Annotated in this window: 53 protein-coding genes, 1 tRNA gene and 3 pseudogenes (1 of these 57 only partly in view); 30 read left to right on the forward strand and 27 right to left on the reverse strand. The window is 72.3% G+C overall.

The features are described from left to right. Positions 1 to 246: 246 nt before the first annotated feature. Together ACIA5F_RS09115 and ACIA5F_RS09120 are read right to left on the reverse strand one after the other, a co-directional pair. On the reverse strand, positions 247 to 1,470 hold the full coding sequence (locus ACIA5F_RS09115; protein ID WP_399350809.1) for a hypothetical protein: 1,224 nt from the start codon (positions 1,468 to 1,470) through the stop codon (positions 247 to 249). After that, positions 1,463 to 1,681, reverse strand: coding sequence for a hypothetical protein (locus ACIA5F_RS09120; RefSeq protein WP_399350811.1), 219 nt, complete (start codon positions 1,679 to 1,681; stop codon positions 1,463 to 1,465). The genes ACIA5F_RS09115 and ACIA5F_RS09120 overlap by 8 nt, the downstream gene beginning before the upstream one ends. Before the next feature lie 285 nt (positions 1,682 to 1,966). Between ACIA5F_RS09120 and ACIA5F_RS09125 the strand changes: the two genes are divergently transcribed. After that, a complete protein-coding gene (locus ACIA5F_RS09125; RefSeq protein WP_399350813.1) occupies positions 1,967 to 2,794 on the forward strand; it encodes a hypothetical protein in 828 nt (275 codons plus the stop codon). Positions 2,795 to 2,874: 80 nt separating this feature from the next. Here ACIA5F_RS09125 and ACIA5F_RS09130 read toward each other — a convergent pair whose 3' ends face one another. Further along, a complete protein-coding gene (locus tag ACIA5F_RS09130) occupies positions 2,875 to 3,501 on the reverse strand; it encodes a TetR/AcrR family transcriptional regulator (protein ID WP_399350814.1) in 627 nt (208 codons plus the stop codon). Positions 3,502 to 3,622: 121 nt separating this feature from the next. On the opposite strand from ACIA5F_RS09130, the gene ACIA5F_RS09135 reads away from it, so the two are divergent. Next, entirely contained in the window at positions 3,623 to 4,474 is an 852-nt protein-coding gene (locus ACIA5F_RS09135; protein ID WP_399350816.1) for an SDR family NAD(P)-dependent oxidoreductase, read from the forward strand. Positions 4,475 to 4,554: 80 nt separating this feature from the next. On the opposite strand, the gene ACIA5F_RS09140 is transcribed toward ACIA5F_RS09135, so the two are convergent. The 3 genes from ACIA5F_RS09140 to ACIA5F_RS09150 form a co-directional block, all read right to left on the reverse strand. After that, entirely contained in the window at positions 4,555 to 4,866 is a 312-nt protein-coding gene (locus tag ACIA5F_RS09140) for a hypothetical protein (protein ID WP_399350818.1), read from the reverse strand. A gap of 397 nt (positions 4,867 to 5,263) precedes the next feature. Further along, the gene (locus ACIA5F_RS09145) at positions 5,264 to 5,815 is read right to left on the reverse strand and encodes a Clp protease N-terminal domain-containing protein (RefSeq protein ID WP_399350820.1); all 552 of its coding nucleotides are present in this window, start codon (positions 5,813 to 5,815) and stop codon (positions 5,264 to 5,266) included. 1 nt (position 5,816) lies between these two features. Next, the gene (locus ACIA5F_RS09150) at positions 5,817 to 6,065 is read right to left on the reverse strand and encodes a hypothetical protein (RefSeq protein WP_399350822.1); all 249 of its coding nucleotides are present in this window, start codon (positions 6,063 to 6,065) and stop codon (positions 5,817 to 5,819) included. A 288-nt stretch (positions 6,066 to 6,353) separates the two neighbouring features. On the opposite strand from ACIA5F_RS09150, the gene ACIA5F_RS09155 reads away from it, so the two are divergent. The 3 genes from ACIA5F_RS09155 to ACIA5F_RS09165 all read left to right on the forward strand — a co-directional run bounded on the left by ACIA5F_RS09155 (position 6,354) and on the right by ACIA5F_RS09165 (position 9,156). Beyond that, complete coding sequence (locus tag ACIA5F_RS09155; protein WP_399350824.1) at positions 6,354 to 7,085, forward strand: GntR family transcriptional regulator; 732 nt, start codon at positions 6,354 to 6,356, stop codon at positions 7,083 to 7,085. 80 nt (positions 7,086 to 7,165) lie between these two features. Then, positions 7,166 to 8,173, forward strand: a complete 1,008-nt coding sequence (locus ACIA5F_RS09160) for a 1-aminocyclopropane-1-carboxylate deaminase (protein ID WP_399350826.1) — start codon at positions 7,166 to 7,168, stop codon at positions 8,171 to 8,173. An 83-nt stretch (positions 8,174 to 8,256) separates the two neighbouring features. Next, the gene (locus ACIA5F_RS09165; RefSeq protein ID WP_399350828.1) at positions 8,257 to 9,156 is read left to right on the forward strand and encodes a GNAT family N-acetyltransferase; all 900 of its coding nucleotides are present in this window, start codon (positions 8,257 to 8,259) and stop codon (positions 9,154 to 9,156) included. Between the two features lie 80 nt (positions 9,157 to 9,236). On the opposite strand, the pseudogene ACIA5F_RS09170 reads toward ACIA5F_RS09165, so the two are convergent. Continuing rightward, positions 9,237 to 9,820, reverse strand: a pseudogene (locus tag ACIA5F_RS09170) (LysR substrate-binding domain-containing protein); the annotation flags it as partial. On the opposite strand from ACIA5F_RS09170, the pseudogene ACIA5F_RS09175 reads away from it, so the two are divergent. Continuing rightward, positions 9,730 to 10,341 (forward strand): annotated as a pseudogene (locus ACIA5F_RS09175) (SDR family NAD(P)-dependent oxidoreductase). The pseudogenes ACIA5F_RS09170 and ACIA5F_RS09175 sit on opposite strands and share 91 nt — an antisense overlap. Before the next feature lie 103 nt (positions 10,342 to 10,444). On the opposite strand, the gene ACIA5F_RS09180 reads toward ACIA5F_RS09175, so the two are convergent. Beyond that, entirely contained in the window at positions 10,445 to 11,095 is a 651-nt protein-coding gene (locus ACIA5F_RS09180) for a DUF5701 family protein (protein WP_399350830.1), read from the reverse strand. Between the two features lie 328 nt (positions 11,096 to 11,423). On the opposite strand from ACIA5F_RS09180, the gene ACIA5F_RS09185 reads away from it, so the two are divergent. Both ACIA5F_RS09185 and ACIA5F_RS09190 read left to right on the forward strand, forming a co-directional pair. Continuing rightward, positions 11,424 to 12,467 (forward strand): Gfo/Idh/MocA family oxidoreductase, encoded by a 1,044-nt coding sequence (locus ACIA5F_RS09185; protein WP_399350832.1) that lies wholly within the window; start codon positions 11,424 to 11,426, stop codon positions 12,465 to 12,467. Positions 12,468 to 12,721: 254 nt separating this feature from the next. Continuing rightward, positions 12,722 to 14,443: an FAD-dependent oxidoreductase gene (locus ACIA5F_RS09190; RefSeq protein WP_399350834.1), complete on the forward strand. Its 1,722-nt coding sequence runs from the start codon at positions 12,722 to 12,724 to the stop codon at positions 14,441 to 14,443. Positions 14,444 to 14,562: 119 nt separating this feature from the next. On the opposite strand, the gene ACIA5F_RS09195 is transcribed toward ACIA5F_RS09190, so the two are convergent. Continuing rightward, positions 14,563 to 15,627 carry a polyprenyl synthetase family protein gene (locus ACIA5F_RS09195; protein ID WP_399350836.1) on the reverse strand — a complete coding sequence of 355 codons (1,065 nt, stop codon included), beginning with the start codon at positions 15,625 to 15,627 and terminating at the stop codon, positions 14,563 to 14,565. Positions 15,628 to 15,984: 357 nt separating this feature from the next. Here ACIA5F_RS09195 and ACIA5F_RS09200 point away from each other — a divergent pair, with 357 nt between their 5' ends. The 6 genes from ACIA5F_RS09200 to ACIA5F_RS09225 all read left to right on the forward strand — a co-directional run bounded on the left by ACIA5F_RS09200 (position 15,985) and on the right by ACIA5F_RS09225 (position 21,743). After that, positions 15,985 to 16,146: a lasso RiPP family leader peptide-containing protein gene (locus tag ACIA5F_RS09200; RefSeq protein ID WP_399350838.1), complete on the forward strand. Its 162-nt coding sequence runs from the start codon at positions 15,985 to 15,987 to the stop codon at positions 16,144 to 16,146. 252 nt (positions 16,147 to 16,398) lie between these two features. Then, complete coding sequence (locus ACIA5F_RS09205; protein WP_399350840.1) at positions 16,399 to 18,306, forward strand: asparagine synthase-related protein; 1,908 nt, start codon at positions 16,399 to 16,401, stop codon at positions 18,304 to 18,306. A 1-nt stretch (position 18,307) separates the two neighbouring features. Then, positions 18,308 to 18,544, forward strand: coding sequence for a lasso peptide biosynthesis PqqD family chaperone (locus ACIA5F_RS09210; RefSeq protein WP_399350842.1), 237 nt, complete (start codon positions 18,308 to 18,310; stop codon positions 18,542 to 18,544). Further along, a complete protein-coding gene (locus tag ACIA5F_RS09215; protein ID WP_399350844.1) occupies positions 18,541 to 18,960 on the forward strand; it encodes a lasso peptide biosynthesis B2 protein in 420 nt (139 codons plus the stop codon). Before ACIA5F_RS09210 ends, ACIA5F_RS09215 begins: the two co-directional genes overlap by 4 nt. A 192-nt stretch (positions 18,961 to 19,152) precedes the next feature. Further along, positions 19,153 to 21,150 carry an ATP-binding cassette domain-containing protein gene (locus tag ACIA5F_RS09220; protein ID WP_399350846.1) on the forward strand — a complete coding sequence of 666 codons (1,998 nt, stop codon included), beginning with the start codon at positions 19,153 to 19,155 and terminating at the stop codon, positions 21,148 to 21,150. A 182-nt stretch (positions 21,151 to 21,332) separates the two neighbouring features. Beyond that, positions 21,333 to 21,743 carry a hypothetical protein gene (locus ACIA5F_RS09225; RefSeq protein ID WP_399350847.1) on the forward strand — a complete coding sequence of 137 codons (411 nt, stop codon included), beginning with the start codon at positions 21,333 to 21,335 and terminating at the stop codon, positions 21,741 to 21,743. A gap of 130 nt (positions 21,744 to 21,873) precedes the next feature. On the opposite strand, the gene ACIA5F_RS09230 is transcribed toward ACIA5F_RS09225, so the two are convergent. From ACIA5F_RS09230 to ACIA5F_RS09245, 4 genes are all read right to left on the reverse strand, one after another. Beyond that, positions 21,874 to 22,683 (reverse strand): S1 family peptidase, encoded by an 810-nt coding sequence (locus ACIA5F_RS09230; protein ID WP_399350849.1) that lies wholly within the window; start codon positions 22,681 to 22,683, stop codon positions 21,874 to 21,876. 157 nt (positions 22,684 to 22,840) lie between these two features. Then, a complete protein-coding gene (locus ACIA5F_RS09235) occupies positions 22,841 to 24,109 on the reverse strand; it encodes a DUF418 domain-containing protein (RefSeq protein WP_399350851.1) in 1,269 nt (422 codons plus the stop codon). A 339-nt stretch (positions 24,110 to 24,448) separates the two neighbouring features. Then, on the reverse strand, positions 24,449 to 24,703 hold the full coding sequence (locus tag ACIA5F_RS09240; RefSeq protein ID WP_399350853.1) for a hypothetical protein: 255 nt from the start codon (positions 24,701 to 24,703) through the stop codon (positions 24,449 to 24,451). Between the two features lie 237 nt (positions 24,704 to 24,940). After that, positions 24,941 to 26,347 (reverse strand): DUF2252 domain-containing protein, encoded by a 1,407-nt coding sequence (locus ACIA5F_RS09245; RefSeq protein WP_399350855.1) that lies wholly within the window; start codon positions 26,345 to 26,347, stop codon positions 24,941 to 24,943. A gap of 182 nt (positions 26,348 to 26,529) precedes the next feature. On the opposite strand from ACIA5F_RS09245, the gene ACIA5F_RS09250 reads away from it, so the two are divergent. Next, positions 26,530 to 26,826 carry a hypothetical protein gene (locus ACIA5F_RS09250; protein ID WP_399350857.1) on the forward strand — a complete coding sequence of 99 codons (297 nt, stop codon included), beginning with the start codon at positions 26,530 to 26,532 and terminating at the stop codon, positions 26,824 to 26,826. Positions 26,827 to 26,983: 157 nt separating this feature from the next. Further along, positions 26,984 to 28,390, forward strand: coding sequence for an erythromycin esterase family protein (locus ACIA5F_RS09255; protein WP_399350858.1), 1,407 nt, complete (start codon positions 26,984 to 26,986; stop codon positions 28,388 to 28,390). Positions 28,391 to 28,518: 128 nt separating this feature from the next. Here the strand turns inward: ACIA5F_RS09255 and ACIA5F_RS09260 are convergent, their stop codons facing one another. The 3 genes from ACIA5F_RS09260 to ACIA5F_RS09270 are packed head-to-tail and all read right to left on the reverse strand — an operon-like array spanning position 28,519 to position 32,232. Beyond that, the gene (locus ACIA5F_RS09260) at positions 28,519 to 29,571 is read right to left on the reverse strand and encodes an ABC transporter ATP-binding protein (protein WP_399350860.1); all 1,053 of its coding nucleotides are present in this window, start codon (positions 29,569 to 29,571) and stop codon (positions 28,519 to 28,521) included. Beyond that, positions 29,568 to 31,130, reverse strand: a complete 1,563-nt coding sequence (locus ACIA5F_RS09265; protein ID WP_399350862.1) for an ABC transporter permease — start codon at positions 31,128 to 31,130, stop codon at positions 29,568 to 29,570. The genes ACIA5F_RS09260 and ACIA5F_RS09265 overlap by 4 nt, the downstream gene beginning before the upstream one ends. A gap of 31 nt (positions 31,131 to 31,161) precedes the next feature. Next, a complete protein-coding gene (locus ACIA5F_RS09270) occupies positions 31,162 to 32,232 on the reverse strand; it encodes an iron ABC transporter substrate-binding protein (protein ID WP_399350864.1) in 1,071 nt (356 codons plus the stop codon). Between the two features lie 338 nt (positions 32,233 to 32,570). Between ACIA5F_RS09270 and ACIA5F_RS09275 the strand changes: the two genes are divergently transcribed. Together ACIA5F_RS09275 and ACIA5F_RS09280 are read left to right on the forward strand one after the other, a co-directional pair. Further along, complete coding sequence (locus ACIA5F_RS09275; RefSeq protein WP_399350866.1) at positions 32,571 to 33,137, forward strand: EF-hand domain-containing protein; 567 nt, start codon at positions 32,571 to 32,573, stop codon at positions 33,135 to 33,137. Between the two features lie 144 nt (positions 33,138 to 33,281). Continuing rightward, a tRNA-Met gene (locus ACIA5F_RS09280) sits at positions 33,282 to 33,355 on the forward strand. A 169-nt stretch (positions 33,356 to 33,524) separates the two neighbouring features. On the opposite strand, the gene ACIA5F_RS09285 is transcribed toward ACIA5F_RS09280, so the two are convergent. Continuing rightward, positions 33,525 to 34,457 carry a poly-gamma-glutamate hydrolase family protein gene (locus ACIA5F_RS09285; protein WP_399350868.1) on the reverse strand — a complete coding sequence of 311 codons (933 nt, stop codon included), beginning with the start codon at positions 34,455 to 34,457 and terminating at the stop codon, positions 33,525 to 33,527. A 16-nt stretch (positions 34,458 to 34,473) separates the two neighbouring features. Here ACIA5F_RS09285 and ACIA5F_RS09290 point away from each other — a divergent pair, with 16 nt between their 5' ends. Both ACIA5F_RS09290 and ACIA5F_RS09295 read left to right on the forward strand, forming a co-directional pair. After that, on the forward strand, positions 34,474 to 34,902 hold the full coding sequence (locus ACIA5F_RS09290; RefSeq protein WP_399350870.1) for a hypothetical protein: 429 nt from the start codon (positions 34,474 to 34,476) through the stop codon (positions 34,900 to 34,902). Positions 34,903 to 35,119: 217 nt separating this feature from the next. Further along, positions 35,120 to 35,665 (forward strand): annotated as a pseudogene (locus ACIA5F_RS09295) (sigma-70 family RNA polymerase sigma factor); the annotation flags it as partial. A 484-nt stretch (positions 35,666 to 36,149) separates the two neighbouring features. On the opposite strand, the gene ACIA5F_RS09300 reads toward ACIA5F_RS09295, so the two are convergent. Next, positions 36,150 to 36,752 carry a phosphatase PAP2 family protein gene (locus tag ACIA5F_RS09300; protein ID WP_399350872.1) on the reverse strand — a complete coding sequence of 201 codons (603 nt, stop codon included), beginning with the start codon at positions 36,750 to 36,752 and terminating at the stop codon, positions 36,150 to 36,152. Beyond that, the gene (locus ACIA5F_RS09305) at positions 36,749 to 38,095 is read right to left on the reverse strand and encodes a diacylglycerol/lipid kinase family protein (protein WP_399350874.1); all 1,347 of its coding nucleotides are present in this window, start codon (positions 38,093 to 38,095) and stop codon (positions 36,749 to 36,751) included. The genes ACIA5F_RS09300 and ACIA5F_RS09305 overlap by 4 nt, the downstream gene beginning before the upstream one ends. Before the next feature lie 463 nt (positions 38,096 to 38,558). On the opposite strand from ACIA5F_RS09305, the gene ACIA5F_RS09310 reads away from it, so the two are divergent. The 4 genes from ACIA5F_RS09310 to ACIA5F_RS09325 all read left to right on the forward strand — a co-directional run bounded on the left by ACIA5F_RS09310 (position 38,559) and on the right by ACIA5F_RS09325 (position 41,627). After that, positions 38,559 to 39,431, forward strand: a complete 873-nt coding sequence (locus ACIA5F_RS09310) for an oxaloacetate decarboxylase (RefSeq protein WP_399350876.1) — start codon at positions 38,559 to 38,561, stop codon at positions 39,429 to 39,431. Next, the gene (locus ACIA5F_RS09315; RefSeq protein ID WP_399350878.1) at positions 39,428 to 39,709 is read left to right on the forward strand and encodes a hypothetical protein; all 282 of its coding nucleotides are present in this window, start codon (positions 39,428 to 39,430) and stop codon (positions 39,707 to 39,709) included. Before ACIA5F_RS09310 ends, ACIA5F_RS09315 begins: the two co-directional genes overlap by 4 nt. A gap of 98 nt (positions 39,710 to 39,807) precedes the next feature. Continuing rightward, the gene (locus tag ACIA5F_RS09320; RefSeq protein WP_399350880.1) at positions 39,808 to 40,173 is read left to right on the forward strand and encodes an iron chaperone; all 366 of its coding nucleotides are present in this window, start codon (positions 39,808 to 39,810) and stop codon (positions 40,171 to 40,173) included. Between the two features lie 167 nt (positions 40,174 to 40,340). Then, complete coding sequence (locus ACIA5F_RS09325; protein ID WP_399350882.1) at positions 40,341 to 41,627, forward strand: cytochrome P450; 1,287 nt, start codon at positions 40,341 to 40,343, stop codon at positions 41,625 to 41,627. A gap of 52 nt (positions 41,628 to 41,679) precedes the next feature. Here the strand turns inward: ACIA5F_RS09325 and ACIA5F_RS09330 are convergent, their stop codons facing one another. The 3 genes from ACIA5F_RS09330 to ACIA5F_RS09340 all read right to left on the reverse strand — a co-directional run bounded on the left by ACIA5F_RS09330 (position 41,680) and on the right by ACIA5F_RS09340 (position 46,089). Further along, positions 41,680 to 43,605, reverse strand: coding sequence for a tRNA-dependent cyclodipeptide synthase (locus ACIA5F_RS09330; protein ID WP_399350884.1), 1,926 nt, complete (start codon positions 43,603 to 43,605; stop codon positions 41,680 to 41,682). Between the two features lie 630 nt (positions 43,606 to 44,235). Further along, on the reverse strand, positions 44,236 to 45,126 hold the full coding sequence (locus ACIA5F_RS09335; protein WP_399350886.1) for a hypothetical protein: 891 nt from the start codon (positions 45,124 to 45,126) through the stop codon (positions 44,236 to 44,238). Between the two features lie 72 nt (positions 45,127 to 45,198). After that, complete coding sequence (locus ACIA5F_RS09340; protein ID WP_399350888.1) at positions 45,199 to 46,089, reverse strand: hypothetical protein; 891 nt, start codon at positions 46,087 to 46,089, stop codon at positions 45,199 to 45,201. A gap of 1,744 nt (positions 46,090 to 47,833) precedes the next feature. Here ACIA5F_RS09340 and ACIA5F_RS09345 point away from each other — a divergent pair. Next, positions 47,834 to 48,115, forward strand: a complete 282-nt coding sequence (locus ACIA5F_RS09345) for a hypothetical protein (RefSeq protein ID WP_399350890.1) — start codon at positions 47,834 to 47,836, stop codon at positions 48,113 to 48,115. 172 nt (positions 48,116 to 48,287) lie between these two features. On the opposite strand, the gene ACIA5F_RS09350 is transcribed toward ACIA5F_RS09345, so the two are convergent. From ACIA5F_RS09350 to ACIA5F_RS09370, 5 genes are all read right to left on the reverse strand, one after another. Beyond that, a complete protein-coding gene (locus ACIA5F_RS09350; protein ID WP_399350892.1) occupies positions 48,288 to 48,488 on the reverse strand; it encodes a hypothetical protein in 201 nt (66 codons plus the stop codon). Between the two features lie 141 nt (positions 48,489 to 48,629). Further along, positions 48,630 to 49,031 carry a putative immunity protein gene (locus ACIA5F_RS09355; RefSeq protein WP_399350894.1) on the reverse strand — a complete coding sequence of 134 codons (402 nt, stop codon included), beginning with the start codon at positions 49,029 to 49,031 and terminating at the stop codon, positions 48,630 to 48,632. Between the two features lie 98 nt (positions 49,032 to 49,129). Beyond that, entirely contained in the window at positions 49,130 to 49,429 is a 300-nt protein-coding gene (locus tag ACIA5F_RS09360; RefSeq protein ID WP_399350896.1) for a hypothetical protein, read from the reverse strand. A gap of 640 nt (positions 49,430 to 50,069) precedes the next feature. Further along, the gene (locus ACIA5F_RS09365; protein ID WP_399350898.1) at positions 50,070 to 50,873 is read right to left on the reverse strand and encodes a DUF2785 domain-containing protein; all 804 of its coding nucleotides are present in this window, start codon (positions 50,871 to 50,873) and stop codon (positions 50,070 to 50,072) included. A 168-nt stretch (positions 50,874 to 51,041) separates the two neighbouring features. Then, positions 51,042 to 51,866: a lipase family protein gene (locus tag ACIA5F_RS09370; protein WP_399350900.1), complete on the reverse strand. Its 825-nt coding sequence runs from the start codon at positions 51,864 to 51,866 to the stop codon at positions 51,042 to 51,044. Positions 51,867 to 52,094: 228 nt separating this feature from the next. Here ACIA5F_RS09370 and ACIA5F_RS09375 point away from each other — a divergent pair, with 228 nt between their 5' ends. From ACIA5F_RS09375 to ACIA5F_RS09395, 5 genes are all read left to right on the forward strand, one after another. Then, complete coding sequence (locus ACIA5F_RS09375; protein WP_399350902.1) at positions 52,095 to 53,117, forward strand: hypothetical protein; 1,023 nt, start codon at positions 52,095 to 52,097, stop codon at positions 53,115 to 53,117. Positions 53,118 to 53,258: 141 nt separating this feature from the next. Continuing rightward, a complete protein-coding gene (locus tag ACIA5F_RS09380; RefSeq protein WP_399350904.1) occupies positions 53,259 to 53,402 on the forward strand; it encodes a hypothetical protein in 144 nt (47 codons plus the stop codon). 332 nt (positions 53,403 to 53,734) lie between these two features. Next, complete coding sequence (locus ACIA5F_RS09385; RefSeq protein ID WP_399350906.1) at positions 53,735 to 54,124, forward strand: VOC family protein; 390 nt, start codon at positions 53,735 to 53,737, stop codon at positions 54,122 to 54,124. Positions 54,125 to 54,176: 52 nt separating this feature from the next. Further along, complete coding sequence (locus tag ACIA5F_RS09390; protein ID WP_399350908.1) at positions 54,177 to 54,905, forward strand: hypothetical protein; 729 nt, start codon at positions 54,177 to 54,179, stop codon at positions 54,903 to 54,905. Between the two features lie 383 nt (positions 54,906 to 55,288). Beyond that, on the forward strand, positions 55,289 to 55,617 hold the beginning of the coding sequence (locus tag ACIA5F_RS09395; RefSeq protein ID WP_399350910.1) for an alkaline phosphatase PhoX. 829 nt of this gene lie beyond the right edge of the window; only the first 329 of its 1,158 coding nucleotides appear in the window; it begins with the start codon at positions 55,289 to 55,291; the stop codon falls past the right edge of the window.

Below are 55,617 nucleotides of genomic sequence, written 5' to 3' on the forward strand. Positions count from 1 at the left end.
CAGCAGGGCGTCCAGGTTGTTCGTCACACAACGATCTTGGACGCCCTGTCTGCGTTCCCAGACACACCGTCAGCATTCGGAATGACTCGTCTAGGGCAGCGCGCCGCACGTTCGGCAGACCGCAGACCGCAGACCGCAGACCGCAGACCGCAGACCGCAGACCGCAGACCCCTCGCCCACCGTCATCGGCAACCGGGGGAGAGGGGCTTGCGCCGCCAGGTCTGCGCGTGGCAACGACTTCGGGGCTCAGACGACCGACCTGATGGTCCTGTCCGCGTACCGCAGCGTCTCGTCGATGGCCTTGTCCATCTCGCGAAAAGCGTCGGGCTTTGCCGTGAGGAGAGCGCTGACGTTGATGCTGCTCACGGCGAGCAGGCACCCCGCCACGGTGAGGAACTCCTTGTACCGTTCCTGCCCCTCGTGCCCGAGCGATTCCCAGTCCCGGGGCTCCGGCGGCAGACTCACCCTCCACTTCTCAAGGGTGTGGGTGCCGTGGACCCGGACGTATTCCATGATGACCGTGGCGCGAAGCAGTACGTCGATCATCACGTCGAAGCCTTGCTGCGACTGGTCCAGAGCCGCCTGCGCAGCCTCGACCTCGGTCCGGAGACGCTCTTCCTCCTTCTTGTTCCGGCGCTGCCTCAAGACGTAGAAGCCTGCGGCAGCCAGGGCTGCCGCAGGGGCGGCGACCATGCCGGTGAGCAGGAGAGCTCCACCCGCCATGCCCGCACCGCCCGCGGCCAACGTGCCTCCTCCCAGGAGGGCCAGAGTCGCGTTGGTCGCGGCGACCCCGGACAGCGTCGAAATAGCTGTTCCGGTGGAGGCGGCCCCGAACAACGCGGCGGCCGTGAACGCACCGTAGGCCGCGGCGCCGCCGGCTGCTACCCCGGCCGCACCTCCGGCGGCGGCACCGCGGATCGCGTTGGCGATCCCGACGGACATGGCCTCGATACGTATTGCCGTAGGGATCTCGCCCGTGCTCTCGCTCTCCTCCTCACTCGGCCTCTCCGGCTCGGGCGCCCCGCTGACGCTCTCGGCCAGTTCCACGAACCGCATGAAGAATTCGTCGCGGGCGGCATCATGGGCATGGTTGAAGGCTTCCCCGAGTTCTTGGGTGATCTTCGACCGCTGGGCCACCTTCTCGTTGATCTCGGCGTGACGTCTTTTCGTCTCCGCGATCTGGTCGCGCAACTTCACCGGCCGCTGGCCCCGCTGACGGGCGAGAGACCTGGTCCGCTCCTCCGCCTCCTGCTTGAGCTGCTCGGGTGTCAGTCGGAGCGCGAGGGCGATGGCGGCCAGACGGTACTCCCCGGGGCTTACGAGCCCGCGCTCGATCCGGGAGATCGAGACCGCTCCGCCCTTCCCGTAATCGGCCTGCTCAGCCAGTTCTTCCTGAGTCCTGGAGGGTTTCTGGGCCTGGCGGTGCTCGCGGATCACGAGGCCCATCGCCTCTGCGCTGAAATCATTCATCGGTTCCGGTCCTCTTGGTCAGCGGGCTGTGGCGACGCCAGGAGGACTGGGCCTCACGTGCGAGCGCACCACCGGAGCGGAGAGCCTGGACGCTGTCTTCCGTGAACTGTTTGGCCGCCTTGACGACGGCCGGGTCACGACGGACCTCGTTGGCGGTCTGGATGTTCTGGGCGGCAGTGAGGGCCAGATGGGCGAGGTTGAGGCGAGACATGGCAGTGGACCTTTCGTCGCTGATGGTGCCTGCGCGTGTGCAACATAACGTCACTTAGTGCGCGGCGTCCGCACTATGGAGAAACCGACTGCAATGGCGACACGCTCGGCGTTCGGGGCCGCTTGAGCCGCAGGGGCCGGCGCAGCGCGTCGCAGGTTCTCTGTTGGTGCCGGTGGTGCCGGTGGTGCCGGTGGTGCCGGTGGGTGAGGGTCGGTGAGGGCGTTCGGGAGGTGGCGAGCCGGGATTCTGCCCGGCTGGCGGTCGGGGAGCTGTTACGTTCCGGGAATGCCGACATCTCGTCACCTCTGCCTGCTGACCGGCCTGCTGCCCGGACTGGCCGTGCATCTCCCGGAGACCGCCGCCGGGATGCGGACGGCCCGCGAACGGCTGGCCGCACGGGGCTGGGAGGTCACGTGGATCGTGGTGGTCGACGGACCGGGAAGCGTCGGCGTCCAGGAATGGCCGACGGGCACGATCGTGGAACACAGCCCGGTGCACGGCGGTATCGCCGCGGCCCGCAACCGTGCGCTCCACCGGGCGTTCGACCTCGCCCCGGACGGCTGGGTGTACCCCCTCGACGGGGACGACGTACTCGATGTCGACGGGCTGTCGGCCCTGCTCGCCGATCCGGCGCTGGAGGAGGCGGGCAACGGCTGGGTCTCCGCGAACCGGGCCTTCCTCGACGGAACCTCCTCACGGCATCATCGCGCCACACCGCGCCGCTGGGCCCGGCACGAGCTCGCCGGGGCGTGGTCGCTGCCGGTCTATCCGTTCATGCCGAACGCGGTGCTGGCCCGTACGGGGGTGGCCCTCGCGGCGGGCGGCTGGCCCGCGGTGATCGTCGCCGAGGACTTCGGATGGGCCCTGGCCCTGTCGGAGCAGTCCGCGGGGGCGTCGACGCCCCACGTCGTCACCCGCTACCGGGCATGGCCGGGCCAGACCACCGGGACCACCTGGTTCGACCGCGAGTTCCTCGCCGCGTACGCGCTGATCACGAGCATGGCCAACGCCAGGCGCGAGGCCCTGGGGCAGCCGACGGTCCGGTTCCCCGTCCCGCCGGACACCGGAGTGGCCGAGTCCACCGCGCACCGGACACGGCCCGTGTCTCCTTGACCGTGGTGGCGGTCGGCTGCTCGCTTCCGGGCGCCGACCGCCACCGGGGAGGCCGGCCGAAAGGGGGTAGGGGCCGGGGGTCACGCGACACGCGCCTGAGTGCGTGGGCTCAGGCCGTGCAGCGCGGTCTCGACGACGAGGTCGGCGTACTCCACGGTCAGCGGTTCCGTGCGTTGCAGCCAGCGGTTGAGCAGCGGGCCCCACAACATCTCGACGGCCAGGTCCAGATCGGTACCGGCGTCGAGCTGGCCGGCCTCCTGGGCCTTGCGCAGACGGTCGACCTTGAGTCTTCGCATAGGTTCACGCAGGCGCTCGGCATAGGTCGCGGCGAGTTCCGGGTCGTGGACGATCTCGGTGGTGAGGGCGCGCATCGGCTCGTCGTAGCGCGGGTCGTTGAGCTCGCCGACGGTGGCGCGCAGCACGCTCTTCAGGTCGGCTTCGAGGTCGCCGGTGTCGGGGAGCGCCGGGTACCCGCTCACCTGGTCCTCGCTGAGCATGAGGAACGCGTCGAAGAACACGGCCCCCTTCGACGGCCACCAGCGGTAGATCGTCTGCTTGCCGACGCCCGCCCGCGCGGCGATGGCCTCGATGCTCAGCTTGGCGAAGCCCACCTCGCCGACCAGGTCGAAGGCGGAGGTCAGGATCGCCTTGCGGGAGGCTTCGTTGCGACGGGTGCCGTCGGGGAGGCTCTTCGGGTGCTTGGTCATGACTCCAATCTAACAGTGAACGAGACGAGACGGTCCGTCTTGACAGAAATCCTCGCCGGGTGTGTAGTGGAGGTACGCAGCGAGACGCAACGTCTCGTCTTCTGTGGGGGGAGTACCGCACATGCGCACCTCAGGAAATACAGGCCGCGTCTGGTTCATCACCGGTGCCGGCCGGGGCCTCGGCCGTGCCTTCGCCCAGGCGGCGCTGGCCGCGGGCGACCGCGTCGCGGTCGCCGCGCGTACCACCGGGCCTCTGGAGGAACTGGCGGCAGCACACCCCGGGCGGGTGCTGCCCCTCGGGATGGACGTGACGGATCGGGAAGCGGTGTCCGCCGCCGTCGCCGAGGCGGTCGGCCACTTCGGACGGCTCGACATCGTCATCAACAACGCCGGGACACTGTCGATGGGCATGGTCGAGGAGTTCACCGAAGCCGAGGCCCGCGCTCATCTGGACGTCAACTTCTTCGGCGCGCTGTGGGCGAGCCAGGCGGTGATGCCCACCCTGCGAGAGCAGGGCTCCGGGCACATCGTGCAGATCTCCAGCATCGCCGCGCTGGGGGGCTTCCCGAGCACCGGGCTCTACAGCGCCGGCAAGTTCGCCCTGGAGGGCCTGAGCGAAGCGCTCGCCATGGAGGCGGCCCGCTTCGGGGTGAAGGTGAGCATCGTCCAGCCCGGCGGCTACTGGACCGACCTGTACACGGCGATGCACCGCACGACCCCGCTGGAGGCGTATGCCCCACTGCGCGCGGAGATGGAGGAACAGTTCGCCGAGAACTCGGTCGACAGCGATCCCGCACTTGCCGCACAGGCCTTGCTCGCACTCGTCGACAGCGACGAACCACCGCTGCGCCTGCTGCTGGGAAGCGTGGCCTACGACCTCGCCTTCGACATGACGCACAGACGCATGGACGCCTGGGCGGCATGGGAACAGGTCAGCCGCGCCGCCGAGCACGCGATACCCGCCCCGAGTTGACGGTGCGGGTGGGCGGGCGCGGGCCAGCGTCGGTGCCGGGGGCGGTGCCAGGAGCGGGGGACAAGCGTCGGGCGGTGGTTCTAGTTCACCGCGCGGAAGCTGCCTCCAGCCCAGTCGGTGCGCGTCTCCTCGGGTTCCAACGGGTCGAAGATCTTCGTCCGGCAGTTCGGATCGGGGAAGAGGAGGATGGGGCTTTCGGTGAAGTTCGAGATGGTCGTGCCCTTCCCGAGGCCCTGGTGGCAGTCGCTCGGCTTGGGGTCGTCGGTGACCTCCTCCTCGCCGCTCCGGGATCGCTGGACCACCTCGCCCGGCGCGGCGGACACGGTCGGCGCCGTTGCCAGCAGCAGGAGGGCGGCGGCCGGGGCTACCAGCGAGGCGGTGATTCGTCGCATGGGATGGCTCCATCACCTACAGGTCCGGGGCGGCGGTGACAGCCGCCGGGCCGGCGAGATCCGGCCCGCCGCCATCTCATCCCGAACCGCCCCGGGGAACCAGCCGGAGAACCACAAAGAGTGACAGCGGCTGCCGTTCGGCCCCTGCGGAAGGCGGAGTCTCCGGAGACCGAACACGTACGGGGCAGCCGAAGGGCCAAGCCGTTCGGGCCGAGGAGGGAGCGGAACATGCAGGGCAGCTCCGCTACCTCCCTTTCACGGCCTGCCGCTGAACAGGTGATTCTGTATCGGTCCAGTGGCCCTGTGCTTGCCTTCGTTCAGCCTCCCGGTCGCCCCGTACCCGTACCCGTACCCGTACCGGTGCCCGTCCCTGCGGCCGTGGTGTGGTGACCCGCCGCTACGCGTCGGTGATGCGCGCGAGGACGGCCGGTCGGACGGTGGGGAGGTCGACGTCCAGGGTGGTGAGTACATCCGTGGCGGTGACCTCGGCGTCGTCGGTGCCGATGGTCAGGAGCGCGAGCAGGATGTGGCCCGTCCCGAAGCGTTCCTGCCCGAGCGTGCGGGCTTCCCCGATCGTCTGTTCCAGGGCCTTCTTCGCGTGCGAGGTGTACGCCGGCTGAGGGAACCTGAATGCTCCCGGGCCGAAGTTGTCGTCGGCGCGGCGTTCGATCTCGGTGATGTCGATGCCGAGCGAGGAGAGCGCGTCACGCGTCGGCTGCCCGCCCGTCGCCGGGACGCCCGCCGCCTCCAGCAGACGTACGGTCACCTCGCGGGCGGGCCCGACCCCGACGCCCTGACCGGCCAGGACCACGCCCGCGTCACTGTCGGTCGTCGCGGCCAGCCCGAGCAACAAGTGCCCGGTGCCGATGAAGTCGTGGCCGAGCGAAAGAGCCTCGTCCTGAGCCGCGATGAGGGACTGCTTCGCACGATCGGTGAAGTACTCGAACACGTCAGTTCTCCTTGCCTGTGGCCTTGCGCCTGGTCCCGTGCTTCTCGTGCACCGACTGCCGGCTCACCTGTAGTGCCGTCGCGATGCGCTGCCAGGTCCAGCCCTGGTCCCGCGCGCTGTCGACGTGCAGGCGTTCCAGCTCCTCCAGCAGCCGGCGCAACGCGACGACCGCGCCGAGCCCGACAGCCGGATCTTTCCCGGTGACCTGGCCGACCAGATCGGCGGCCGGGGATTCCTCAGAAGCTCCCATGCGTGTCAGGTTACCCTGACGCGCATGGTGTCTGTCAAGGAACCCTGACATTGTTCGGGTGCGGCCTGTTCGCGGATGTGCGCACAGGAGGGTGGTGATGTGGCGAGGGAGGGTGTGAGTACGAGTGTGAGTATCAGAGGAGAGCGTCGCGCTCGGCAGGTCGAAGCGTTCCCGCCCGGTGAGGTTGAACTCCGGCGGGTGTCACGCGTCCGGACCGTGTCGGCTCGTTCGCCCTCATGTCGGGCTGATCTCTTGACAGTTGCCGGTCATCGGCATGCAATATATTGCATGCCAGTTCCACAGAGCCGGGGGCTCGTTTCCAGGTCGCTCCTTCGGGAGAACGCTTACCGGGCGATCCGGGACGCCATCGTCGACGGCACGCTCACTCCGGGGGAGCGGCTCAACGACGGTGATCTGGCCGAGTGGCTGGGGGTGAGCCGGACGCCGGTGCGGGAGGCGTTGGCGCGGCTGGAGCAGGCCGGTCTGGTGCAGACGAAACCCGGCCGCTACACCATGGTCAGCCCCCTGGACGTCCGTGCCGTCCGTGCCGCCCAGTCGGTGACGGCAGCCATGCACGAACTCGCCGTCCGGGAGGCGCTGCCCGACCTGTCCGCCGCCGAGCTCGGCGCCATGCGCGAGGCCAACGCACGCTTCGCCGATGCCCTGCGGCGCAACGACGTCGATGCGGCGATCGCCGCCGACGACGACTTCCACGGCGTCCCGGTCACCGCCTGCGCCAACCACGCCGTCCGCACGGTCCTTGAGCAGTTCACGCCGGTGCTGCGGCGTCTGGAACGCTCGCGCTTCTCCTCGCTGAGCGGCCGGGGTTCGGTCGTTCAGCACGACCGGATCATCGCGTTGTGCGAGGCCGGTGACGTCGAAGGAGCAGCGGCTGCCACCCGCGCCAACTGGCGGACGCTGGTACCCCTGCTCGACACCTCGCTCCCCGGTGACGCCAACGACAACAACGACAGTGACGACAACAACGACAGCGACGACCCCGGTGGTGTCAGCGGCTGACCGGAGCCGCGCACCGACCGATGTCCCGTACCGACGACCGAAGCCCCGCAGCGGGCGCACACACCCTCAAGGAGTCACAGATGTCCCTCGACGGCTTCGAGCGTTACCCCCTGCTGTTCGGGCCCAGCCCCGTCCACCCCCTGGAACGGCTCAGTGACCACCTCGGCGGGGCCCGGATCTGGGCCAAGCGGGAGGACTGCAACAGTGGGCTGGCCTTCGGCGGGAACAAGACCCGGAAGCTGGAGTACATCCTTCCCGACGCCCTCGCCCAGGGCGCGGACACCCTGGTCAGCATCGGCGGAATACAGTCCAACCACACCCGGCAGGTGGCCGCCGTCGCCGCCAGGGCCGGGCTGAAGGCCGTCCTGGTCCAGGAGAGCTGGGTGGACTGGCCCGACGCGGTCAACGACAAGGTCGGCAACATCCTGCTGTCCCGCGTCATGGGTGCGGACATCCGTCTGGTCCGGGCCGGATTCGGCATCGGGTTCAAGGAGAGCTGGGAGCAGGCGCTGGACGAGGTCCGCGCGGCCGGAGGCACCCCGTACGCGATCCCCGCCGGAGGCTCCGACCATCCGCTCGGCGGCCTCGGCTTCGCCGACTGGGCCTACGAGGTGGAGGAGCAGGAGCGTCGGCTGGGCGTCTTCTTCGACACGATCGTGGTCTGCAGCGTCACCGGCAGCACCCAGGCGGGCATGATCGCCGGTTTCGCCGGCCAGGACCGTCCCCGTCGTGTCCTGGGCATCGACGCCTCGGCCCAACTCGCCGCGACCCACGCCCAGGTGGAGAAGATCGCCCGCAGCACCGCAGAACTCATCGGTCTCGGCCGCGACCTGCGCGACGACGAGATCACCGTGCTGGAGGGCTGGGCCGGAGACCTCTACGGGATACCCGTCCAGTCCACCCTGGACGCGATCCGGCTCACCGGACGCCTCGAAGGCATGATCATCGACCCCGTCTACGAGGGGAAGTCCATGGCCGGACTCATCGACCTCGTACGCGGCGGAGAGATACCCCGGGAATCCAACGTCCTGTACGCCCACCTCGGCGGCCAGCCCGCCCTCAACGCGTACAGCGGCGTCTTCAACTGACCCGGATGACCGGATGACCGCATGACCCGGACATCGGTGAGTGCGAGTGCGAGGGCGAGGGCGGGTGTGAGGAGGTGTTGTCCGTGGAGGGTGTGACGCCGGGCCCGGTGGGCGGGCTGCGGGTTCGCGGGTACGGGGCCCGGGACAGGGACGCCGTGCTCGCCCTGATCGGCGCGGACCGGATCACGGGGCAGCCGCAGACGACGCGGGAGATGCTGGCGGAGGCCCTGGCCGGGCGGTCGCCGGTCGATTCCGGCTGGTGGGCCGAGCTGGAGGTCCCGGTCACCGATGTCGTCCACGACGACGCCGGGACGGTGCTGGGGGTGGTCTCCTACGCGGTGCGGCCCTCGGACGGAACCGGGTTCATCCTGTGGCTGCACGGCCGTGAAGTCCCTTACATCGTCGCCCTGTTGGTCGAGCGCGTGTTGGCCGTGCTGGGCGTGCGGCGGAGGGTGTCCGCCTTCGCGTTCGCCTCGGCGTTGTCGCTGGGTCTGGAGGGCCTGCCGGTCGGCCACCGGCCCGTGACACGTGCGGCCCTGGAGGCGGCGGGTTTCTCGGCCGACGACGGGTGGCGTTATCTCCACGCCCGGTTGCCGCTCGCCGGTCTGCCCCGTGCCACCCGGGTCGAGGTCGGCGACAGCGAGGAGCCGCCCGGCCGACGGCTGGCGGTCCACGGGGAAGGCGAGGGAGGCGGGGGAGGCGAGCCGGTCGCCGAGGCGACCGTCGGCTGCCCGGTGGACGGGATCGGCGTGCTGTGGTGGATCGGCGTCACACCGGCCGCCCGCCGCCGCGGCCTGGGTCTCGCCCTGCTCGGGTCCAGCCTGGAACTGCTGGGTGACCTGGGCGCGCGCGAGGTGATCCTCTTCGTCGACGACGTCCCGGCCGACGACCCGGAACGGAGCCGGTCGGCGGCCAACCGGATGTACGACCGCGCCGGCCTGGTGGAGATCGACCGCCTGTTCTCCTTCGAACGCCACCCCTGAAGCTGGATGCGTGGATGCGTGGATGCGTGGATGCGTGGATACGGCGTTGTGTCCGGGTGTCCGGGTGTCCGGGTGCGGCCTCAGTCGGCGGTGGGGTGCTCGGGCAGCCACTCGTGGGACGGGTCGTACTCCAGCCAGCGGTTGCGCCCGGCCTCGGCCGTGAAGCCGTCCACCAGCGCGGGCAGCAGGGGATGCGCGCCGTCGCCGCGCCACAGCAGGGACCAGGCGTAGAGCGGGGTGGGGTCCACCAGCGGGACGGACCGGATTGCCGGGGTCCGGGGAAGTGGCACGTCGGCGGGCATCAGCGAGAAGTGGCGCGGGTCCGTGGTCAGACCGGTGAGGAAGTGGTCCAGCCCCAGGTTGGTGCCCTCCGCACGGTCACCGATGCCGAACCGCTCGGCGAAGCACCGCAGGAAGTCGAGCCGGTCCAGTGCTCCGGGAGCCCACAGCACACCGTCACGCAACTGTCCCGGCCGCAGCACACGGGTTCGGCCGCCAGCGGATGATCCACGCCGAGGACGAGGTCCACCGGTTCCAGCCGTACCAGACGGTGTGTCAGCCCGGTGGGCAGCGGTGGATGGACCCGGCCGAAGGCGGCGTCGATGCCGCCCCGCGACAGCGCCGCCGCCACGGACGGCAGATCACGACCGTGCCCGAGCTCCAGAGGCGGCCCGTTTCGCGGACATCACCGAAGCGGACTTCGACCATGCCGTCGGCGTGAACCTCAAGGGCGTGTTCTTCACCGTCCAGAAGGCGTTGCCGCTGCTGGTGGAGGGGGCGTCGGTCGTCATCAACGCCTCCTGGACCCTGCACCGGGGCAGCGGGGTCCTCACCCTGCACTCGGCGACCAAGGCGGCTGCCCACAGCCTGGCCCACAACCTGGCCCACAGCCTGGCCCACAACCTGGCCCACAACCTGGCCCGCACCCTCGCTGCGGAGCCCGGGACGCGCGGCATCCGCGTCAACTCCGTCAGCCCGGGCTACATCGACACCCCGATGTAGCCCGCGTCGGCGCTGGGCGAGGCGCAGACGGAGGCCGTGACCGGCCAGGTGGTGGCCCGTCGGTTCGGCCGGCCGGAGGAGGTCGCCGCGGCGCTGGCGTTCCTCGCCTCCGCCGAGGCGTCCTACATCAACGGTCAGGACCTGGTCGTCGACGGCGGCCTGGTGGCCGCGATCCCCGGATGACGAAGCGGGTGAGGACGGCAGTGACGACAGCAGTGAGGACGGCGGGTCGCACCATGTGTCCCGTACCCGTCCGGCCCGTACCCGTCCGGCCCGTACGGAGCGCTCAGGCCCCGCTCCGGGTGCCCGCCGAGGCGAGACCCAGCCAGGTGTGCGGGTTTCCCTCCCAGCACCAGCCCAGTTTCGGGGCGCCCTTGCTGATCCACAGGGCCGGTATCCGGCGGTCCCCGATGCGGCTGCCGCCGAGCGAGAAGCACTTGTTCTTCGCCAGCGCCTGCGGGTACAGGGTGATGAAGGCGATGCCCTCCTCCATGGTGAGCGGTGTCCGGCCGCGCTCCTCGATCGCCGCGAGGGCGTCCAGGGGGACGACGTCGCAGAACTCCTCACCGCGGTCCACGTCGAAGGCGACGTACACCGCCCCCTCGGGGAGTTCCAGCTCCTTGAGGGAGACGAACCGTTCCAGCTCGCCCGGGGCGTAGAAGCGCTCGATGACTCCGGGCCGGTTCTTGCCGGCGAGCGCGGTCAGGACCACCGACTCCTCGATGGGGACGAGCGCCCGGGTGACCACCAGCAGGAACGGCACCCGGCCCTCGGACGGCGGTTCGAACCCGGTCGTCCGTGCGAGGACCTGCTCGCGCAGCGGGCCGACGAGGGCGCGGAACGCTTCCTCCGTCATCTTCGCGAGCGCCGGGTAACCGCTGTCGACGAGTGTCGCGACCTGCCGGTCGAACTCCGTGGCGGCGTCGAAGCCGGTCATGTGAAGCCTCCTGGGTGGGGATGGGGGTTACCGGTACCGGTACCGGTACCGGTACCGGTACCGGTACGGGTAGGGGCTGTGGGCGAGGGACGGGGCAGTCGGTCGTCAACCCGCCCGTCAGTCACCACAAACCATGGTGCGGTACCGGCCCTTCACCCATCACCGGGTCGTCCGTCGTGGCGGGCGCGGTGTGTTTGGCTGGATAACCCCCGTGGTGCCGGTGGCGTCGGAGAGGATGGCCCGCAGGACGCGTCGTCCGGTCGAGCAGTACGCACACGTCCAGCAGTACGCACACGTCGAGCAGTACACACGGAGTGAGGGGAAACCCATGTCCACCATCAACGAAAGTCCACGTATCGCCGTCTACGGGCTGGGGGCCATGGGGCTGGACATCATCAGGATTCTGCACGGCCGCCGCGCGAACATCGTCGCGGGAATCGTCCGGCCCGGCTCCGACAAGGACGGACGGATTCTGGGTGAGCTGGCCGGTGTCCCCGGACTCGCCTTCCCCGCCCGGGGCGACGCCGAACAGGCCCTGCGCGAGGCGGCTCCGGACATCGTGGTCGTCACCGTCAGCACCTACCTCGACGACACCCAGTACGAGATCTTCTCGACCGCGGTCAAGGCCGGGGCCAATGTCATCACGCTCGCCGAGGAGATGCTCTACCCCTTCGCGACGGACAGCCGGCTCGCCCGGGAACTGGACGCCCTGGCGAAGCGGCACGAGGTGACCGTGACGGGCACGGGACACCAGGACGCCTACTGGGTCAACCTCATCAGCGTGCTGGCGGGGTCGACCCACGACCTCGGGGGCGTGACCGGCCGGCTCTCCTGGAACGTCGACGACTTCGGGCGGGCCCTCGCGGAGCAGCAGCGGGTCAACGCGACCGTCGAGGAGTTCGCCCAGTGGCAGGCGGACGCCGAGCGCCTGCCGACCTTCACCTACTACTCCCTGTACGCGCTGGCGGCAGCCATCGGCCTGACCCCCCACGGCTCGCCGGAGTGCACGACCGAGCCGGTGATCGCCCAGCGGGACACCTACTCCAAGGCCCTCGGGTCGACGGTGGGGCAGGGCAGGCTGCTGGGTTACACCGACACCGACACCCTGCACACGAAGGAAGGCGTCACGTTGTCCGTCAGCTCGCAGGGAACGGTCTACGAGGAGGGCGAGACGGACTTCAACGAGTGGAACATGACGGACGGTTCAGGCAATCCGACGCTCCACCTGCGCAACAGTGACCTGAAGACCGCGCATACCACCTGCGCCACCCTGGTCAACAGGATTCCGGACGTCATCGCCGCGAGGCCGGGCATCGTCACTGTGGACGAGCTGCCGCAGTTGCGTTACCGGCCGGGTCTTCACGTGAGCTGAGCGGGTCTGCCCCCTGCCCCCTGCCCCCCCGCCCGCCGCGCCGACCGCGCCGACTCCGTCCCCTGCCCCCGCTGACCGCTTGCCCCTGCTGCTCCTGCCCCCGCTGCCACTCCTGCCCCCGGAACCCCGGAGGCCCCTGGGGTGTGTGTAGGGTCGTGGACCGTCCGGTGGGCAGGGGTGAGGCCGTTGCCGGTGGTGAGGCAGTTCCCGCCCACCCGCTCTGTTCACTTGGGGGGTTGGTGGTTCGACGTGTGGTGCGTGGCCGACGTGTGGCGGTGCTGGGCGGGGGTGTGTCCGGCCTGACGGCGGCGATGGAGCTGGCCGAGCGGGGTTTCGAGGTCACGGTGGTGGAGGCCGGTGCGCTGGGCGGGAAGGCGCGGAGCATGCCGGTGCCGGGTACGGGCCGGGACGGGCGGCGGGACCTGCCCGGCGAGCACGGGTTCCGTTTCTTCCCCGGGTTCTACCGGAACCTGCCGGTGACCATGAGCCGCATCCCCTTCCCCGGGAACCCGGACGGGGTGGGGGTGGCGGGGAACCTCGTGGAGACCAGCGAGGTCCTGCACGCCCGCGGCGACGGGCGCGACGGCCTGGTCCTGGACGTCTCGGGGGACGGACGGGAACCGGACCTGGAGGAGACGCTGCGCAGCCTGGGCGCGTTCCTCTCCCAGGCACGGGGCCTTTCGGCCGCGGAGAGCGAGTACTTCGCCAACCGGCTGCTCGTGTACGCCACCAGCGGTGACGAGCGGCGCGCCGGGCAGTGGGAACACACCTCGTGGTGGGAGTTCTCGGGCGCCCGCGGCGCCTCGGAGGAGTACTACCGGCTGTGCGTCATCGGCCCGAGCCGCAGCCTGGTCGCGGCGAAGGCCGAGGTGGCGAGCGCGGAGTCGATCGCCCGTACCCAGACGGAGTTCTGGTACGGGCTGCTGGGGCGCAAACGGTACGCGGCGGCCGACCGGGTGCTGAACGCCCCGACCAACGAGGCGTGGATCGACCCGTGGGTGCGTCACCTGAAGGGCCTGGGCGTACGGTTCGCACTCGGCCGGCGGGCCGTCAAGCTGGAGCTGACCCGGGGTGAGGTGAGCGCCGTGCTGCTCGGCCGGGCCGACGGGACGACCGACCGGTGGGAGGCCGACTGGTTCGTGTGCGCGGTCCCGGCGGAGCGGGCCGTGAAGCTGCTGGACGCCGAGGTCCTCGCGCGGGACCCCGCGCTGGGGGGCGCGGCCCGGCTGGAGACGGACTGGATGACCGGCCTCCAGTTCTACCTGCGCCACCGCACGCCGATCGCGCACGGGCACGTCATCTACCTCGACTCTCCGTGGGCCCTGACCTCCGTCAGCCAGGCGCAGTTCTGGGCCGGGGTGGACTTCGCCGCCACCTACGGAGACGGGGAGGTGCAGGACTGCCTGTCGGTGGACATCTCGGCCTGGGACGTACCCGGCCCGCTGTTCGGCAAGGCCGCGTGGGACTGCACCCGCAAGGAGGTGGCGGCAGAGGTGTGGCACCAGATGTGCCAGGCCCTGAACCGGGAAGGCGAAACGGTTCTCTCGGAGAAACTGCTGCACTCGTGGTTCCTCGACCCCGCCGTCACCGGCCTCGACGGACCGGGCCGGGCCCGCAACAGCGAACCCCTGCTGATCAGTACGGCGGGATCGGCCCAGCACCGCCCGCGGGCGGCGACGGCGCTGCCCAACCTGTTCCTGGCGGGCGACTGGGTCCACAGCGACCTGAACCTGGCCACGATGGAAGCGGCCGACCAGACGGGCAAGGCCGCGGCCAACGCGCTGCTGACGGCCGCGGCCGTACGGGACGCCGTCCCCTGCGAGATCCTCACGATGCAACACCCGCCGGAGCTGGCCGAGTTGCACCGGATCGATGCCCGGCTGTACGCCGCGGGCCTGCCCAACATGTTCGACCGGCCCGCGCCGTGGGCCACCGGGTCCGGTCAGCCGGCGGGGAACGCGTCCCCCGCCGGCTGACCGGACCCCGGACCCCGGACCCCGGACCCCGGACCCCGGACCCCGGACCCCGGACCCCGGGTCCGGGCGGTCCGCCAGGCATGCGGGCCCGACCGTGTTTCACGTGAAACACGGTCGGGCTACCGGGGGCGGGTGGCGAAGAAGTCACCCAGCGCGGCCAGGTCGTCGGCGCCGGCCACCACCCGCCCGTCCCCCGTGGCGCGCAGCCCGTCGAGGAACCGGTGCGCGTTCACGAGGTGCGCCTGCGACTCGGCCACCGTCCGCTCACGCCCGCCCAGCCGCTCGATCAGCTCCCTCAACTCCGCCAGTTCCGTCGGCCGTTCGACGCCGGACGGACCGTGACCAGGACCAGGGCCGCGAGTGGGAGCGGGAGTGGTGGCGTAGGCATCGGCCAGCCGGTGCGCGTCCGGTGTGCCCGCGGAGAGGGCCGCCACGACCGGGAAGGACTTCTTGCGCGCCGTCAGGTCGGACCCGCCCGGCTTGCCCGTCACGGACGGGTCCCCCCAGATCCCCAGGACGTCGTCCCGGAGCTGGAAGACCATGCCCAGGTCCTCGCCGAGCCGGGTGAACCCCGCCGTCAGCTCCGGACCCGCCCCGGCGAACACGGCGCCCAGGCGGCACGCACAGGCCATCAGCGAGGCGGTCTTCCCGGACAGCATCCACCGGCACTCCTCGACACCGACCTCGCGGCGCCGCTCGAAACCGAGGTCCAGCGCCTGCCCCTGCACCAACCGCACCACCGCCTCACCCAGCGCTGACGCGGCCACCCCGGCCGTCTCCGGCTCGGCCGGGGGATCGAAGAGGCGCGCCACGGCGAGCGGCAGCAGCGCGTCCGCCGCCTGCTCGGTGGCCTGCCGCCCGAACACCCGCCAGGCGGCGGGCCGCGCGCGCCGGACCGCGTCCCGGTCCATCGCGTCGTCGTACAGGAGCGAGAGGTTGTGCAGCAGTTCGACCGCGACGGCGCCGCGCAGCGCCGCCCCGGGCTCACCGCCCGCCGCCCGCGCGCACGTCAGGGTCAGGGCCGCGCGGACGGCCTTGCCCGCCGTGCCGCCCGGCCGCTCCCGGGCGTCCCACAGGCCGAGCTGATAGCCGACGATCCTGCGGTGCGCGGGTTCCATCCCCGCGATCCAGCGCGCCGCCTCGGCGTTCGTCGCGTCACCGGCCCGTTTCAGCAGCCCGGCCACACGCCCGGACGGCGCGATTCCCGCCCCGTTGCTCCCCACCCGGTCCAACTGCCCGCCCCCGCTTCCCGGGCCCGAGGGCCCGCGTCCTCCCCGTTAGCCCCGGGCGAGCCCAAGGTACCCGCTGCACGGCAAGGCCCGGCAGCCGTGACCGCCGTGGGGTCAACGGCCCCCGGGCCGCCGTACATCGTCCGGCCCCGCGCAGGCGATGAGCGGGAAAGGCAGGCCGGAAATACGCAGGGCGCAATACCTTTGAACCATCTTTTAGGACGGTTTGGACTACGCGTTGCCACCTGGTTGCTTTCCCGTATGGCTCAATAGCCGCTGTCAGGTAGAAATCGCACCCTGGACGATCCGGAGATGATCACGATGAGTGAACCGCGTGAGACGCTGGACTTCGAGCCCGACGACCTGTACGAGCCCCCGCTGCTGCTGGAGTCCGGTGACTTCGCCACCGCCACCCAGGGCTGGAGCGGACGTGACCGCGAGCTGTCCGGCAACTTCTGGAACCGCCCGTTCTAGGTCGTGAGGTGACGGTTCCGCCCGGCTGACCGCCCGGCCGACCACCTCCAAGGCGCCGGCCCGTGCCCCGTGGCACCGCCCCCGTGGCACCGCCTCGGGGCACGGACCGGTGGATGGACCGGTGGATGGACCGGAATCCGCACCACCGCGCGACGGGCGGCCCCGCCACCTCGCGCACCACGCCGTCGGCACACCGCCGCCGACGGCCGCCGGACGAGCGGGCGCCGGTGCCCGCCCGAGGGGAGACGGCTCTTGCGCGACACACCGACACCGTGGTTCGTGGTCCTCCCGGACCGCGCCCTGCCCCCCGTCCTCCTGGCCCGGCTACGGCGGCACGCCTGCCGGGTGGTGGACCACCCGTCCGGGCTGCCGTGGCTGCTGGGCTGCTGGCCCGAGGAGGAACTGGTCCACGCCCGCGCGGGCCGCACCGCGCTGGCCGTCGCCGGGACCACCTCGCTCACCCCGACCGAGCTGACCGTCCGGCTGAAAGGCGTACGGACCGCCGCCGACGCGGGCTCCGTACTGCGGGACGCCCCCGGCAGCTTCCACGTGATCGCGTCGGCCGACGGCGACGGCTGGGTACGGGGAACCGCCTCCGGGGCCCGGCGCGTCTTCTGGACCACCGTCGAGGGGCTGTCGACGGGCGTGACGCTCGCCGCCGACCGCGCCCGAACCCTGGCCTGGCTCACCGGGGCCGAGGTCGACACCGCACAGCTCGCCGCCCGCCTGGCCGTCCCCTACCTGCCGCACCCGCTGGCCGGGGCCGCCATGTGGCGCGGGGTGCACGCCCTCGCACCCGGCCACGCGCTCCACCTGGAACCCGACGGCAGCCGCACGACCGCGTGGTGGCGGCCACCACCCGCCGAACTGACCGTTCCCCAGGGAGCGGCGGCGCTGCGGGACGCGCTGCGCGACGCCGTGGCGGTGCGGGTCCGGCCCGGCCAGGTGCTCGGCGCGGACCTGTCCGGCGGAATGGACTCCTCCTCCCTCTGCTTCCTGGCCGCCGAGGCAGGGGCCCGCCTCGTCACCGTGACCATGCAGTGGACCGGCCCCGGCAACGAGGACGCCGAGTACGCCGCATACGCCGCGCGGCGACTGCCCGGCGCCGCCGCCCGGAACCTGGTCTTCCCCTCCCAGGACCTTCCCCCCTACTTCACCGGCCTGGCCGGGCACCACGACGCGGCGGACGAACCCTGGGCCGCCGTCGCCGAACGGGCCCAGCAACACCACCTCACCCGGGTGCTGCGGGACCACGGGGCGCGCCTGCGGCTCACCGGCCACGGCGGGGACCACCTCCTGGTGCCGCCCACCCCGTACGTCCACGCCCTGCTGCGCCGCCGCCCCCTGCTGGCGCTGCGCCACGTGGCCGGTTTCCGGGCGGGAAACCGCTGGCCCCTGGGGGCCACCGCGCGCATGCTCCTCGACCGGCGCCCCTACGCCCACTGGCTGGCGGCGGCGGGCGACCGGCTGCGCGACCCCACGCGGCACTGGTCCCTACCCGAGGAGTGGGGCGCCCGGCCCTGGCTCCCGCCCTGGGCCGCGCGGCAGGCCGTCGAACTCCTTGGCGACCTGCTGACCTCCGAGGCCGCGAAGGCACGGCCGCTCGCCGAGGACCGGGGCCGGCACGGCTGGGTGCACCAGTCGCAGGAGGCCGGACGGCTCGCCCGGTTCGTCCAGGACAGCACGACGGCGTCCGGGGTGCCCGCGCAGAGCCCCTTCTGCGACGACGCCGTCCTCACCGCCTGCCTCTCCGTCCAGCCGCACCTGGCTCACGACCCGTGGTCGTACAAGGCGCTGCTCAGCGCGGCCATGGAAGGCGTCGTACCGGACCGGCTGCTGCGACGGACGACCAAGGACCACTGCAACGAGGAGTGGCACGCGGGCCTGCGCCTGCACCGCCGCGAACTCGCGGGCTGGGCCGAGGAATCGCACCTGGTGGCCGCCGGGGTCGCCGAGGAGGGCGCGCTGCGCCAGGTCCTGCACAGCCCCGGCCTCCTCGACGGCAACGGCGCCGCGCTGGACAACACGCTGTGGGCCGAGGCGTGGCTGCGCGACCTGGCAGCCCACCCCACCCCGGCCCACCTCGACCCGTCCCACCGTGAGGAGCACCCCCTTGAGCGGACCGAGCCGACCGAGCGGACCGAGCCGACTGCGCGTTGACGTGTCCTGCTGCCCCACCGAGGACGGCATGGTCCTGCTGGACCAGCGCAGCGGCACGTACTGGCAGCTGAACACCACCGGCGCGGCCGTCCTGCGGGCCCTCCTCGACGGCGCCACCGCCGAGGAGATCACCGAGGGGCTGGTCCGCTCCCGGCCGGTCGCCCGGGAACGCGCCGCGGCCGATGTCGAGACCCTGATCGGCGGGCTCACCCGGGCCGGGCTGGTGACCGCCCCGTGAAGCGGGGCGACCGGTTCCCCGGCAGGACCGGTACCCGGCCCCCGCTGCCGCGCCGGATCACCGTCCACACCGTCGTCGCCGTCGCCCGGCTGCTGGCCCACCTGCCGCCCCGGCGCATCCTCACGGTGCTGCGCGTGGTGCGCCGGGGTGCCGCGCCCGCCGCCTACGCGCACGCGCTGCGGGCGCGGCAGGACGTGACCGCCGTCAGCACCATGTGCTCCGGCCGGTACTGCCTCCAGCGGTCGCTGGCCACCGCGCTGCTGTGCCGCCTCGGCGGCACCTGGCCCACCTGGTGCACGGGTGTGCGGATGGCACCCTTCGCCGCGCACGCCTGGGTGGAGTCCGAAGGCCGCCCGGTCGGCGAACCCGAGGACACCGGCGACTACCGGACCATGCTCAGCGTGCCACCGGGCTGAGCCGCCGCCCGTATGTCCGGGACGAGCAGGCTTCCCCTGCCCCTGAGCCTGTGAACCCGTGCGCCCACGCGCCTGAACGCCCGTACGCCCGTACGCCCGTACGCCTGACCGTCCGAACCGATCCCGTGGAGGACCCGTGCACCTGAGGACCGGCCCCGTCCCGCGAGGGGCGTACGGGGGAGGGGCGTACGGGTGAGGCGGCTGTTCGCCCGTCCCCGGCTCGCCGAGCCCGAGGTCTCGGCCTCCGAGCGGGAGCTGTTCGGCGGCCCCCTGCGCTACGAGGAGGGCGGGGCCTCCCACGAGTACGCGCGGCTGGACCTCACCCTGTGGTCGGCGCTGCGGTCCGTGCCGCTGATGGTCCGGGCGACCCTGCGGCTGGCGCTGCGGGCCGACCGGCGGGCGCTGACCGCCGTGGCCGTCACCGAGATCGCCCAGGGCGTCACCGCCGCCCTGGGCCTCGTCGTCCTCAACACCGTGCTGGGCACCCTGCTCGGTACCGGCGCCGTCGCCGACCGGCTGCACCAGGCGCTGCCCGCGCTGGTGGCGGGCGGCGCCATCGCGGCGACCGGGGCCGTCATGGCCGCACTGTCCACCGCGGCGACGGGCCGCCTGGAACCCAAGGTCGAGCGCGCCGCGAACGAGCGGTTCCTCAAGGCGGTCACCGAGGTCGAACTCGAAGCCATCGAGGACGGGGAGTTCCGGCGGCTGATCGACATCGCCCAGTTCGGCCCGGAATCGGCCCGCGGCATGGTCCGGGCCTGCGTCGGCACGGTCAACGGCATCATCTCGCTGGTCGCCGTCGGCGGCGTCCTGACCGTGCTGCACCCCGTGCTGCTGCCCCTGCTGGTGCTGATCGTGGCGCCGCGCGGCTGGGGCGCGATGCGGGTGGCCCAGCGCCGCTACCTCTCGGCCATGCGGTGGGTGGAACACGTCCGCGCCGGCCGGGTGATCGGCCAGCTCCTCACCTCCCGTACGGCCGCGCAGGAGGTACGGGTGCACGGCGCGGGACGGTTCTTCCTCGGCCACTACCGGGCCATGGCCGAGAGCGCCGAGGCGGAACAGTCCCGGCTGGCCCGGGGGAAGGCCGCCACCGAACTCCTCGCCGCCGCCCTGTCCGGACTGGCGCTCCTGGCCACCTACACGGCGCTCGGCGTCCTCATCCTGGGCGGCCACATGGCCCTGGCCGTCGCCGGTACCGCGGTGGTCGCCGTACGGTCCGGCTCGGCCGGCCTCGGCGCACTGGTGACGGCCCTCAACTCGCTGCACGAGGAGTCCCTGTACGTCCGCGACCTCGAACGGTTCGTCGAGGAGGCGGGCCGCCGCGCCATCCCCACCGGCGGCACACCCCTGCCGCCCGGCCTGGAGACGATCACCTTCGAGCGGGTGTCGTACGGCTACCCGGACCGGCGGGGCCGCGCCGTCGACGAGGTCTCGCTCACGGTCGGGACGGGACGGGTGACCGCGTTCGTGGGGGAGAACGGCGCCGGGAAGTCCACCCTGACCAAGATGCTCGCCGGGCTCCTCGTCCCCGACGAGGGCCGCGTCCTGTGGGACGGCGTCGAACTGCGGGAGGCCGACCGGCGCCAGCTCTTCGCCCGGGTCGGACTGCTCACCCAGGACTTCGAACGGTGGCCGATGACCGCCGCCACGAACATCGGCATCGGCGACACCTCCCGCCCGCCCGACGAGACGGCCCTCTGGGCGGCGGCGCACTACGCGGGCGCCGCCGCGATGGTCGCGGAGCTGCCGCACGGGATGAACACCCTGCTCGCGCGGATGTTCCGGGGCGCGAGCGAACTGTCCGGCGGGCAGTGGCAGAAACTCGGCCTCGCCCGCGCCCGTTACCGCGACGCCCGCGTCCTGATCGTCGACGAGCCGACCTCCGCCCTCGACCCGGCCGCCGAGATCGCGGCGTTCGAGAAGATCCGCGGCCTCGCCGGACCGGACCGGGCCGTGGTGCTGGTCACCCACCGCATGGCCGCGGTCCAGCACGCCGACCACATCTACGTCCTGCACCACGGCCGCCTCGCCGAGCAGGGCACCCACGAACAGCTCCTCGCCCGGGAGGGCCGCTACCACGCCATGTACCGCGCCCAGGCCGACCAGTACACCCCCGCGCCCCCGCCCGCACGCCGCGCCACCTCCCCGACCACGACGCCCACCACCCCCACCGCACCCACCGCACCCTGAGACCGGGGTCGCACCGGCGACCGGTCGGGCACGGTTGGGCCGCTTGGTCCACGTACGGCGAGCGGGCGCCCGGGGACGCGGTCACGCTGGCCACACCGGTTCCCGCTCCGGGAACCGACGGATCATGCAGGCCGAACAGGCCATGCAGGCCGAGCGGGTCAGACAGATCAAGGAGCGGGCAGATGAGTCCTGAGGACAAGAAAGGGGCGTCCTGTACGGGGCGCCCGGCCCGTGGGTCCCGCGGCGGCGGACGGGTGAGGTGCGGCGCGGTCGCCGGGGTCGCGCTGGCCCTGGCCTTCGCCTTCGCCGGCCCGGCGACGGCCGCGCAGAGCAGCGGGGCCGCCACCACCAAGGAGGTGCGGGGCAACCGGGTTCCCGTGCCCGCGGGCAAGTCGGCCGTCAGCATCGCCACGTGCCCCAGCGGCCAGACGGCCGTCTCCGGCGGCTGGGTGACCAGTGCGGGGGAGACGGTCATCCCCATCATGTCCTTCGCGTTCGGCCACGCCACCCCGAACGACTCGTGGGAGATCATGTTCCACAACCCCACCGCCCAGGACATCCAGTTCGCGCAGGCCATCGCGTACTGCTCCTGACGCGGCAGCGCCACGGCGCGACCGGGCCGCCGCCCGGCTCCCTCCCCGGCCCGGAGCCCGGACCGGGGGGCCTGCCGCCCGTACGGGTGGTCGTACGGGCCGGCCGTGCTGCTGCGCAGCCGTGAGCCGGTCAGCCGTGGCTGCTGATCGTCCGGCGTATCCAGTCCGCGTAGGCGGGCACACTGCTGTAGAGGCCCGGCCCGCTCACACAGTCGGGGGAGGGCGCGCCGGGGCCCGAGGTGGTCCCGATCAGCTCCCACCGCCCGCCCTTGCCCCGCTGGACCTGCGGCCCGCCGGAATCCCCGTTGCACGCCATGGCGTCCGGCACCCGGCTCACCGTGCACAGCCGGGTCCTGTCCGCGTAGCCGGGCGCGCACTCGGAGTCGGACCCCCGGCGGGCTTCGAGCTGCTGGAGCCGCTCGGGGAACACCCACCGGGTGAGGTCGACGGTGCCGAAGCCCAGGAGCCGGGTCGGGGTACCGGGACGGCCGGGCTTCTCGGCGATCCGGACGGGCTTCTCGGCGACCGGGCGGTCCAGACGGATCAGCGCGACGTCGTCCCGGTTGGGCGTGCCCTGCGCGTAGCCCGGGTGGGTCACGATCCGCCCGACGGCACGGACCGTGCCCCCGGACGTCCGCCGCTCGCTGCCGATGCGGACGGTGCCGTCCGGCTCCACCAGGCCGGGGTCGACGCAGTGGGCCGCCGTCAGCACCCACTGCGGATGGACCAGGGAGGCACCGCAGAGCCCCTTGACCGAGGGATCGGCGACCGCCGTCACGGGGAACGACGCCATGAACGGGTAACGCTCGCTGGAATCCTTCCCGTTGACGATCGCCTGGGCGGTACCGGTCGTCACGGTGGCGCACACCACGGCGGCCAGGGCGACGGCACCGGCGCGCGCCGTGATGCGTCGTCGTCGTACGGACTTCAGGCTGAACACAGAAGGTTCCCTTCGATCGGAAAAATCCGGACACGTCCAGCCTGCGTGTTCATGATCCACCGATCCATCCGGCCAGCGGGCCCCCACGGGGTGGGGACAACCCCCGGCCCCTTGGATTCGCCTCCTCGCGGGGGACCAGGGCCGGTACCGCCAGGTGTCAGCGCGCCTTCGCGTCCGGACGGGAGCGGGCGTGGGGGAGCCGGGCCAGGGTGACCGTCCGCAGCAGCCACTCCACGGGGCCGTACCGGTAGCGGGCCATGAGCCAGGTGCTGAGGGCGAGCTGGGCGGCGTACAGCACGAACACGCCCAGCACGACGACGGCCGGGCCGAGACGGTCGTACAGGGCGAGACCGTAGGCGGTGAAGACCAGGGCCATCACCAGGGACTGGCTCAGGTAGTTCGTCAGCGCCATCCGGCCGGCGGGGGCGAGGAGCGCGCTCGCACGCCTGCCGCGCGCGCTCCGCAGGAACAGGAGCATCCCGCAGACGTACGCGGCGGTGAGGGCCGGCGCCGTGAGCGTTCCCACCGCCTGGCCGAGCATCATCCACCGGGGCCCGAGCGGGCCACCGGCGGCCAGCGCCATGAAGAGGCTGCCGGGCAGGCCCACGAGGGCGCCGAGCAGGCAGATGCGGCGCAGGCGCGCACGGTGGTCCTCCGTGCCCGCGCGATGGCCTTCCGCGCCGGTGCCGGTGCCGGCGCCGGTGCCGGTGAGCAGGCGGCGTTTGCCGCAGTCGACCCCGACCAGGAAGGCCGCCAGGACGAAGCCGCCCATCAGCAGCGTGCTGAGCAGCACGTCGGGCAGCTCGCTCAGGTTGGCCCGCACCACGGAGACGGCGTCACCGTGGTACGCGGCCACCAGCGCGGGGAAGTCGGCGGCCAGCTCGGCGTCCAGTGCGGCGGCCTCCGCGTCCGGCATGAGCAGGAAGAGCGCCCCCAGCAGCAGCAGGAGGGCGCCCGCGCAGCCGTGCACGATCAGAGCGGCGCGCCGGGCCGCGCGCGGTGAGCAGTTGCGCGCGGCGATCAGGATCAGGCCGAGGAGGGCGTACGTGACGAGGATGTCCCCGACGTACAGCAGCACGGCGTGCAGGGACCCGAGCGCGAACAGGCCGAGCGTACGGCGCAGTTGCCGGGGTACGGCCCGGGCGCCGTCCCGCTCGGCCGACTCCAGCTGGAGGGTGAAGCTGTAGCCGAAGAGGAACGAGAAGAGGAGGTAGAACTTGCCGACCACGAAGGTCTGGACGAGTCCCTCCACGGTCCGGTCGAAGACGGACGCGTCCGGGTCGGCGACGGCGCCGAGGCCGTACGGACCGGCCATCATCAACGCGTTGACCAGCAAGATGCCCAGGAGCGCGAAACCGCGCAGGGCGTCGAGCTCCGTTATGCGCAGTGGCCGGGCCTGTCGTGCGTGCGCAGCCGTGATGGCCACCGGTCCCCCAAGTGGTCGTGGATGTGTCGTACCCGCCGTCACGGTGGTCCAGGTCCTGTCGTGAGCACACAGCACACAGCACACAGCACACAGCACACAGCACACAGCACGTGGCACGCGAGCTGTGGGCCGCCGTGCTCCCGGTTCCGTGTGACGGCAGAACACCCTAACCTCCGCGCGGAGGGGGAGCCGCGCTGTTCAGGAGGGAGACGAGGAGACGGGGAGACAGGGCGACGAAGAGATACGGCGACGAAGAGATACGGCGACGGGGCGGTACGGTGACGGGCCCCGCCGGTGTCGGCCGACGGGGCCCGCGCAGCACGCTGGTGTGTCAGCGGGTCAGTTGACCCGCCTTCCCCGGTAGGAGACCGGCCCCTCGCCCGGGAACTGGGCGGTTCCCGAGAACGAGGAGCCGTCGTCGAAGAAGGTGACGCTCCCCTTTCCCGCGTCGCCGGACCAGGTGACCGTGGTCCCGGTGGCGGGAGCGCCGCTCTCGGGAACGACGTTCGCACGGTTGGCGATGGAGATCTTGAGCGGCTGGTCCGGCTGCCATCCGCCGCCACCGGTCCCGATCTCGGTCGTGTACGTGGCCACGGCTTCCCCTTTGCTGATGACCGGTCCGCCGGGTCGGTGACCCGGCTCGTACGGTCCCCTCGACGGCTGCTCGCGCCGTCCTGCCCGACAGCCTGGGGAGCCCCGGGACCCGGTAGTAGGGCGCCAGGTGCCAAACCACTCGTTCAGTTGCACTTGCCCGAAAGCCGCCCGACAGCCCGCCCGAAAGCCGCCCGACAGCAGCCCGAAACCCGCTCCCCCGCCCGGGCCGTCGCCGGATCAGGACGGCCCGGCCGCCACCCTGCCCGCGCGGACCGCCTCCACCAGGGCCCGGTGGTCGCGTTCGTTCTGGTCGGCGTAGCTCTCCGCGAACTCCGCCAGCGCGCGGTCGAACGACTCGCCCCCGCCCAGGTACGCGGCGATCGCGATCCGGTCGCCGGAGCGGGCGTGGGCGCGGGCCAGGGTCTCGCCGCAGAACTCGCCGAACAGGCGCATCCCGTCGGGCACCATCTCCTGAGGCACGGCGATGCCCTTCCAGTCGTGCAACTGGCGTACGTAGAAGTCCCGTTGGCGCCCGTCCAGCCCCCTGACCCGGTCCCACCCCAGGAACACGTCCCCGACGGCCTGCATCATCCGCTGCCCGGTGACCACCCGCTGCCCCTGGTTGTCGTAGCGGCTCTCCCCGGTGTACGGGGCGAGGACCGAGCGGCCGGCCTCCTTGGCCTGGAGGATCAGCGGGTCCCCGTCGTCCTTGCCCAGGAGCAGCAGGACCCAGCACCGGGTCCCCACACTGCCCACCCCGACGACCTTGCGGGCGATGTCGACCACCCGGTACTGCCGCAGCAACTGCCGCCGCTCCGTGGACAGCGTCCGCGCGTACCGGCCGACGAGCTCGTGGAGCTCCCGGACGAAGGCGTCGCGCCGCTTGCCCCGCAGCAGGTCCTCGACCGGCACGAGCAGCGGCGGGTCGGGCGCGAAGCGGCGCTCCCCGTCGAGGACGTGGGTGAGCTTCCCGTACGCCGCCAGACTGTCCCGGGTACGGGCCTTGGCCATCGCCCTGGACAGCCGCCCCCGCCCCCGCGCGCCGAGCCGCTGGTCCGCGAGCACCTGGAGCTGCTCCATGTCGGCGCGGTCGTACCAGACCGCCAGGTTCCCCATGCCCGCGTACGCCCGCATCCGCTCCCGGTAGGACCGCACGGCGGCCCGGACGATCCGGGCCCGCGCCTTCGCCGGGTAACCGTTCTCCCGCCCCGCGATCACCAGGCTCGTGGCGAGCCGTTTGACGTCCCACTCCCACGGGCCCGGCAGGGTCTCGTCGAAGTCGTTGATGTCGAAGACCAGGCGCCGCTCCGGCGAGCCGAGCAGCCGGAAGTTCAGCAGGTGCGCGTCCCCGCACAGCTGCGCGGCGATCCCGCTGTCCGGTGTCGTCGCCAGGTCCGCCGCCATGACCGCGGCGGCCCCCCGGTAGAACCGGAACGGCGACTCGGTCATCCGCGCGTACCGCAGCGGGACCAGCTCCGGGACCCGCGTGGCCGACTGCTCCTCCACCACCTCCACCGGGTCGAACCGGCCCCTCGCCGGGGCGAAGCCCGCGTGCCCCGACCTCGGAGCCCGCTTGCGCGCCGCCCTGCCCCGCTCCGCCCGCTCCCGAGGCGACGGATACGGTGTCCCACCTCGCTGGCCCATGGAGTGTGCCTCCCGTCGGAACACCCCCCACCCGCCATTGTCCGCCGCCCGCCCCACCCCGCACGACGACGCCGCCCCTCGGTGCGGTTGCGCGCTCTGCCGGGGCGGGGCCGGGGCGGGGCCGGGGCGGGGTAGCGTGACGGCGGCAGGCGGAGCCGATGGCGCGGGGAGAGGCGCCGGTCATGAGCCGGTCGGTGGACGGGGCGACGGTGTGGACGACGTCGGTCGGTGGTGAGCCCGTGCAGGTCCCGGCGACGATCGAGGGCGTCCGGGCGACGCTCACCGAGGAGCGGGCCGCCGCGTTCGAGGCGGAGATCAGGCGGACCCCCGCCTTCCGGCTCGCGCGGACGCCGACGGCGTGGGCGCTGCCACCACAGGCGTGGGCCGAGATCGACGCGGACACGGAACGCGTCGCAGCCGGTGACCTCTCCGGCTGCACCCCCATGGAAGACCTGGCGGGCCACGACCCGGCCCGGTAGCCGCCCCACCCCCGGGCAGAGGCAGGCAGGCCCCCCGCCCGCCCTGGACGGCCCACCGGGCAGGACTCGGGTACGGGGTCGGGGCCGAGGGGTGGGAGCTGGGGCCTCGGGCTCGTGGGCGATGCGGGCGGGCCGGGGCGGTTCCTAGGCTCGGTGCATGCGATCAGACGATTCACCCGCGATGCGGGACGCCCAGGACTCCGCCCCTCCCCGCCCTTCCCGCCCGTCGCGGCGCTCACGCCGGCTGCTGCTGGCCGTCCCGCTGATGCTGTGCCTCGCCGCGACGACGGGCGTCGGCACCGCCCTCGCCGACGGGCCGCGGTCCGGCGACCCGGTGTCCGCCCTGTCACGGGCCGCCCACCCGCTGCGCTCCACCGCCCCGGACGCCCCCGACGACGCCGACCTGCGGCCCCTCGGCCGGATGATCGCCGGGGCCGATGTCGTCGGGGTGGGCGAGGCCACCCACGGATCGGGCGAGTTCGTCACCACCAAGCACCGCCTGTTCCGGCACCTCGTCGAGGAGAAGGGCTTCACCACCTTCGCCTTCGAGATCCACTGGAGCGCCGGGGTGCGCCTGGACGACTGGGTGCGGTACGGCAGGGGCGACCTCTCCACGATCATGGACGAGGAGTTCCAGAACGGCGGTCGCCTCTGGAACACCGAGGAGATGGCCGACCTGTTCCGCTGGATGCGGGCCTGGAACACCCGCCACGACCGTCCCCTCCGGATCGTGGGGGACGACCTCACCCACGCGGGTCCGGTGCTGTTCGACCGGGTCACGTCGTACGTCGGCCGCCACGACCCGGAGCTGCGGCCCGAGATCGAGCGGCTGTACCGGGAGTCCCGGCCCACCGCCGGGGTGGACGAGACGATGAAGGCCCGGCGGGCCATGCCCCGCGCCGACCGGCAGCGGCTGCGCGACGACGCACGGGCCGCGCTCGTCCTCCTCGAAAGCCGGGCCCCCGGCCCGGACGCCCGCGAACACGCGCTGGTCCTCCAGCACGCCAGGGCCATCGCCCAGAACGCCACCCTGGACGCGTTCGACCTCGTCAACGACGTCCCGGCGGCGCTGCGCTACCGCGACGAGATGATGGCGGCGAACACCGCCTGGTGGCAGCGGCACACCGGCGGACGCGTCTTCCTCTCGGCGCACAACACGCACGTCGCCGGGGAGACGAGCGCGCCCGCGTACCAGCCCAAGACGCAGGGCGAGTTCCTGCGGGAAGAGCTGGGCAGGCGTTACGTCAACATCGGCTTCACCTTCGGGCGCGGCTCGTTCAACGCCATCCGCCTCGGCGACCCCGACATGGTCTTCCAGCCCTTCTCGGTCGGTGCGCCGGAGGCCGACAGCAGCGAACGCACCCTGGAGCAGGTGTCACGGCACGACTACTACCTCGACACCCGCGCCGCGCCGCCCGCCGCGCGCGACTGGCTGCGGACCGTCCACCGGACCCGCAACATCGGCGCCTCGTGGCCGCTCGAAGCGTACGAACCCACGAGGCTCGCCCAGAGCTACGACATCCTGATCCACCTGCACCGGATCACCGCCACCCACATGCGCTGACCCGCTGACCCGCTGACCCGCTGACCCGTACGACGGGACGGCCGTACGGCCCGGCGCGCGGGGGCGGGGGGGCGTTGGCCCGGCCCCCGCCCCCGCCCCCGCCCCCGCGCGCCGGGTGTCCGGGTGCGCTACGCGCCGTCCCGGTGGAAGGCGGCCTCGCCCGTCACCCGGACACCGACCTCGTCCCCGGGCCGGACCTCCACCGGGCCCGGCGTACGGACCGTCACCGTCCCGGCCCCGCCGACCTCGACCAGGACCAGGGCGTCGTGGCCGTGGAAGCGGACCTCGCTCACCCGGCCCCGCGCGGCGGCGTCCTCGCCGTGGGGGACGACGAGCCGGAGCTGCTCGGGCCGCAGCACCACCGTGCCCTCACCGCCCCGGTCGTCGCGCAGGGACACCGCGCCCAGCGCGGTCGTGGCCGTCCCCGCCCGCGCCGATCCCGGCAGGAGCACCGCCTCGCCGACGAAGGACGCCACCCACGGGTCGGCCGGGCGGGCGTACAGCTCCTGGGGAGTGCCGCACTGGGCGACCCGGCCGTCCCGGATGACGGCGACCCGGTCCGCCACCGACAGGGCCTCCTCCTGGTCGTGGGTGACGAGGACGGCGGTCGCCCCCGCCGCCCGCAGGGCGCCGCGCACATCGGAACGCAGCCCCGCCCTCAGCGCACTGTCCAGGGCGCTGAACGGCTCGTCGAGCAGGACCAGCGCCGGGCGCGGGGCCAGCGCACGGGCCAGGGCCACCCGCTGCTGCTGGCCGCCCGACAGCTCGTGGGGCATCCGGTCGCCGTACTCACCGAGGCCGACGAGAGCGAGCAGCTCGGCCGTACGGGCCCGCCGCTCGGCCCGGCCGGCGCCCACCAGGCCGAACGCGACGTTACGGGCCACGCTCAGGTGGGGGAAGAGCGCCCCCTCCTGGGCGACGATGCCCACACCGCGCCGCTCCGGCGGGACGTGGACACCCGGTCCGCTGATCGTCCGGCCACCGAGGACGACCTCGCCCGCGTCGGGCGCGACGAACCCCGCGATGACGCGCAGCAGTGTGGTCTTGCCGCAGCCGGACGGGCCGAGGACCGCCGCCAGCTCACCCTCGCCGACGGTCAGGCCCAGGCCGTCCAGGACCGGCTGGCCACGCCCGTACGAGCTGGTCACTCCGGTGATGCGCAGTCCGGTCCCGACAGTCATGAGCGCCTTCCGAGCAGGTAGGAGGGGACGGCCGCGATCAGCACGATGGCCGCGGCGTAGGGCGCGGCGCCGGAGAACGCTCCCGCGCCCGTCTCGGTCCACAGCCGGGTGGCCAGGGTGTCCGTCCCGGTCGGACGGAGCAGCAGGGTCGCCGGGAGCTCCTTCATGATCACGACGAAGGTGAGCGCCGCACCCGCCCCGATGCCGGGCGCCGCGAGCGGAACCGTGATCTCCCGCAGCACCTGGAGCGGCGACCGCCCCAGCGTGCGGGCCACGTCCTCCAGGACGGGCGGCGCCTGTAGGACGGCCGCCCGCGCCGAGGCCACCGCCACCGGCAGGAACAGGACGACGTACGCGACGATCAGGAGCGGCAGCTCCTGGTAGAGCGGGTACGCGTACCGCACCGAGAAGAACACCAGCGCCAGGCCCACCGTGATCCCGGGCACCGCGTGCCCCGCGTACACGGACTGTTCGAGCAGCCGCGCGAACCGCCCGCGGTGGCGGGCCGACAGCACACCGACCGGCAGCGCCAGCAGGGTGGTGACGGCGGCCCCGACCGCGGCCACCGTGACCGTGGCGACCGTCGCCGACCACAGCTTCTCCCCGTCGAAGCCGGAGTTGCCGATGGTCAGCCAGTAGCCGAGGGTCGCCAGCGGGAACGCCACGGCCGCCGCCGCGACGGCCGCGCACCAGGCCAGCGCGGGCCCGGTCCACCCGCCGAGCCGGAGCCTGACGGGCGGGCGGGCACTGCCCCGGCCCGTCCGCGCGTGACCGGCGCGCCCCCGCGTACGGTTCTCCGCCGCCACCAGGAGCACGGTCATGGCGACCAGCACACAGCCGAGCACCGCGGCCGGGGTGCGGTCGAAACTGGCCTGGTAGGAGGAGTGGATGGCCCGGGTGAACGTGTCGTACCGGGTGATCGACACCGAGCCGAAGTCGGAGAGCACGTACAGCGCGACGAGGATCGCCCCACCGGCGGCGGCGGGCCGCACCTGCGGAAGGGTGACCCGTACGAAGGTGCGCAGCGCGCCGCTGCCCAGCGAACGGGCCGCCTCCTCCTGCGCCGGGTCGATCCCGCGCAGGGTCGCCGCGACGGGCAGGAAGACGTAGGGGAAACACGCGAAGGTGAGCGTGATCGCCGCACCCGGCAGCCCCGCCAGCGAGGGCGCGGCCGAGATCCAGGTGAAGGCCGCGACATAGCTGGGCACGGCCAGCGGCAGCGTCGCGAGCACGGCCCAGACCCGCCGGCCCGGCAGGTTCGTACGGACCGTCAGCCAGGCCAGCGAGATGCCGAGCACCAGCGACGCGCTCACCACGATCGCGGTCAGCCCCATGCTGCGGCCGAGGAGTTCGAGGGTGCGCCGCTCGGTGACGATGTCCCAGGTGAAGTCCCAGCCGCGCTCCAGGGAACGCGCGCCGAGATAGCCGAGCGGCAGCAGCGCGATCAGCGCCGCTGCCGTGGCCGGGAGCAGGAGGACGAGCGGGGGCCGACGCCGACCGGCTGCCGCGTGGGACGCGACAGCCGGGGTGCGCACGGACCGTGAGGTGTTCGTGCTCATGAAAGCGGGGTGAGGGTGTCTCGCGGTCCGGTCAGACCATCCCGGCTTCCTTGAGCATCTCCAGCGTCTTCTGGAGCGAGTCCAGCTTGCCGAGGTCGATCTTCGGCGCGTCCAGGGAGGCCAGCGCCGGCAGGTCCTTCACGGAGGAGGTGACGCCCGCGGCCAGCGGATACTCCTTCGTCTTGTCGGCGAAGTAGGTCTGGGCCTCGTTCGAGAGCAGGTACTCGACGGCCTTCTCGGCGGCCTCGCTCTGGCCGCCGTTCTTCAGGACGCCGACGCCCGCCGCGTTGACCAGCGCGCCCGGGTCGCCGCCCGGCAGGAAGTGGATCTTGGCGGTGAGCTTGTCGGCGCCGACCTCGGCGGCCTTCTCGTACCAGTAGTAGTGGTTGATCAGGCCGAGGGAGACCTCGCCGGAGTTCACCGCGTCCAGGACCGCGCCGTTCTTGGCGTACGGCTTGGCACCGTTGGCCTTGAGGTCCTTGAGCCACTTCAGGGTGGCGTCCTCGCCCTCCAGGACGCGCATGCCGGTGACGAACGCCTGGAAGGAGGCGTTGGTGGGCGCGTAGCCCACCTTGTCCTTCCACTCGGGCTTCGTCAGGTCCTTGACGCTGTCCGGAGCCTTGGGGGCCTTCTGCGGGTTGTACGCGATGACGCGGGACCGGCCGGAGACGCCGACCCAGTCGCCCTCGCCGCCGCGGTAGGCGGCGTCGACCTTGTCCAGGGACTGCTGCGGGAGCTTCGCCAGCACCTTGGCCTGGGAGAGCGCGCCGAGCGCACCGGCGTCCTGCGAGAAGAACAGGCCCGCCTTGGTCTTGTCGCCCTCTTCGAGGATCTGCGCCGCCAGCTCGGCGCTGTCGCCGTAGCGGACCTGCACCTTGGTGCCGACCGCCTTCTCCAGCTTCTCGATGATCGGGGCGATCAGCTTCTCGTTCCGGCCGGAGTAGATGACCAGCTCACCGGCGCTCTGCGCGGCGGTGGGCTCGGCCTTCTTCTCGGCCTCCTTCTCCTTGCCGGCGTCCGCGCCACCACAGGCGGCGAGGACGGGGAGGAGGAGCGCGGACATGGCGAGTGCGGTGCCGCGGCGGACGAGCGGACGGGGCATGTGGAGCCTCCTGAACAGCCCGCGCGCCGGGAACGGCAGGACGCGGGAACAAAAGCTGATGTGCACATCAATATGGCGAGCCTTGCCTAACTGTCAATTTCTGGTCAAGGCGTGACCAATAAACGTCCAAGCTGTTACCGGAGGAGTCTGGGTTACCGACGAAAAGTGAGGTATGCCCGCTGTGGTGCGTGGTGCGTGGTGCGTGGTCGGGGAGCTGTGGGAGCCGTGGGCCGACCGGCGATGTTCCGGAAGGGGCGGACGGTGGCCGTGTCCACCTGTTACGAAGGGGGACCAACCTCCCGAACACATCTCCCGAACACCCGACCGAAGGGCGCGGCATGTCGGACGACCTGCTCATCCGGAAGATCAGCCACGGTTTCGACCACCTCGACCGGGACGGTGACGACCGGCTGACGGAACACGACCACGTCCTGATGGGCCGGTCGGTCGCCGCCTCCCTCGGGCACACCGAAGGGTCGGAGGCCGAGCGGCGGGTGATCGCGGCGTACCTGGCGATCTGGCGCGAGCTGCACCTGCCGCACCTGCCTCCGGGGGCGGACGCGGTGAGCCGCGCGGAGTTCCTGGCCTCCACCCGGACCCTGGCCGACGACCCGGCGGCGGCCCGGGCGACGCTCGGCGCCCTCGCCGAGGCGTTCCTGGCGGTGGCGGACACGGACGGTGACGGAAGGGTGGACGGGGAGGAGTTCTTCGCCTTCCAGCACGGCCACTTCCCCGCCCTGACCCGGGAGCGGGTCGCCGAAGCGTTCGGGCACCTCGACCGGGACGGGGACGGGACCTTGTCCCGGGAGGAGTTCGTCGGCGGCATGATCGAGTTCTGGACGAGCCGCGACCCGCGGGCTCCGGGCACCTGGTGGACCGGCACCACCGACTTCGCCGCGCTCTGAGCCCCCGGGAGACCCCCGTCACCGCCCCCGGCCCCCACCTGACCGGCCCACCGGGCCGGGGCGGGTCCGGGCGGGGGCCGGAGGCTCCCGCGCAGGTCGCGGTAGCCGGGACCTGCCGTGATGGCGTACTGTGGGATTTACCGCCGCGGGGTGGAGCAGTTCGGTAGCTCGCTGGGCTCATAATCCAGAGGTCGCAGGTTCAAATCCTGTCCCCGCTACTGTCGAGGAGGGCCCGAATCCATCAGGATTCGGGCCCTCCTCCGTTGTCCGGCCCACCGGTGTCCGCGAGGACCGCCTCGGCCACCGCGTCCACCGGCCCGGTGGTGCCTGCGACAGTACCGATATCGATACCGGCATGTCGCAGGGCACCGCTCCTACCCCGGGTTCTTAGACGACGGGGGAATCGAGGCCGAGCTCGTGCCGGTCCATGGCTTCACGCACGGCGTTGACGAAGCCGTTCCAGAAGTGGGGCTGGTGGTCCGTGGGCTTGGCGGGGGTGGGTTTCACACCGGCGGTCGCCCTGCGGTTGGCGCCGCCCTCGAAGCTTCCGAACATCGCCCCGCGCAGTTCGGTGGAGATCTCCAGCTGGGCACCGGCTCCGGTGCGGGTCCGGTTGACGATGTTCTTCGGGTCGTCACCGTTCAGCGGGGTGTTGATGCCCGCGATGGTCACCTTCACCGCCAGGTCGGGATTGCTGGTCCCGGTGGTGAACCCGTACTTGGCGAACGCCCACCCCAGGTTCCGCATCAGCCGCTCGTCCCGGCCACCGATGAGAATCTGCTTGGCCGGGCCCGTGGCCGGGCTGAACCCGTGCAGGGAGACGGCGTACTGGTTGTTGCCGCAGACGGCCAGGGCGGCCGGGTCGTCGCAGTTGGTCGAGGTGACATGGAGGTCCGCGTGGGGCGTCAGCCCCTCGAACATCCAGTAGTCCCGCTGCGGTACCCCTCCCACCGGGGCCGGAAGCTCGGTTCCGGCCCCGACGAGGGTGTAGCCCGCGATGGCGAGACACAGTTCGCTGGTGCCCATCTCGATGCCACCGCCGTGCGGGGCGATGACCGCCGTACTACGGACGGGATCGCTCGTGCCGCTCGTGTTGTCGAGCAGTTCGCTCCGCGTGCCGGAGCGGAAGCGGCGCGCCCAGTCGCGGCCTTCCTGGAAGGCGTCACTGCTGTACAGCGCGGCGTTCGAGGCGAACCGCTCCGCTGTGCTTGTGGCGGCGGCGGCGGTGCTGCCGTTCCCGGCAAGGTCGTTGAGGAGGGGAAGGCCTGCGGCCGTGGCGGCCGCGGAGGCCAGGAGGGTGCGTCGACTGGTGAGTTTCATGCAGTGATCATCGCTGATGTCCGGAGTTTGCGACGAGGGAGGTATCTCCTTCCCCCTGCCCCACCACACCCCGACCCACCACATCCCGCCCCCCGGGACCACCCTGCCGGGCGGGCACGACATGGCCTCCATGTCACCGGGAAGCACGTCACCGGCCGGGATGCTGGCCGCGCACCTGCTGGCGGCCGTACTCGCAGGCCTGTGGCTCGCGTACGGCGAGCGGGCCGTGTTCCGCATCCCGCGCGCCCTCGCCGGACGGCTCCGGGCACCCCTGCTCCTGGGGTCGCGCCTGCTCCTGCTCCACCTCCTCGGCCTGCCGGTGACCCCGCAGCGGCGTCCGCGCGTCCGCGTACGGCGTGAACGCCGCCGCCCCGGGCCGCGGCAGCTCTTCCTCACCCACACCATCACCTCACGGGGCCCGCCACCGGCAACCGCTGTCCTCTGACGACAGTCGGTCCCCTGCGCGCACCGGCGGCTTCGCCGTGCCCCGGGCACCGGTCCTGCCCGCCCGCAGGCCGTACCCCTTTCACCGGCCCGCCTCACACCGTGCCGGACACACCCTTTGCACCGAAGGACCCCGTGGCGATGACCCCTGCCCTGCCCGTCCACCCGTCCCCGTCCACCCGTCCCCGTCCGGCCGGAAGCCGGCCCGGCGGGCCCCCGACTCCGACGAGGCGGTGACCCGGCTGGCCCTCTCCGCACGCGACGGGGACCCCGCGAAGGCCGACCGTTTCTTCCGCGCACTGCACCGCGACGTCTGGCGCTACGTGGCCTACCTCAGCGCCGACCCCCAAGCGGCGGACGACCTCACCCAGGACGTCTTCCTCCGCGCGTTCGGCTCCCTCGGCCGGTTCGAGGGCCGCTCCTCCGCCCGCACCTGGATGCTGTCCATCGCCCGCCGCACCGTCGTGGACAGCCTGCGTCACGCCGCCGCCCGGCCCAGGATCTCGGACCGGCACGACTGGCAGACGGCCGCCGAACAGGCGCAGCCCCACGGGCTCCCCGGCTTCGAGGACGGCATCGTGCTCGGCGAACTCCTCGCCGCGATCCCCTCCGAGCGCAGGGACGCCTTCGTCCTCACCCAGCTCCTCGGACTGCCCTACGCCGAAGCGGCCGAAGCCATCGGCTGTCCCGTCGGCACCGTCCGCTCCCGCGTGGCCCGCGCCCGCACCTCCCTCATAGGACTCCTGACGGCACAGGGCTCCTGACGGATGGACGGATGGACGGGTGGACGGCCGGACGGCCGGTTCCCGGATGGCTGCGGGTGGCCGGCGGGGTGTCAGCGGCCGACGGAGAGTGGCTGCACTCCACCAGCCACCACGGGCCCCGGACCCACCACCCACCCACCGGTGTCCGCCCGTTCACCCGTTCACCCGTCCCTGTCCAGGCTCATCTCCACACCTCCACACCTCCACACCTCCGGAGACAGGGGGCACACTCGTCTTCGCCGGTGACGGCACCGTCACCCAGGACCTGGGCTGGGCCATGGCGGACCGTCGATCAAGGGCACCTGCACCGTCAGCGCCGGCGCCCTGGTCATCAAGGCCGGGCCCACCTGCACCAGCACGTTCCGCGGTGGTGACAACGGCCTCACCCGGCCGGGCTTCTTCACCCTCGACACCGGCGGTTCCTGGATTTCTGTAGTAAGCCCCCGGAACCCCGGCCGGCCCGTGCTCGTCCGCGGTATCCGTCCTACCCACCACATCCACCGCATCCACCGCACCCGGCCCTGCGCCGGGCCAGGTGGATGACGGCCGCGGCGGCTGCCACGCCCAGCACGGAGCCCGCGGCGACGTCGGCGGGGTAGTGCACCCCGGTGTGGACGCGGGAGTAGGCGACGGTCGCGGCGAGCAGGCTCAGCGGAGCCGCGGTCCACGGCAGCTCGCACCCCACCGCCGTGGCGAAGGCGAAGGCGGACGCCGAATGCCCGGAGGGGAAGGAGGTGGAGCCGGGCATGGGGACCTGGCGGGCCCACGGCACCTGGGCGGCGTCACGGTCGGGCCGGTGCCGGGGGAGCAGGTTCTTGCCCAGCAGGTTGGCCCCGGCCGAGGCCACGGCGATCGCGCCCACACCCAGGAGCGCGGCCGTGCGCGGGGCGCCGCCGCGCAGGGAGAGGAGCCCGGCGACGGCGAAGGAGATCTTGGAATGGTCGGCCGCGCCCGAGAGCCTGCGCAGGGCCGTGTCCAGCGTGGGTGTGGGGGTGGCGGCGACCGCCGCGTAGAGCGCCCGGTCGAGGGCGCTGAGATCGAGTGCGGTACGACGGAGCGACGACGCGAAGCCGCGCACGGGCCTCACCTCCCGGTGGCGGTGGGCGCGGCGCGCCGCAGGGCGAGTTCGCCGACCCGCTTCCAGTCCAGGCGCGGGGCCAGGCGGGGTGTGCCGGGGCGGTCGCGCGGTACGCGCACGCGCAGCGCGCCGGGCCGGACGGCGCAGTGGACGGGGGTGGGCAGGACGAGGGCCTCGCCGTCGACGGCCACCGGGATGGTCGGGGCGTCGGCGGAGACGACGACGGTGCGCGCTTCGAGGACGGTGGCCGCCGCGGCCTGGCCGCCCCTGACGGCGACTTCGGCCGCCTGCGCCGCGTCGGTCACGCGCAGGCCGAGCACGCCCAGGGTCCCGGTGTCGAGCCGGGGCCTGCGGCCGGTACCGATCGGGTCGCCCGTCGTGTAGGGGTTGTTGCTGACCAGGAGCACCTGGGGCTCCTCCAGCAGGGTCTCGTCGGCGAGCGCGGAGATACGGGTGCCGTCCTCGCGCGGGGACAGCAGGTCGGGAAGGGCGTCCAGCGCGGTCCCGGCCTTGGCGTCACGGTATTCGGGGCTCTGCACGATCTGCGCGTAGGCGCCGAAGGAGACGGTGTTGACGAAGGCCCGCCCGGCCACCGTACCGAGGTCGATCCGCAGTTCCTCGCCGTCGGTGAGGGCCTCCAGGCAGGTCGACGGGTCGGTCCGGTCCAGGCCGAGGTCCATGGCGAGGTGGTTGCGGGTACCCGCGGAGACGACGAGGAAGGGCAGGTCGTGCCGGGAGGCGACCTCGGCGACCAGGGCCTGGGTGCCGTCCCCGCCCGCCACCCCCAGGAGGTCGGCTCCGTCGGCGACGGCCTGACGGGCGAGTGCGGTCACGTCCTGCGGGGTGGCGGTGTCGAGCAGGATGACGCGGGCGCCGAGCGCCTCGGCCCTGGCCACCAGGCCGAACTCGCCGACCTTTCCGCCGCCGGACCTCGGATTCATGATCAGTACCGGCCGGCGGGGCGGCGGGGCCGGCGCCGCCGCCATGCCGCCCTGCGGCAGGTCCCACCGCAGCGCCTCCCAGGCACAGCCCAGGGCCCCCGCCCACAGCACCAGGGCGGCCAGCGCCACCGTCCACAGCCCGGTGTCGAGGTAATACACCAGTACGGCGACGGGGGCCGCCACCGCGATCAGCAGCCCCACGAGCCGCAGGACGCCCCGGCGGGACAGGAACCACCAGAACCCGGCGGCGGCGAGGGCCAGCCCGGCCAGACCGACCACGACCACGACGGCGCTGCGCAGGCCCGCGACCGCGAGCAGCGTCAGGACGGCGCAGAGGGCGAAGGCCAGCGCGACACGGGCGAGCAGCCGGGCCCGTGCGGGCGCGGCGTGCGGGCTCGGGCTCGGGCTCATGGGTCGCTCCTCCTGGCTCATCTCAGATCATCACCGGTGACGGAGCCCCCCGCGCGCCGAGCCCCGGCGCCCGCCGCCCGCCCCCGTCCGGGCGGTACGGAGGTGCGGTGTACGGAGGTGCGGCGTACGCCGGTACCGCCGCGCGCCGGTACGGAACGGCAGGACCGGGCCCGTTCCACCCGAGCGAACCTACCCGACCCGCCGTCACCGGCCCGGTCCGGTCCGGACGGGGACGGCCCGGGGACGGCCCGGGGACGGCCGGTTCCCGGTCGGGAACCGGCGTTTTAGGGGACAAGTGACGTTTCTGTGGTGAACGGGCTACGCCGTTGGTGTGAGCAAAGTCTTCGTAACAGGAGATTCCAGAGAACGTCAGTAAATGATTCCTTCTGGGTAAAGAGCCGCCGTGTCGCGGCCTGTTCATCCCTGCCTCCATGCCATGGAACCCCTCGAAGGAGACCGGAAAATGAGTTACGGAAAGACGCTGCGCGACCAGATCGCCGAGCCGGGCACCACACCCCTGATCGGCGTGTACGACATGTATTCGGCCTCGGTCGCGGCCGGGCACTACGACGGGATGTTCGTCTCCGGATTCGGTTTCGCGGCTTCCTACTACGGGCTGCCCGACATCGGGTTCATCGCCTGGCCCGACATGATGGCCTTCGTCCAGCGGCTGCGCGGGGCCTTCCCCCACCACCATCTCCTCGTGGACATCGACGACGGGTACGTCGACCCCGAGGTGGCCTGCCACGTCGTGGAAGGACTGGAGCGCATGGGTGCCTCCGGGGTCATCCTTGAGGACCAGAAGCGCCCCCGCCGCTGCGGACATGCCGACGGCAAGCAGGTCCTTCCCCTCTCCGAGTACCTGGAGAAGCTGGACATGGTGCTGGCGACCCGCAAGGACCTGGTGGTCGTCGCCCGCACCGACGCGACCGAGGAGGCCGACATCCTGCACCGGGCCGAGGCCCTGGCCGCCACCGACGCCGATGTCGTGCTGGTCGACGGTGTCCGCAGCGTGGAGTGGATTCGGCGCATCCGCGAAGTGGTCGGCACCAAGCCGCTGCTGTTCAACCAGATCGCGGGCGGCAAGTCCCCCCGTCTTTCCCTGGGCGAACTGACCGACCTCGGTGTCGACGTGGCCATCTACAGCACCCCCTGCCTGTTCGCCGCGCACCGGGCGATGGACACCGCGCTCGCCGAGCTGCGGGTCGCCGACGGGCGGCTGCCGGCCACGGACGGGGAGGACGGCATCGGCGTCGGGGAGTCCACCCGGCTGCTGGCCAAGAACATCGCCCGGCACCACCCCGTACCCGCCGCGCGCGAGAGCGTCGGCGTGTGACCGGCGCCCGTGTCCTGGCCGTCGGCTGTCTGGCGGTGCTCTTCCTCGCGGGCGGCGCCGCGCCCGCCGCCGCCGAGGGCAGTCTGATCACCGCCACCGTCATCGACAACTCCCGCTTCCACTCGGACTCCGACGCCTTGGTCGAGGTCGACCGGACGGCCAACTCCCAGCGCGGCAGCGGCACCGCGGGCAGCGACCACGAGGGCAGCAGCGCGGACATGCTCGCCGCACTCGTCAGCGTGGTCTCCGGCGAGGGTGAGGGCGAGGACGACGACTGAGCGGCCTGCGGCGCGACAGGCGATGGCGGACGACGAGAACGGCCGGGCCCCGGTGAGGAGCCCGGCCGTTCCGGCCTGCTCCGGCCTATTCTCGGGGAATGGTGCGCAGCGAGGCGAAGAACGTGGACGGCTATCTGACCGAGGTGCCCGAGGAACGCAGGGACGCCCTGGCCAGGTTGCGACGGCTGTGCCGGGCGGAGCTGAAAGGCTTCGGCGAGGTCATGGCCTACGGCATGCCCGCGTACGAGCGCGACGGCACCGCCGAAATCGCGTTCGCCAGCCAGAAGCAGTACATCTCCTTCTACCTCATGCGCGGCGATGTCCGCGAGGAGTTCGCGGAAAGGCTCGCCGGACAGGACATGGGAAAGGGCTGCCTGCGATTCCGTAAACCGGAGAACATCGACTTCGACCTGGTACGGGATCTGCTCAGAGCCACAGCGGCACGTCCCGGCGAGATCTGCTGACGACACCGGGGTCCGTCAGGGGGCATCAGAGTCATCAGAGTCATCAGGGGCATCAGGGGTTCACCAGAGGTTCGGCAGGGGGTTTGTCAGGAAGTCCGGAAGGAGGTCCGGCAGGGGGCGTCCCTGCTTCACCGCTCACGCGCTCCGGCCCCGAAGGGACACCGTCCATGGAACAGCAGCAGCCTTTCGTCCTCGACCCCACCGGCAGTGACCGTCACGCCGAGGACACCGCGCTCCGCGCACGCGGCCCCCTCACCCCCGTCACCCTCCTCGGGGAACGGGCCTGGGCGGTCACCGACTACGACCTCCTCAAGAAGCTCCTGCTGGACCCGAGGGTCTCCAAGGACGCCCACCAGCACTGGCCCCGCTTTCCCGACCGGACCGGGAACTGGCCGCTGCTCCTGTGGGTCGGCGTGCGGACGATGACCACCGCCTACGGGGCCGACCACCGACGGCTGCGGCGGCTGGTCGGACCCGCTTTCGCCGGACGCCGCGTCAACGCGCTCCTGCCCCGCATCGAGGAGATCGTCCAGGAACTGCTGGACGACCTCGCGGCGGCCCCGCCCGGCGGGTGTGCCGATCTGCGCGAAGGACTCGCCGTCGCCCTGCCGATCCGGGTCATCAGCCACCTCATGGGTCTGCCCGACGACCGGCTGCCCGGTTTCCGGCGCACCGTCGACCGTATCTTCGACACCACCCTCGACGGAGCACAGGCCGTCACGAACAGCGAGGAGCTGTACGCGATCCTGGCCGGCCTGGTCGCCGCCAAACGCGCCCGACCGGGCGAGGACCTGACCACCCAGCTCATCCGGGCCCGGGACACCGGCGCCGACGGCGACGGGCTCACCGAGACGGAACTCCTCGACACCCTGCTGATGATCATCAGCGCCGGGCACGAGACCACGGTCAACCTCATCGACCAGACCGTCGTGGCGCTGCTCACCCACCCGGGGGAGCTCGCCGCCCTCCGCGCGGGAGAGGTCTCCTGGGCCGATGCCGTCGAGGAGACCCTGCGCTGGCAGGCGCCGCTCCCCTACCTCCCGATGCGGTACGCCGTCCAGGACATCTCCCTTCCCGGCGGCCACCTCATCCGCCGGGGCGAGGCGATCCTCGCCGCCTACTCCGCCGCCAACCGCCACCCGCGCCGCCACGGCGCCGACGCCGACCGGTTCGTACCGGACCGGCCCGACAAAGCACACCTCTCCTTCGGGTACGGCGTTCACGTCTGCCTCGGCGCCACCCTTGCCCGGCAGGAAGCCGTGACCGCCCTGCGGATGCTCTTCGCCCGCTTTCCCCACCTCACCCTCGCCGTCCCCGCCGACCGGCTGCGTCCGCTGCCGTCGCTCGTCGCCAACGGCCACCGGGAACTCCCCGTCCACCTGCACGGACCGACCGGACCGACCGGACCCACCGGACCGACCGGACCGACCGGACCCATCGGCGACTCCGGCTGACGGGGCGGGGTGGGCGTCCGGGCTGTCGCCGTCCGTACGGACCGCTGGACGGTCACCAGGTGACGGGCAGTTTCCTCGGGCGGGTGAACAGGTCCTCCGGGTCGTTCCACGGGAGGTCCTCGGGGCGGCAGGCCAGTCCCAGCCGGGGCATCCGGTCGAACAGGCCCCTGAGGGCCACCTGGAGGTAGACCCGGGCGAAGGAGGCGCCGGGGCAGGAGTGCGGGCCCGCGCCGAAGGTGAGGTTCAGGGCGTCCGGCTCGCGCCGGATGTCGAACTCCGCCGCGCGCTCGCAGTGGTCCGGTTCCCGGAGCGCGGCCAGGTAGGGCGTGAGCACCGCCTCGCCCGCGCGGACGAGCACGTCGCCGACCTGGACGTTCTCGGTGGCGAGGCGCGGCAACGACATCGGCCCGTTGTGGTGGTGGCGCAGGAGTTCGTCCACCGCGGCGGGCCACCGGCCGGGTTCGCGGCGCAGCAGGTCGAGTTCGCGGGGGTGACGGAGCAGGGTGAGGGCCATGACCGGGACCGGGCCGACGACCGGGCCGGTCCCGGTCACGATCAGGTGGGCCATCGTGCCCACGGCCTCCTCGTCGGTCAGGGTGCCGTCGGCGCGGGCGCGGGCGAGCACGGCGGCCGGATGGGACGCGGCGGGGTCCGCCGCGTCCAGGCAGTCACGGGCCAGCCCCACGGTCAGGGGGAGGGCGTTGGTACCGGCGGGGCCCGTGGTGAGCCCGCCGCGGGCACGGAGACCATCGAGGTGACGCTCTTGCAGCTCTCCGGGGATGCCCTGCGCACGGCATGCGGCACGGAGGGCCAGCGGCACTGCGTACGAGGCCACGAGGTCGGCCGGGTTCGGCCCGTCGGCCATCCGTTCCAGCAGGTCACCGGCGAGCGCGGTCAGCCAGCCACGGGCCTCCTCCGCCTGCGCGGGGCCGAAGCAGGGGTCGAGGACGCGCCGGATACGGGTGTGCCGGGGCGCGTCGGTGTTGAAGAGGGCGCCCGGCAGGGACTGGAAGTCCTCGGCCGGGCCGAACCGGGGCACGTCGCGGCCGGTGAGGTTCCGGGAGAACCGCCGGTCGGTGGTGACACGGACGATGTCCTCCCGCCTCACGAAGATCCAGAACAGGTCACCGGACGGCATCCGCAGCCGGTGGGCCCGGGAAGAGGCCCGCAGGCGGGCGAAGACGGGCGGCGCGGTGCCGTGGGGGCCCGGCCGGACCGGCCAGTCCAGGATGTCGGGCAGCGCGTCCCGGCCGGTCCCGGCGGGCGCGGTCCCGGCGGCGGTGGCCGGTGCCGCGGGCAGGGTGAGGACACCGAGGCCCATTCCCGGGGAAGGCGCCAGGCCGGGCACGATGCCCTGGTGGAGGGCCAGGAAGATCGGCGGCTCACGGTGGTAGAGGAACATCACGCTGTCGGTGCCGAGGATCGCCGGAGCGTCGACGAACAGCGGGACCTCCGCGAGGATGTAGGGGGCGGAGTTCTCCAGCTCGGCCAGGGTCGGTTCACGGTTCAGACTGGTGCGCAGCGCCCCCACCAGTTCGTCGTGGACGGCCGTACGGAACTCCGGCCGGTCGCGGTAGGCGGCGGTGGCGAGGTCACGCAGTTCCCGGTACCGGGCGTGCTCCTCCAGCTTCGTCCACACGTGCAGGTACGCGTCCGGGTCCTCGTCGCCGGCCTCCGCCAGTGCCGTGCGGCAGGCGTCCCGCATCTCGTGCGTCGCCCGGACGGCGCGGCGCACCGCCCTGCGCGGGGAGTCCCCGGCGTCGATCAGACGGTAGGCCGCCTCCACCCCCGCGAACAGCACGTGCACCCGCAGCCCCTGGGACACGGACCAGGTCACGTGCTCGCGCAGCCGGGCCGGGCTGTACACCTTGTTGAACGGGGACGCCCCGATCAGCACCGTCGTCGGGACCGTGTCCGGGCCCGGCAGCACCGGGCGCAGCCCGTACCCCGCCCTGGTCCGGCCCCGCGCCGCCGTCACCCCGCCCGCCGGCCTGAGCGGGAACCGCGGGGCGGGTGTGTCGTTCCGTCGTTCACGGCATCGGGCTTCCTGCTCGTCTCGTCGGAGGACGGGTGGCGGGCCGTGCCGTCGCCGGAACCCGGTGACGGCATCCTGCCTTTGCCGGAGCCGGGAGCGCGGAACGGTTCCGGCCGGTGGTGCGGGAACCAGTGGACCACGGGACGTCCGGCCCTCCCGGCAGCCCGGTCCCGGCGGTGTCGGAGACGGTGAGGGAAACGGAGGCGGAGGCGGTGGTGGGGGTGTGGGCGGCGTTGCCGCCAGACGGGCCCCGGTCCGGTGCCCGGATGTGATGAAGAGTCAGGGCAATCGGTCCGGGCGTCCCCCGGTGGGCGGCGGGCGGACGGGGTGAATGAGACGTAGGCGCGACGGCGAGGGGCGCTGTTCACGGCGATCGGCCCGTGGACGCGTGCCAGACGGGTGGGCATCGGTCCGGCCGGGCCCCGCCCGTCGCACCATCTGTGGACCACTGGCGGGCCACTGGTGGATCGCGGCCGCCTGTGACCTGCGGTGGTGGCGCGCCGCCGCTCGTGGTGCCGGTGGCCCGGCACCACGAGCGGTGTGCGGCAGCGGAGGTCCGCACGGCAGCGGGGTCTACACGGCGGTGTTGACGCTGGACAGGATGTCGAAGCGGGTGAGGGCGGTCGAGAGGTCGCCCTGGGTGTCGGTGCCGGTGGGGACGACGATGGCGGTCGTGGGGATGAGGTCCCTCGGGGCGCCGGTCTGCACCTGGAAGGGGATGTTGATGGTGGTGGGGACGGTGGGTCCGAGGAGTCCGACTCCTGCGGGTACGGCGAGCTGGTAGACGGAGGGGATGGCGGGGTCGTTGTTCTCGTACAGCGCGGTGAACCCGGACGGCCGCCCGGCCGAGGTGACCCGTGTGTAGAAGGGCGTGGCGAACGTGAAGCGCGCGGGGCAGTCGGTGCCGCTGAGGAGGGTGCCCGCCCCGTTGTAGAAGCTGAACGGGAGGTAGGCCGCGCTCCCGCCCGCGACCAGGGGGATCTGGGGGGTGGTGAAGTACAGGTTGGTGTTGCCCGCGGTGGGTGTGCCCAGGCTCGCGCGGACGAACAGGAACGGCCAGACGTTGCGGGTCAGGTCGCTGTCCTGATCGGTGGTGTTGGCCGCGTCGGTGGTGAAGATGGCCCGCCCGAACGAGGGGATGTTGGGGGCGCCGGAGGCGAGGCTCAGCGACACCGAGATGGTCTGGCTGGAGTTGGCGGGGAAGCCGGAGAACGCGACCTGGATGATGGAGGGCACGTCGACGGCGGTGTTCTGGTAGAGCCAGCTGGAGGTGGCCCCGGAGACGGTCGGGAGGGCGTTGACGTTGGCGTAGAACGGGGTGATCACCTTCAGGGAGACGGGGCCGGTGGCGGCCACGCTGCTGAAGTTGCCGACGGTGATGGTCAGGGTCGCGTTGCCGCTGCCGTCATAGGTGGCCGGGTCCGTCCTGCAGTACAGGTTCACGATGTTGGTCAACGTGCTCACATCCCGGTGATCCGCTGGCGAATGATGAACTGGCTGGTCATGCTCTGGTCTCCCGTGGTGCGTACGGTTCGGCTAGACGGCGCCGGCGGCGACGGAGAGGATGCCGAAGCGGTGGTGGGCGGTGGAGAAGTCGCCCTGTGTGTCGGTCGAGGTGGGGACGACGATGGCCGACGACTGGGTGAGCAGCCGTGGGGCGCCGGTCTGCACCTGGAAGGGGATGTTGATGGTGGTGGGGACGGTGGGTCCGAGGAGTCCGACTCCTGCGGGTACGGCGAGCTGGTAGACGGAGGGGATGGCGGGGTCGTTGTTCTCGTACAGCGCGGTGAACCCGGACGGCCGCCCGGCGGACGGCACCCCTGTGTAGAAGGGGGTGGAGAAGGTGAAGTGCGAGGGGTGGCCGGTGCCGCTGAGGAGGGTGCCCGCCCCGTTGTAGAAGTTGAACGGGACGGCGCTGGTCCCGCTTCCGGCGATCAGCGGGGTCTGCGGGCTGGTGTAGTACAGGTTGGTGTTGCCCGCGGTGGGTGTGCCCAGGCTTGAGCGGACGAACAGGAACAGCCAGACGTTGCGGGTCAGGTCGCTGTCCTGGTCGGTGGTGTTGGCCGCGTCGGTGGTGAAGATGGCCCGCCCGAAGGGCGGGAGGTTGGGCGCGTTCGAGTTCAGGGAGAAGGACACGGAGACGGTCTGGCTGGAGTTGGCGGGGAAGCCGGAGAACGAGACCTGGATGATGGAGGGCACGTCGTCCGCGGTGTTCTGGTAGAGCCAGCTGGAGGTGGCCCCGGAGACGGTCGGGAGGGCGTTGACGTTGGCGTAGAACGGGGTGATCACCTTCAGGGAGACGGGGCCGGTGGCGGCCACGCTGCTGAAGTTGCCGACGGTGATGGTCAGGGTCGCGTTGCCGCTGCCGTCGTAGGTGGCCGCGTTGGTCCTGCAGTACAGGTTCACGATGTTGGTCAACGTGCTCACATCCCGGTGATCCGCTGGAAACCGCTCGGTTGGCTGGTCATGGTCCGAACTCCCTTTCTGGCAGGGGAAGTCGATCCGCTGGGTGTGCCGCTCGGAGATGCCGACGTGATGTCCGGGGGCCGTGGGGCCTTCGGGACCTCGGTGTCGACGCGGCCTGCCGGTCGCACGCTCCCGCCACCGCGTACGGCGCGGCTGCTGCGGGCGGCGGGTTTCTCTCCTGGTGGTCCGGCGGGTGATCGTCCGGCCGGTGGACGGTGTCGGTGCTCCGGCAGGGAAGTCCGCCGCGTCTGCGGCGCTTCCGGATACGGGCCCCGACCGGTGGTGCGGTGGGGCGACCGGAGTCTGTTCGAGGGCGTGGTGCAGGGCTCGACCGGTGCGGCGCGGGGCAGACGGCCACCCCCACGGAAGTGAGGTGAGACCCGTCCGCGGAGACCGGCACCCGATATACGCATAGTGACACGACGATTACAGGAATGGGAATAGGTCGGTCCACCCGAAGTGAATCCCGGGAACCCGGACGAAGACCCATAGGGAACCCGGAGGAAACCCGAAGACAACCCGGAGGGAAATCTCAAGGGAGGGAGTGCCCCGGCCGTGGGTGCGGCAGGAGGGGCGAGGCCTGCCGTACGGGTCAATCCGTTCCGCAACACGCTCCGGTATCCCGTACGGGACCTCGTGCGCGGATCGGGGAGGGCAGGATGCGGCCGAAGTCGGTTGGAGTCGGTTGAAGCCGGCTGCCCCGGGGGGAACCTCGTACGGCGATCTCCGGTGACGCCCCGGACCCGGCAGGAAGCGGGAGGGGGCGGGAGGGCGGCACCGGAGACCCAGGAGAAGGATGTCGATGATGCTGTTCTCTTCACCGGGCCGGGCCAGGCCGGTTCTGCCGCTTCTGCCGGTCTCGCCGAGGCTGCACGCGGCTGTCGCCGTGCTCGCGCTGGCGGCCGTCCCGATGGCCGTGGACGCCGCGCCCTCCCATGCCCGGACCGCCGTACCGCACGGGCAGCAGGGTTTCACCGTGAGCTCCGTGACGTACACGGTCCCGGCAGAGGTGACGGAGATGACCGTGTACGTCTGGGGGCCCGGTGGCGGGGGTGGCGCCGGAGGCGCGGGAGGAGGTGGCGGGGGTGGGGGCGGAGGCGGTGAGTCCCCGTTCGGGGTGGCGAATCCGGTCGGTGGCGGTGGCGGGGGGAGCGGCGCCGGCGGCAGTGGCGGGAGCGGCGGCGGGTCCGGGGGCAGCGGCGGCTACACGCAGTGCACCATCAAGGTGACGCCAGGTGCGCCGATGCTCATCGGGGTGGGCAGAGGAGGGAGACCCGGGGTCGGCGGTGGCGCGGGCTCCGGTGGCGCGGGCGGTCTCGCGGGTTCCACGTTCGTCAGCGGAGGTCCCGGTGCCTTCGGAACCCAGGGCGGGGCCGGGGGACCCTCCGAGCGAGGTTTCTTCACCGGGGTGCGCAGTGGGAGCCAGTCCGTGAGCGTGAACGCGGGCTCGACGGGGACGGGTGCGGGAGGTGGCCCCCGGGGCGGTGGCGGTGGCGGGGGTGAGAACGGAAAACTCGGCGAGCGGGGTGGTGCCGGGGGCGGAGGCGGCGCCGCCGGCCCGGCCGCGGCTCCCGGAAGAGGCGGTCAGGGGGCGTCGGCCAGCAGATGCACCGGCACGAAGGTGACCGTCCTCGCCGGTACCCCCGGCAGTGCCGGAACCCCCGGGTCCGGCGGTGCGGGAGGCACCGCCGGAGGCGACGGGGGCGTGGGGAAGCCCGGCTACGGGGACCCCGGCGGCAACGGCGGCACGGGAGGAGCCGGAGCCGCCGCGATCGCCGTCCCGCCCTCGGGCCCCTTCGCCCCACCACCCGGAACAGGGTTCGGCGGCGCGGGTGGAGCGGGCGGCAACGGCGGAGCCGGGGGCCGGGGTGGCCACGGTGACCAGCCCGAAGGCCCGGACCAGACCCCCGGCGGCAGCGGCAGCGCGGGCACGTCGGGCTCGGACGCCACAGGCGGCGGCACAGGCTACGTCCTGCTGACCTGGTGACTTGGTGACCTGGTGACGGACAGCGTGTAGCGGTCCGACCGGCGCCCGGCCCACGGGAGTTCCTTCCCGTGGGCCGGTGTCCCGCCGGGCCGCCGTCACCATCGACTCGGTGTCGCTGCGGCCCGCTCGGCCTGGTGAGGCCCGCTCCGGATCTGAGCCCGGAGAACGGTCCTCAGTCCTGGACGGAGGTCTCGCCGAAGATGGCCGCGTGTTCCAGCACGTCCTCCATCGGGTCGTCGATCTGGCCGATCGAGATCAGGGTGACGCCGTTGTGCGAGTCCGTGTGGGCCTCGTCCGCGGACGCGATGGTGGCGGGGAGCGCGGCGGTCAGTAACGCGGAACCGAGGAGGGTGAGGGCGAGCTTGGCTTTCATGTTGGTTCGTCCACCTGTTCGTCGTGGGGCTATTGACCGGTGTATCTATCTGACCGGCGGAAAAGTCACGGCCTCGAATCCGATCCGGGGAGTAATCACCTGTTCGGATGAACGTTCTCCGACTGGTGTGCCCTTCGCCGGTCAGCGGCGAAGGGCTGCGTCGAGCTGGTGGCGGAGCGCGTCCAGTCGGCTGCGACCAGGGCTGAAGACCGGCATCCGCCGCACGATCCCGCGAACGGCCGCCGGGGCGTGCTCGATCGCCCACCGGATCTCCTCGTCGCCGATGCCGGTGTCGTCGCCCGCCGCGATTTCACGGGCGCGCGCCACGTACATCACGGGCCCAAGGGCGTGTTTCGCCTGGTGAGGGGTGGCCAGGGGATGGATGTAAGGGGTCGCCGCCGCATAGCCCGCAGCGCGGGCGGCGGCTGTGGCCGCCGGATCTCCGACGTCGCGCGCGGCGGCGAGGGCCGCGTAGGCGACGGAGCGCAGCGGCCCCCTGAGGATCTCCCCGCGCGCGTAGGAGCGGACGCCCTCGGGGCGCACGGCGACGGCCGGGACCGCACCGGCCGCTCAAGGCTTCGGCACGGTCCCGGGAGGGCGGAGGTCCGGCCACCCGTGGGTTCGGCTACCCGTGGGTTCGGCTACCAGGTGAGGACGGCGTATCCGCCGCCGGGCCTTCCGGCAGTTGCGCCCGTGGTGCCCGTGGTGCCCGTGGTGCCCGAGGCTCCGGAGGCGCCGGCGGTCTGGTCGTCGGGGAGGACGCCGCGCCCGCCCTTGCCTCCGCCTCCGCCGCTGCCTCCGGTGCCCGCGGTGCCGCCCTGGCCGCCCGCTCCGCCCTTGCCGCCGATCTTGCCGTTCTCGCCGCCTTTGCCACCTCCACCACCCCCGCCTCCACCGCCGCCCCACCGCTCGACGCTCCGCCCTCGCCGCCCGAAGCCCACAGGTAGACGGTCAGCGAGGTCACCCCCGCCGGGACCGTGAACTGTTCGTTCGTGGTGAACTCCTGCTGTCCGGAAGCCGCCCGGGTGTGCGGGGGTGCGTGCGGGGTGGGGCCGGTGGCGTGGGCGGGTGTCAGGCCCGCTGGTACGGCGAGGGCGAGCAGGGACAGTACGCCCGGGCCATGGGCAGTCGGCGCCGCCTCCGGTACCGGCCGGGGGACATGTGCGGAGACATGTACGGGGGAACGTACGGGGACACACTCATCGGCGGACACCTCCAGACCGGGGTGCCACGGTCCGTCACCGGACCACGGACCCACGGGCCACACGGATACGAGGACCACCCGGCGGGCACGGGAACGACCCGGCGCGGGAGGGGCGCCACCGGAGCACGGACCACACCGGCCCGGCGGAACACCCGGCACCTCGCTTCCTGCAACCTTGCCGCCACCAAACCGCCACCCCCGCCGAACAGCCCAACCCCCACCCCGGAGCAGCACTCCCGGGCCGGACTCACCTGACCAGGGGGTTCTCATCAGCTTGGGCCGTAGACGCGCGCCACCTACGTCAGTGGTCGGCCGGTCGGCCGGTCGGTCCTCGTCGTCACGGAATCCCCGCCCGGCCCGGCCCGACCGGGCCGGCATCAGCCGTGCTTGACCAGGGACAGCACCTCGGCCAGCCTCCGCTTCACCGCCTCACGGTGCGGCAGCGGCGTCCGAGCGGAGTCTTCGCCGAGGCGCACGCCCAGGTCGGCCAGGACGTAGAGGGCCCGCAGCGTGCGCATGCAGTTAGAGGTGTGCGCGGGCGCCGGGCCGGAAGGCGTCGCGGCGAAGTCCGCTTCGACCGGCGCCAGCCAGGCCACGGCGTCCGCCTCGCTCAGGTCCGGCCGCAGGAGCACGCGGGAGACGGCGTTGGCGAGCCGGTCGTCCTCCTGCTCCGCGAAGACGTGGTCCGTGGGGGCCAGCAGCCGCGCGGCGGCCAGGCCGAGCATCTGGGCGGGCCGTACGTCCGGATGACAGCCGAAGGCCCCGAGCAGGTCCGCGCCGTGCGCGCCCGCGTGCAGCCACCCCAGTACCGGGTCGTGGCCGCGGAGGTCGGTCTCCGCCGGGTACCAGCGGGAGAACGCCGCCAGCCAGTCCGGATCGAAGTCCCCCTGGCTGACGATCATCTCCAGGACGAGCGGGGCGAACGTCCGGGCCTGGATCTCCGCGTCCCCGAACCGCGAGGTCATCACCGCGCCCAGCCCGGCGCGCAGCTCCGCGCCGATCACGTCCCGCCGTATCCAGGTCCGCAGCACCACGTACGGGTAACCGTCCCGTATCTCGGGGTCCGGGTCGCGCAGGGCGGCTGCGAGCTCGTCCACGAGCACGGTGAGGCCCGGCGTCGGCGGTACGGCGAAGTCGGCGGCGTGGACGGCCTGCCATGTGCGGATATCGATCTTGGTCACATCAACACCCTAAGTATCCGCGCAACCGGTTTTCCCGCGCGCGGGCCCTCGGCAACACCCCGCGCCGAGGGCCTTCGTACGGCTCCACCCGTGCCCGTGCCCACGGCAGATGGGGCGGTGCGCAGCCGACCTTGATCAGGTCCAGCTCAGGTCCAGCTCAGGCCTTGATCAGGCCTTGATCAGGTTCTTCTCGAACGCGGCGAGGTAGTTCCGTAGGTGGTGGTCCTTGACGGCATCGGTCTCGGGGGCCAACAGGTCGGCGCGCACCCCCTTGACCCGGTCCTTCAGCTTGGCGATCAGGGGCATGCTCTCGTGGAGCTTCCCGTCGGCGTCGAAGTAGCGGAGCGCGTCGACGTGGGTGAAGACCGGCTCGGGCGGGAGGTGGGGGACGATGTCGTTGTTGTTGACGAAGCGGTGACAGCGGTCCTTGAAGGCGGTGTCGTGGGCGTCGGCGAGGAGCCGTTCGCAGGTGCGGGGCTGGCCGAAGGTGTAGACGCCGTCGGGCAGCAGCCGTGGAGCCTCGAAGTACAGCCGGGCACCGGCCAGCATGGCGAGGGCGCCGCCGAGACTGTGGCCGGTGAACCAGACGGTCTGCCCATGGGTGCGCAGTTCCTGGACGGTGTCGCGGATCTGGGGGTAGACGGATTGCAGGGCCTGGTGGAAGCCGTAGTGGACGAAGCCCTTGTTCGCCGGTCCGGGGACGGGCGGGGTGCTGACGTCGGTGAGCCAGTCGTAGATCTTCAGGACCTCGGTGCCCCGGAAACCGGTGATGATCATGCGGTCGTCGGCCATGGTGTACGCCTGGGTGTCCTCGACGGGGAACGGCATCCGGTGGGCCGACTCGTAGTGCCGGACCTCCCCGAACCCCCAGGCGGCGGCCTGGGCCTCGATGCCGTCCCGGTCCAGCGAGGCCAGCCCGGCGGCCCGCGCCATCCAGTAGGCGTGCGGGAGGGAGTGGCGGGTCGTCGAGTGGTCCAGGGCGGGGATGGTCATCGGAGTCCTTGTCCTTCGGAGGAGCGCAGCAGGTCACGGCGAGTCACCGGGCAAGCTACCTCCGTACGCGGACGGAGGCGTGCGGGCGGGACCGTGACCACCCGGACGGATGGATCTCACCCTCCACCGACACGGTCCGGCCGGACAGATGGCCACACAGGTACAGCACATTTCGGACAACTACCGTCTGGAATATGGTGCCTTGGGGGTCGGCTTGAGGGTCTCCTCTTGCCTGGCCGGACACTCGAAGCGAAGCTCAAGGGCAACAGCTCGCTCACGGTCTGCGCCAACAGCTGTCTGGGCAACGAGCCCGTGGCAGACGACCGGGCCATCAGCCACAACAAGTACGTCGTGCTCGACTCCCTGAGGGACGGGCGCGAGAACGTGGTCTGGCAGTCCTCGCAGAACATGGCGGGCGGCCAGGACGGTGAGTTGAACAACGCGATCACCGTGGCCGGCAACGCCAAGCTGGCCTCCCGCTACCGGATGGCCTTCACCAACCAGGTCAACCACGCCGGCGACAACGTACTCACCATGTACGACCCCACCGGTGACGACCCGACCGCACCGGTCGAGGCCATCCTCTTCCCGCGCAATGAGGAGGCGGACCGGGATCGCTACCAGAACGCCGACATCGTCGCCCACCACATCAACAAGGTGGACTGCGCCGCCGGCGGGCGCATCCGGATCGCCTCGGCCGCGCTGGACCAACGCCTCACCCGTCCCGCGATCTACGAGGCGCTTGAGACCAAGCGGAAGGCCCGCTGCACCGTGGACGTCGTCGCCCGCGACTTCCACGAGAGCGGCGACAACAACGGCATCAACGATCTGACCAACCTCGACGTCGTCGCGTACAGCATGCGTCCCGGCGGCTGCCGCTACAAGAACGGCGCCTCCTGCAACCGGGGCACCGTCCACTCGAAGTACCTGCTCACCGAGTGGACGGACGCCCAGGGCAAGCAGATCCGCAACGTCTACACCGGCTCGTACAACTGGACGATGGGCGCGCTGCGGAACAACGACGAGGGTACTGCTCCGCGTCGACGACGCGGTGATCTACCAGGCGTACGTCGACAACTTCGACAAGCTGCGCACCGCCGCCGTCGACATCGACGCCGCGAAGTACGGCAGCTCGCCCCAGCACTACTCCCGGGTGAACGTCTCCGCGGCCGGGGACCAGCACGCCGGCGCGACGGCCTCGAACGGCACCGCGAGCGGCACCTACCTGGCCGTCGTGTACGAGAGCGGTGACCACCGCGACCTCTCATCCGCTTCCGGGACGTCCAGGTCAGCACCATCAATGCCGGCGCCGCCGGGGCGAACCGTCGCCCCGACGCCGCCGTCGACGCCGACGGCACCACCACGACCGGCAGCCGTCTGCCCGCGACCCGGATGAACGTGGTCACGGGCGGCCACCAGAGCGACCCCGCGGTCTCGCTGGCACCGAACGGCCGGCTGTCGCTGACCTACTCGGACGACTACGACAAGAACACCTACGACGAGATGCGGCTGCGCGACGGCTTCCTGAACAAGTAGCCCGGACACGTAGCACCGGACAGGCAACCCGGACAGGCAACCCGGACAAGCAGCCCACCCGCACCCGTGGCCGCACCCGTGGCCGGACCTGCACCCGCACCCGCGTCCACCGCGGACACCGGCCTCCGGGACCCGACGACGGGCCCGGAGGCCGCTCGCCGTGAGCGGGGGAGGAAGGCGGGGGGAAGGCGGGGGACGGGGATCGTGCGATACGAGATCCGTCCCCGCTGCCATCGACGGCCGGAACGGCCTAGGATGGAAGGTGACATCGCGTGTCGGTCACCGGTCGGGTGAGGCATGGAGGTGTCGGGAGATGCCTTCGGAGGCATTCCTTGTCAGTCGAGTTGAACCACACGATCGTCCATGCCCGGGACAACCGGGAGTCCGCGGAGTTCTTCACGGACCTGCTGGGCCTTGAGATCACCGCCGAGTGGGGTCCGTTCGTCGCGGTCGGTCTGAGCAACGGCGTCACGCTGGACTTCGCCACGATCCCCGCGGACAAGATCACCCCGCAGCACTACGCCTTCCTGGTCTCCGAGGCGGAGTTCGACGCGGCGTACGCGCGGATCACCCGGCGCGGCATCGAGCACTACGCCGACCCGCACCGGAAGCACCCCGGCACGATCAACCACCACGACGGCGGACGCGGCGTGTACTTCATGGACCCGGCCGGCCACGCCATGGAACTCATCACCGTGCCGTACGGCGGCCTGCCCTCGTAAACCGCGTGTGCCGGGGGGCCGCGCCCCGGGATGTACCCCGCCGGGACGGGGTATGTCCTGGGGACGGTGGTCGGGGGTCGGCCGGGTGGGGGTGGTCACATTGGTGGCGAGGGTGTTCTCGGTCGGCGCGGGGGTGCTGGTGCTGGTGGGTTTCCCCGCCGCGGTCTACGGTTCCGCGTGGGCCGTGTGGCAGGGGCGCGGCGACTGGAGGGCCGCCCTGCTGTTCATCGGCACGGTGCTGTTCATGTGGGTGGGCATCGTGTGGCTGGTCAAGCAGGACGCCCCCGTCCTGGCGACGGCGATGCTCGTCGTGCACCTGGCGTGGCTGGTGTTCGTCTACGTCCGGATCGACATGCGTGACGACCAGATGATGCACGACCGGGGCGTGACCGCGCAGGCCACCGTGGTGCAGTGGGTCCGTACGTCCGACCCGTGGGCCGGTGTCCAGAACGAGGTCACCGCGATCGACGTGTCACTCCCGGGCGGCGCGGGCAACCCGGGCGGCCCGGACAGTACGGGCGGCCCGGACAGTGCGGGTGGTACGGGTGGTTCCGGCGCGGTGGAGCGTCTCCAGCTGAAGGGGGCGCGGGCGCCGCAGGTGGGCGCGTACGTGCAGGTGACCCGTGATCCGGGCGGGCAGGTACCGATCCGTCTGGGCCCGCGCCCCGACGCCCCCGGCGGCGTGGTCGCCTGGATCTTCCTGGCCGTCATGACCGCAGGCTCCCTGATCTGTTCCACCGGGGCCGCCGTGGCCGTCGCCGAGGCCCTCGCGGAGCGCTGAGGCGACGGGGACGGTACGGCCCCGGCGGTGTGCACCCCGTTCGGCGCCGTCACCGGGCCGGACCTGCCGTGGCGACGGCCGTTCCACGATCGCCGGGGGTACGGTGCCGGTGGACGCGGAGACGCGGAGGCGGCGCCCGCCGGGCGGTTCCTGCCGTCCCGGTGGCCCCGGCTGTCCCGGTGGTCCCGGTACGGAAGCCGGTGACGCTCCGGGAGCGGAGGGAGGTCGGGCACGCCCGTACCCGAGCGGGCGCGCCCGCGCCCGACCGCCGCACGTCATCCCGCGTTGGCCCCAAGGCCATGGCGGACGCGTATGTTCCCTGGTCGTGGGACCCGCCCGCCGACCGGCGCGGCGGGCCGGTCACCAGCCTCCTGGAGCGGTCCATGGAACGTCGCACCTTCCTACGCACGGCGGTCATCGGCACGTCGACAGCCACCTTCGGCGGCTCCCTCTGGCGGGGCGCCGCCCTCGCCGCCCCCGCGCAGCCCGGCGCGGGCCCCTACGGCGCGCTGCGGCCCGCCGACGCCAACGGCATCCTCCTGCCGGCCGGGTTCACCAGCCGGGTCGTCGCCCGCTCCGGCCAGCGGGTCGGCTCCACCTCGTACACCTGGCACGACGCGCCCGACGGCGGCGCGTGCTACGCGGACGGCAACGGGTGGATCTACGTCTCCAACGCGGAGGTGACCCCGGGCGGCGGAGCGGGCGCGGTGCG

The sequence above is a fragment of the Streptomyces sp. NPDC051567 genome, from assembly GCF_044454165.1.
Classification (GTDB): domain Bacteria; phylum Actinomycetota; class Actinomycetes; order Streptomycetales; family Streptomycetaceae; genus Streptomyces.

Excerpts from the sequence above, each read along its gene's own strand:
- ACIA5F_RS09255 (WP_399350858.1), top strand. The coding sequence starts at position 26,984 with ATGCGATCAGACGATTCACCCGCGATGCGGGACGCCCAGGACTCCGCC.
- ACIA5F_RS09320 (WP_399350880.1), top strand. The coding sequence starts at position 39,808 with ATGGTGCGCAGCGAGGCGAAGAACGTGGACGGCTATCTGACCGAGGTG.
- ACIA5F_RS09310 (WP_399350876.1), top strand. The coding sequence starts at position 38,559 with ATGAGTTACGGAAAGACGCTGCGCGACCAGATCGCCGAGCCGGGCACC.
- ACIA5F_RS09140 (WP_399350818.1), bottom strand. The coding sequence starts at position 4,866 with ATGCGACGAATCACCGCCTCGCTGGTAGCCCCGGCCGCCGCCCTCCTG.
- ACIA5F_RS09285 (WP_399350868.1), bottom strand. The coding sequence starts at position 34,457 with ATGAAACTCACCAGTCGACGCACCCTCCTGGCCTCCGCGGCCGCCACG.
- ACIA5F_RS09130 (WP_399350814.1), bottom strand. The coding sequence starts at position 3,501 with ATGACCAAGCACCCGAAGAGCCTCCCCGACGGCACCCGTCGCAACGAA.
- ACIA5F_RS09305 (WP_399350874.1), bottom strand. The coding sequence starts at position 38,095 with ATGAGCCCGAGCCCGAGCCCGCACGCCGCGCCCGCACGGGCCCGGCTG.
- ACIA5F_RS09185 (WP_399350832.1), top strand. The coding sequence starts at position 11,424 with ATGTCCACCATCAACGAAAGTCCACGTATCGCCGTCTACGGGCTGGGG.
- ACIA5F_RS09370 (WP_399350900.1), bottom strand. The coding sequence starts at position 51,866 with ATGACCATCCCCGCCCTGGACCACTCGACGACCCGCCACTCCCTCCCG.
- ACIA5F_RS09245 (WP_399350855.1), bottom strand. The coding sequence starts at position 26,347 with ATGGGCCAGCGAGGTGGGACACCGTATCCGTCGCCTCGGGAGCGGGCG.
- ACIA5F_RS09290 (WP_399350870.1), top strand. The coding sequence starts at position 34,474 with ATGTCCGGAGTTTGCGACGAGGGAGGTATCTCCTTCCCCCTGCCCCAC.
- ACIA5F_RS09225 (WP_399350847.1), top strand. The coding sequence starts at position 21,333 with ATGAGTCCTGAGGACAAGAAAGGGGCGTCCTGTACGGGGCGCCCGGCC.
- ACIA5F_RS09115 (WP_399350809.1), bottom strand. The coding sequence starts at position 1,470 with ATGAATGATTTCAGCGCAGAGGCGATGGGCCTCGTGATCCGCGAGCAC.
- ACIA5F_RS09350 (WP_399350892.1), bottom strand. The coding sequence starts at position 48,488 with ATGAAAGCCAAGCTCGCCCTCACCCTCCTCGGTTCCGCGTTACTGACC.
- ACIA5F_RS09265 (WP_399350862.1), bottom strand. The coding sequence starts at position 31,130 with ATGAGCACGAACACCTCACGGTCCGTGCGCACCCCGGCTGTCGCGTCC.
- ACIA5F_RS09260 (WP_399350860.1), bottom strand. The coding sequence starts at position 29,571 with ATGACTGTCGGGACCGGACTGCGCATCACCGGAGTGACCAGCTCGTAC.
- ACIA5F_RS09135 (WP_399350816.1), top strand. The coding sequence starts at position 3,623 with ATGCGCACCTCAGGAAATACAGGCCGCGTCTGGTTCATCACCGGTGCC.
- ACIA5F_RS09160 (WP_399350826.1), top strand. The coding sequence starts at position 7,166 with ATGTCCCTCGACGGCTTCGAGCGTTACCCCCTGCTGTTCGGGCCCAGC.
- ACIA5F_RS09125 (WP_399350813.1), top strand. The coding sequence starts at position 1,967 with ATGCCGACATCTCGTCACCTCTGCCTGCTGACCGGCCTGCTGCCCGGA.
- ACIA5F_RS09200 (WP_399350838.1), top strand. The coding sequence starts at position 15,985 with ATGATCACGATGAGTGAACCGCGTGAGACGCTGGACTTCGAGCCCGAC.
- ACIA5F_RS09150 (WP_399350822.1), bottom strand. The coding sequence starts at position 6,065 with ATGGGAGCTTCTGAGGAATCCCCGGCCGCCGATCTGGTCGGCCAGGTC.
- ACIA5F_RS09380 (WP_399350904.1), top strand. The coding sequence starts at position 53,259 with ATGAACGTGGTCACGGGCGGCCACCAGAGCGACCCCGCGGTCTCGCTG.
- ACIA5F_RS09155 (WP_399350824.1), top strand. The coding sequence starts at position 6,354 with ATGCCAGTTCCACAGAGCCGGGGGCTCGTTTCCAGGTCGCTCCTTCGG.
- ACIA5F_RS09325 (WP_399350882.1), top strand. The coding sequence starts at position 40,341 with ATGGAACAGCAGCAGCCTTTCGTCCTCGACCCCACCGGCAGTGACCGT.
- ACIA5F_RS09275 (WP_399350866.1), top strand. The coding sequence starts at position 32,571 with ATGTCGGACGACCTGCTCATCCGGAAGATCAGCCACGGTTTCGACCAC.
- ACIA5F_RS09390 (WP_399350908.1), top strand. The coding sequence starts at position 54,177 with ATGTCCTGGGGACGGTGGTCGGGGGTCGGCCGGGTGGGGGTGGTCACA.
- ACIA5F_RS09180 (WP_399350830.1), bottom strand. The coding sequence starts at position 11,095 with ATGACCGGCTTCGACGCCGCCACGGAGTTCGACCGGCAGGTCGCGACA.
- ACIA5F_RS09120 (WP_399350811.1), bottom strand. The coding sequence starts at position 1,681 with ATGTCTCGCCTCAACCTCGCCCATCTGGCCCTCACTGCCGCCCAGAAC.
- ACIA5F_RS09250 (WP_399350857.1), top strand. The coding sequence starts at position 26,530 with ATGAGCCGGTCGGTGGACGGGGCGACGGTGTGGACGACGTCGGTCGGT.
- ACIA5F_RS09270 (WP_399350864.1), bottom strand. The coding sequence starts at position 32,232 with ATGCCCCGTCCGCTCGTCCGCCGCGGCACCGCACTCGCCATGTCCGCG.